A 53,245-nucleotide genomic window follows, 5' to 3' on the forward strand; every position below is an offset into this window, starting at 1 on the left:
GACCATGGACCATGTCCCTCATCGACATACGCAACAACACGCCGACGCAACTCAAGCGGTAGCGGCTTGCCCATCGCGGTCTCCTTTCAACCGCAATGAATCACGAACTCAAATCAAGGGGAATCCTGAATCCCTTAAATCGCGACACGCTTTAGCGGCTTGGAGTTGACTGGGCGTCGAGCTGATCCGCACGGCAGCCTGTTCAGGCGGGTGGCCGTCGTAGGCTATTCCTTGTCAACGCGCTGCAAGATCGCGCGGTAGCGGCTGCACACGGCGGGGTCGTCCCGGACAGGTAGAATAAGCTGCAACCCCAGTATGGCTTTCAACAAAGCTGGACGATTCCCTCGAGCGCCGCCCAGCCCGAGGTTCGCAGCCAACGGTCCATGCTGCGGGCAAGGCCGGGGTCACCGCTCAGGAAAAGGCCGCCCCTTTCTTTCTCGCGCTCGATGCTGGAGCGGCCCTCGATGATGGCCCCTAGCGAAACAACGCCGGTCTCGACGTAAAGGTCTACGTCCCGGCCTGGGTCGAGCGAGCATAGCTCGGGCAAGTCTGCGCCTGGCTCGACCACAAACCAGTAATGGGGGTACTTCGGTGGGGGATCGTCACGGAAATGGAAGCGGATGACGGCGCGCCGCCGCGGCAGTGCAGCGAGGTCGATCTTTCGGCGCACGGCCCACATGATGGTCGAAGCATCCGCACCGCTGAGCGCGATCTCCGCCTCGATGTTGCATTGCGCCCATTCAGCCAGCGCGTTCATCGCCGGTTCGAGCTTGATCGACTTCTCGGTGCGGAAATAGTCGACGGTGCCCGCCACCTTGTCCTCGACGCGCTCGACCAGGCCCAACGCTTTCATCTCCTTGAGCCGCCTCGACAGGATGGCGGACGAGATGTTGCCCACCCCCTTGCGAATGTCGTTGAAGCGGGTCGAGCCGTTCCAGAGCTCGGTCAGGATTTGGATCGTCCAGCGCGGTTCCAATATCTCGCAGGCGAGCGAGATCGGGCAGACCAGTCCGTAAGGCCGTCGCGTCATGGCCGACCACTCCTGTGCCGCAAGCTAGTCCGCGCGGAGGTCCAAGGCCAGTTCACAATCTGAAGCGGAACACTTCCGAAGCTGCCCTAGCGCCTGCCCGCCTTCTGCCGTCATGGTGATCGTCTTTCGAGCGACCCCAACCATCGGAGGTTATCATGACCATGGATACATGACGCAAACGAAACCAGGCCGGGCCGCACTGCGCGTGTCGGGCACCTTTCTTGATCGTCTGCCCAAACGTAACAGCGGACGAATGGAGGGTCGCTTGTGGCCGTGCAAAGTCTACTACAGAGAATAAGGGACGAAATACATGTCGGCCAAAATCCTGCAAATCAACTACAAGCTCAACGGGCCGAGGGCCGAGTACGAGAGAGAAAACCTGCCCTATGCTCAACCAATCGCGGACATACTTGGCCTGCGCTGGAAGGTCTGGATCATAAACGAGGCCCCAAGCGAAGCTGGCGGGATCTACCTATTCGACGATGACGCCGCAGTGCAAGCCTTCTTGGACGGGCCAATTGTTGCGGAGATGAAAGGTGACCCGACGTTGAGCATCAAGGTGTTTGACGTGATCGAAGAACTCACGACCATCACACGTGGCCCGGTTAAATAGCATTCTCAGAGGTTCGGAGGCCGCATGTTCAGCCAAAATCGGGGCCGCCCCGGTGTCTAAGCCTTTGTTTCAGAAATGGCGCGCCCGAAGAGATTCGAACTCCTGACCGCCCGATTCGTAGTCTGGTGCTCTATCCAGCTGAGCTACCGGCGCGCAACAGGCCGTGCTTGGCATAGGCCCGCGACCCGATCGTGAACGACCGGTCGTTTTTCGATTCAGCCCTTGCGCTCCTGAAGGCTGTTGCCGCCGTCGACCACCAGCAGGGCGCCATTGACATAGCTGGCGCCTTCCGATGCCAGGAACACGACCGCTGCGGCCACCTCGTCGGGCCGCCCGGCCCGCGCCGGTGGCGTGTGCAGGGCAGCTTGCCGCTCCATTGCGCTCGACGAGCCCGTTTCGATCCAGCCGGGGGCCACGGCATTGGCCGTGACGCCGCTTTTTGCCACTTCGAGCGCCAGCGTGCGCGTCAGGCCGACCATGCCGGCCTTGGCGGCGGAATAGGCGGCGGTGCCTTCGAAAGACACCAGCGGCCCGGTCACCGACGCCACATTGACGATGCGCCCATAGCGTGCCTCTACCATCGCCGGCAGAAACGAGCGGGTGACCAGGAACGCGGTCTTCAGGCTGACGTCGATCCCTTGGTCCCAATCGGCCTCGGTCATGGCGAGAAACGCCTTGTCAACCGAGGGCGATGCCAGCGAGCCCATGCCGGCATTGTTGACCAGGATGTCGACACCGCCGACATCAGCCCGCAGTTGCGCGACTTCGGCTGCGATGGTGAGATCGGCGACCGCGGCTTTGGCATTGATGCCTTCGGCGCAAAGCTCGGCGGCGCGATCGAGTACACGCGCGCTGGCACCGTTCAGGAAAACGGCATGACCGGCAAGGCCGAGCTGCCGTGCAATGGCAAAGCCGATGCCGTCGGCGGCACCCGCCCCGGTGATCAGCGCACGCTTGGTGGTAGAAGAAGGCATGGTCAAATCAGACTCCGCTGGTTCCGCCGTCGCGGTCTTACCACGCACATTGGGCGACGGTGCCGCGGGGATTTTCATCGGAAGAACGGCGCGTTCCGGCACCAATGGCGTATTCTGAAATGGCGCGCCCGAAGAGATTCGAACTCCTGACCCCCAGATTCGTAGTCTGGTGCTCTATCCAGCTGAGCTACGGGCGCGCAACAGGCCATGACTTGCATAGCCCCACGGATCCGATCCTGGCGACCGGCCGCGACGAGACGTGTTCCCTAACGACTGAATTTCCGAAAAGCAAGCCGATCCGGCAAAAGTTTTGTCGCAGGCCCTTTTGCCAGTACAGATCGAGGTGGGTTGAGATTCAGCTCAGGCCGAGTCGAAAATGGTTGATACCGAGAACCGGAGCGGAGCGTACTTTTCGTACGTGAGCACCGGAAGCGCAGGTATCCGCCATTTGCAGGCCGGCCTCAGCTGAATATCGACATACCTCAGGCCGGGCGGCGCAGGCCGGTGCGGGCCTGGTCGAGGCGGACCGGCTGGTCGGGGATAGTGACGGCGAAGGTGGTGCGGCCGCCGATCGATTCGACCAGCTCCACCGTGCCGCCATGGGCGCGGATCAGTTCGTGGGCGATCGCCAGGCCAAGGCCGGTGCCGCCGCTGCGGGCCGAACCGCGAAATGCCGCGAACAGGTTTTCTCGCGCCTTGGGCGGCAGGCCGGGGCCGGTATCGGTGACGACGATGCGGCTGACGCTGCCCATGCGTTCGGCCGACACGGCGAGCCGGCGCACCAGCGCACTCTCGGCATCGGCCGCCATCGCCTGCACCGCGTTGCGGCACAGATTGGTGAGCACGCGAAACAGCTGGTCGGAATCGGCGTCGACCTCGAAAGCGAGTTCGACGGCGTTGACGAATTCGATGCCGTCCTCGATGTCGAGCAGGCCGTGGACGTCGTCGACCAGCTGGCGCAGCCGCAAGCGGCGGCGCGAGGGCGCCGGCTCCTGGGTGCGGCCATAGGCCAGCACGCCTTCGGAATAGGACACGGCGCGATCGAGCGCGCGCAACAGCTTCGGCGCGAAGGCCTGCACGGTCGGGTCCTTGACAAGGCGCAGGCGGTCCGACATCAGCTGCGCCGAGGCCAGGATGTTGCGCATGTCGTGGTTGATCTTGGAGACAGCGAGGCCAAGATCGGCAAGGTGCTTCTGCTCGGCCAGCATCTTTTGCAGCCGTTCCTGCATTTGCGACAGTTCGCGTTCGGCAACGCCGATCTCGTCGGCGCGGGCAGCCGGATGGATGATGCGCCCGGGGTCGTCGGGTGCCTCGGAAAAGGACAGCATCGAGCGCGCCATGGTGCGGATCGGGCCGATCATGATCAGGTCGATCGCGGCATAGACCAGCATGGCGGTGAACAGCGAGATCAGCAGCGAGACGAAGGCGACGTTGCGCGAATAGCGCAGCATGGCGTTGCGCAGGGAATAATCGGGCATAATCAGCTCGAATTCCTTGTCGCTGTCGCCGACCGGGCCGAAAACCCTGAGCATACGCTTGCCGCCGAAGAACAGCGTGTCGAGCGCCCCGGTCATGCCCTTGACCATGCCGACATTGGCGATGTCGATATGCTCGTCGACCTGTGGCGGCATTTCGGCCACCACCAGCAGGCGCGAGACGCCGCCATCGCGCACGGCGATCGCCTTGGCGCCGATCGCCATCAGCACGTCGTTCTGGGCGGCGCGGGATAGCGAATTGGGCTCGCCCTGCACCAGGACGATCGACACCGCGGCAGCGGTGCTCAGCCGCTCTTTCAGCCAGGCCAAGCGGTAGCTGGCGATCCAGGGCAGGAAAATAAGGACTTCGGCCAGGAGCACGAAGACGATGGTAAGCAGGAGCAGCTTGGTCGACAGGCCGCGCGCCAAGGACACCGAGCGGCTTGGAACCGGGCGAACGGTTGCCGGGCTGGCGTCGGCTTTCGCCGGGCCGGTCCCTTCATCCGCTGAGGCAACTTCGCTCATTAAGGCCTGTCTTCACAAACGCTTGATCGGTTCAGATTAGGCGATTGCGGCTTTTTTGCCAATTTCATCCTTCGTTGGACGATGGTACCAGCAATAAAACCGCCTCGAACTGGTCGTTCGCGCCGCGACGAACTGATGGTTCGCGCCGCGACGAACTGGTGTTCGCGCTGGATTGACTCCCAAAGACCTTCTTTCTATAAGCCCGCTCACGCTCGGGCCATTCGTCCCGGCGCGGTTTCGATCGCGCCAATGCCGGCCCGGCAAAGCTCCTGTTACACAGTGACAGAATCAAGAAGGGCCGCACCCCGCGGTATTAAAACAAATGAAGCGTACCTACCAACCGTCCAAACTCGTCCGCAAGCGCCGGCACGGTTTCCGTGCTCGCATGGCCACCAAGGGTGGTCGCGGCGTCGTCGCAGCTCGCCGCAACCGCGGCCGCAAGCGGCTCAGCGCCTGAACGGAAGACGAGATCGTTGCCCGCAACCGGCAAGCCAGTGGGACCAAACCCCAAGCGGCTTCTGAAACGTGCGGAATTCCTGGCCGTCCGCCGCGGTGAAAAGCGGCGCGGGCGGCTTTTTCTCGTTGAGGTTCTCGACCGCAATGACGGTCTGTCGCCGCGCGTCGGCTTCACCGTCACCAAGAAGGTCGGCAATGCAGTCGTGCGCAACCGCGTCAGGCGGCGGCTGAAAGAAGCCGTGCGCACCCATGCCGCAAGTGACATGGCGCCCGGCAATGATTATGTCATCGTCGGGCGTGAAGACGTGCTTACCATTCCGTTCGGCCAGTTGAAGGCCGAGCTCTCCCGCCGACTGCGCGGAACACGATAGGCCAAGGGCTTTCGATGGAAAACAACCGGAACTTCTACATCACCATCGTCTTGTCGGTGCTGATCCTCGGGCTGTGGCAATATTTCTACGTGCTGCCGCGCAGCGAGCGGCAAGCCGAAGCCACGCGCATCGAAGAGCAGCGGGCGGCGGAGCAGAAGAAGGCGGCCGAGGCCGCAAATCCCGGTGGCACGACGGCGCCCGCGGCGCCTGGCGCCATTCCGAACGCGCCCGGTGGTGTGGTAACGGCGGCCAGCCGCGAACAGGCCCTCGCCGCGACAGCCCGCGTCAAGATCGACACGCCGAGCCTGTCGGGCTCGATCAACCTGACCGGTGCGCGGCTCGATGACCTCAAGCTCAAGCACTATACCGAGACGGTCGACAAGGACTCGCCTGAGATCAGCCTGCTCAATCCGGCGGCCTTGCCCAACGGCTACTTTGCCGAAATCGGCTACAGCGCTGCCAATGTGGACCAGACCGGCACCGTTCCGGGAGCGGACACCGTTTGGACCGTGGCTGGCAATCCGACGCTGACACCGGCAACCCCGGTGACGCTGACCTATGTCAACGACAAGGGCCTGACCTTCGAGCGCACCTTCTCGGTCGACAATGACTACCTGTTCACCGTCTCCGACACCGTGAAGAACTCCGGGGCGGCGGCCGTTTCCCTCTACAACTATGGCCGCGTCACCCGCTTCGACAAGCCGGCCGTTGCCAGCACCTATGTGCTGCATGAGGGCCTGATCGGCTTCACCGGCACCGAAGGCCTGCAGGAACACAAATACGCGGCGATCGAGAAGGACAGGCAGGTCAAGCCAGGCAAATCGACCGACGGCTGGCTCGGCATCACCGACAAATACTGGGCTGTCACCCTGGTGCCGACCGAAAAGCAGCCATTCCAGCCCAACTACTCCTATTTCGAATTCCCTACCGGGCCTCATGCGCACAGCTATCAGGCGGATTTCCTGTCCGATGCGATCACCGTTGCACCCGGACAATCGACGACGGTGGAGTCGGAAATCTTCGCCGGCGCCAAGGAAGTCGGCAAGATCAACGCCTATGCCGAGGATCGCCATATCAAGCGGTTCGACCTCCTGATCGACTGGGGCTGGTTCCATTTCATCACCAAGCCGATGTTCTGGCTGATCGACACGCTCTACAAATTCTTCGGCAATTTCGGCCTGGCCATTCTGGCCACCACCGTCGTCGTCAAAGCCATCTTCTTCCCGCTCGCCAACAAATCCTATTCGTCGATGGCGAACATGAAGAAGGTGCAGCCCAAGATGCTTGAAATCCGCGAGAAATACGCGGACGACAAGATGAAGCAGCAACAGGCTATGATGGAGCTGTACAAGACCGAGAAGATCAATCCGCTTGCCGGCTGCTGGCCGGTGGCGCTGCAGATTCCGGTGTTCTTCTCGCTCTACAAGGTGCTCTACATCACCATCGAGATGCGGCACGCGCCGTTCTTCGGCTGGATCCAGGATCTGGCCGCGCCCGACCCGACCTCGATCTTCAACCTGTTCGGCCTGCTGCCGTTCGCGCCGCCGGCCTTCCTGCCGCATATGGGCGCCTGGGCGGTGGTCATGGGCATCACCATGTTCCTGCAGATGCGCATGAACCCGACGCCGCCGGATCCGACGCAGGCGCAGATCTTCACCTGGATGCCGGTCATCTTCACCTTCATGATGGGCAGCTTCCCGGCAGGGCTGGTCATCTACTGGGCCTGGAACAACACGCTGTCGATCCTGCAGCAGGGCGTGATCATGAAGCGCCAGGGCGCCAAGATCGAATTGTGGGACAATCTGGCGGCACTGTTTCGAAAGAAACCGTCGCCGGCTGAGTAGCCGGCGCCCCTTCTGGCCAACTCGAAAGCCCCGGTTCGTCCGGGGCTTTTTTGTTGGGCGACATGTGCATCACGTTCCCGTGAGGCGCGAAACTTGAAGCACGTGAAGGGCGTGTCTCATCCTGTATCCCCCAGGACGTTCAGGACGGATCACCCTTCATTCGAAAATAGCTTCGCTGGAGCCGCATCCTCGTGACTTAGGTCGCGGGGACATTGGTGCTGGGTGGCCGGCTTGTCTTGTAAGTATTTGTTTATATTATATTTTTCACGATCGTTTCGAAACTTTCCCTCCGCCGCCGCGTAACTCTTCCCGACAATCGAATCAACAATTGTCGCAACGGAAGGGTTCTCCAATGGCACAGTCCATCCTCAAAGCTCTCTGCATCTCGGCCGTCCTCGCGGCTTCAGGCCTCACCGCCACGACCGTCTACACATTCGCCAATCCCGCCGTCGGCGGCGCCGCGATGTCGACCACGAAGAACATCGTCCAGAATGCGGTCAACTCGCCGATCCACAAGACCCTGGTGGCAGCCGTCAAGGCAGCCGGTCTTGTCGACACGCTGCAGAGCGCCGGCCCGTTCACAGTGTTCGCGCCGACCGATTCCGCCTTCAAGAAGCTGCCGGCCGGCACCGTCGCCACGCTGGTGAAGCCCGAAAACAAGGACAAGCTGACCAAGATCCTGACCGCGCATGTCGTCGCCGGCAAGATCTCGGCCAAGGAGATGATGACCAAGGCCAAGGCGATGGGCGGCAAGTATGAGATGAAGACCGTTTCCGGCGACACGCTGACCGCCGAGGTCAAGGGCGGCTCGCTCTACATCGTCGACGAATCCGGCGGCGCCGCCAAGGTGACGATCGCCGACGTCAACCAGTCAAACGGCGTCATCCACGTCGTCAACAAAGTGCTGTTGCCGAAGTAACGGCTTCCGGAAAAGGGGATGACGGCAAGTCCGTGACGGCTTTCTCGGCTTGCCATCCCGCCTCGTAACGAGGTGCCATGTGTTGCGGAAGCCGCCTTCGACATGACCGGGGTCCTGCTTGTCCTTCGCAGGGCCCCGGTTTCGTTTTCATTCGACGACGGCGCTGTGGTCGACCTTGGCCGGGGTCGCGGGCTTGCGCAGCAAGAGAACCAGCGGGATGGCTGCGAGCGACAGGATCATCATCAGCTTGAAGTCGTCCATGTAGCTGATGATCGTTGCCTGCAGCGTGACGACGCCGTCAAGTGCGGCGCGGCCGGCGGCGCTGTAGGGGTTCATCGCCTGGAAGATCGCCGGGTTGCTGAACGCCTGGTTGTAAGGCGTCACATAGGTGGCGATGTTGGCGTGGTTGATCTGCACATTCTGCGTCAACAGCGCGGTGACGACCGAGATGCCGACGCTGGAGCCGATGTTGCGCGACAGATTGTAGAGGCCGGTGCCTTCGGCGCGGCGCTCCGGCGCCAGCGTGGCGAAGGTGATGGTGGTGAGCGGCACGAACAGGAAGCCGAGACCAGCGCCCTGGATGAAGCCGGTGCTGATGATCGTCCATTGCGAGACGTCGGGGGTCCAGCCGGTCATGTCGTACATCGCCCAGGCGGTGATCGCCAGGCCGATGAAGAGCAGCCAGCGCGTGTCGACCTTGCCGACCAGCCTGCCGACCAGGAACATGCAAGCCATGGTGCCGAGGCCGCGCGGCCCCATGACGATGCCGGCGGTCACCACGGGATAACCCATCAGCGTCTGCAGATAGGGCGTCATCAGCGCCAGCGAGGCGAGGTAGGTGATGCCGATGATGAAGATGAAGACCATGCCGACGGCAAAGTTGCGGTCGAGGAACAGCCTTGGGTTCACGAAGCTGTTGCGGGCGGTGAAGGTGTGGACGAGGAAGATGTAGAAGGCCGAAGCGCAGATCAGCGCCTCGACGATGATCTCGGATGACGAGAACCAGTTGAGCTGCTCGCCACGATCGAGGAACATCTGCAGCGCGGCGATGGTGATGCTGAGCGCCCCGAAGCCCAGCCAGTCCAGCCTGGCCTTGAGGTCCATCCTGGTTTCCATGACGAACATCGACACGCCGGCAAAAGCCAGCGCGCCGATCGGCACGTTGATGTAGAACACCCAGCGCCAGCTGACATTTTCGGTCAGCCAGCCGCCGATGACGGGGCCGAGCACCGGGCCGACCATGACCGAAACGCCGAACAGCGCCATCGCCGAGCCGCGCTCCTCGACGCTGTAGATGTCGAGCAGGATGCTTTGCGACAGCGGCACCAGAGCGGCGCCGAACAGTCCTTGCAGCAGCCGGAAGCCGACGATCTGCGGCAGCAACTGCGCGAAGCCGCACAGCACGGACGCCACGACGAAACCGGTGATCGAGGTCAACAGGATGCGCTTGCGGCCGAAACGGTTGGCGAGATAGCCCGAAGGCGGCGTCATGACGGCGGCAGCGACGATGTAGGAGGTCAGCACCCAGTTGATCTGGTCGGCGCTGGCCGAGACGCTGCCCTGGATATAGGGCAGCGCGACATTGGCGATGGTGGTGTCCAGCGCCTGCATGATGACAGCCAGGATCACGCAAGCGGTGATGGCGCCGCGATTGGCGACCACCGGCGTGGCACCTGTCGCGACGGCGCTGCTCATGACTTTTGCTCGAACCGGTTGATGAGGTTGGTGACGAAGTCGGGCAGGCCGCGCGCATGGCCGGTGTCGACGTCGACGACGACGCTCATGCCGCCGCGCAGCGGCGGCTTGCCGGCGAGATCGTCGACCGTCACCCGCATCGGGATGCGCTGCACGACCTTGACCCAGTTGCCGGTGGTGTTCTGCGCCGGCAGCAGCGAGAAGCTCGACGACGAGGCCGGGCTGATCGAGGCGACCGTGCCGTGCCAGACGGCGCCCGGATAGGTGTCGACGCTGATCGTTGCCGTCTGCCCCGGCCTGACATAGGTCAGCTCGGTTTCTTTCGGCTCGGCCTCGATCCACAGATCGGTCGCCGAGATCAGGCTGAAGGCCGGCTGCGACGCCGGCAGGTACTTGCCGACCTGCAGCGCGTCGACATTGGTGACGACGCCGTCGAACGGCGCCTTGACGGTTGCATCGCCGAGGTTGCGCTCAGCGTCGTCGACGGCCGACTGTGCCTGCAGGTAGAACGGGTTCTTCTCCACCGGCTGATTGGCGTCGCCGCCAAGCTGGGCAAGCGTCGCCTGCGCCGTCGCCTTGGCCACCGACACTTTCTGGCGGGCGGCGACGAGATCATGCTGGGCGCTGTCGAAGCTTGCCTTGGAGGCTGTCGAGGTCTTGAGCAGATCCTGCTGGCGCTGGAAGGCGGCCTCGTAATAGGGGATGTCGGCCTCAGCCTGGTCGATCTGCGACAGCGACTGCTGGTAGCTCGCCTGCAAGGTCAGCACCTGGTTGCGTACGGTGCCGAGCTGCGCCTGGGCGGCGGCAAGAGCGGTCTCGAAAGAGGCCGGCCGCAGGCGGAAGAGCACGTCGCCCTTCTTCACCGCCTCGTTCTCGTGCACGTCGATTTCCTGCACGGTGCCGGAGACATCGGTGGAAACGCCGAGCGACTGCGCCTGGATGTAGGCATTGTCGGTGGTCATGACCTGGCCGCCGATGACGTAGTAATAGCCGCCGACGATCAGCGCGATGGGTAGCAGGGCAAACAGGACCGGACGCGTCAGGCTGCGCTTCGGCTTGACCGGCGCCGGCGGCGCGGCAATGACCGGAGCCGGCTGCGACAGCGGCTCCCTGGTTGGCGCCTCGAGCGCTGCCGGCGTTTCCAGCTCGCCATCGTCGATGACCGTGCCGGTGCGCCGCTGTTCGCGTTCGCTGTCCAGCCGGATGATCTGGTCGCGCGGCCGATCCGTGGCGTCTTCCGCCGGCTTCTTGGGTGATGTCGATTCAGCCATGGGTTTTCTCCCGGTCGACGGCTGGCTGGGTACAAGCCTCGAGCAGATTGGATGTGATCAGGGTCAGGGTTTGCAGCCGGAGCTGCCCGATATTGGACGCGCGCGAACGCGGCTCAGGCCGCCTGCGAAACAGGCGCGCGGCATCGTGCAGCACGAAGCTGATGTTGGGTGAGGAGGACATGGGAGAAGATCAGGGTCTGCGGGCAACTTTTCGTGAGCATGCTTATTATCATCATGCACATAATCCTGCTGGACGCCGTGCGCAAGATGGATTAGGCCGCCTGGAGCAAATGTCCCATCGGCGTGGCGCAACAGAAGGACCGGCACGAGCCGGTGAAACAATGACGATGAATTGGCTCCGGATCGCTGCCGTGGCTGTCCTGTCGGGATGTGCGTTTCCAGCCGCCGCCGAGGACGCCGTCAGCTGTGGCGGAGCCGCGATGCTGGGCGGCGCGCAACTGAACTGCAGCCATGTCGAACCCAAGGCGCCGCCGCAATTCTGCAGCTTCAGCTGGGCTTTGCATATGGCGAGGGGCGACCAGAAGATCGTCGAAGGCAGCTTCCTGCTGCCGCCAGGCGCCGCGAATGTCCAGGTCTATCAGGGCGGCGGTTTCGACCGCGCCATGTCCGATCCGATCGTGATCTGCCGCGGCACGAAGTGAGCGTCGAAGACCCGCAGGGCTCGCTCATCCGACGATTGGTGCTATAGGGCGGATCACGCTATTTTGAACGGCGCCTGCCGATATCGCCTGCGCCCGGCTGCCACTTCTCGACGGATCTCGCCATGGACGGACCCAACCCAGACATCAAGCACCCGATCCCGATGCACACCCGCGTCGGCTTCCTGAAACCCCTGGTCACCGCCCCGAATATCGAGATCGGCGACTTCACCTATTATGACGATCCGGACGGGCCGGACAAATTCGCCGAGCGGTGCGTGCTGCATCATTATCCGTTCATCGGCGACAAGCTCATCATCGGCAAGTTCTGCGCCATCGCCGAGGGGGCGCGCTTCATCATGAACGGCGCCAACCATGCGATGTCCGGCTTCTCGACCTATCCGTTCAACATTTTCGGCCATGGCTGGGAACAAGGCTTCGATCCGAAAACGTGGTCGCAGGAAGTGCGCGGCGACACGGTGGTCGGCAATGATGTATGGATCGGCATGGATGCGGTGATCATGCCCGGCGTGTCGATCGGCCATGGCGCCATCGTGGCGGCGAAATCGGTGGTGACGCATGACGTGCCGACCTATGCGATCGTCGCCGGCAACGCGGCAAAGGTAGTGAAGATGCGATTCGACGACAGGACGGTGCGGCGGCTGCTTTCGGTGGCGTGGTGGAATTGGCCGGTGGACAAGATCGGCCGCAACCTCAATGCCATCAGGGGCGCCGATATTTCCAGACTGGAGGCAGCGGTTTGAACGCGTTGGGCAACACTGTTATCGGCGTCGAGCTGTTCACCAAGGGCTGGATCTTCATCCGCGGCGTGCCGGCGATGAAGTTTTTGCCGCCGGAAGGGCCGCCGGAGATCGCCTTTGCGGGCCGCTCCAATGTCGGCAAGTCGTCGCTGATCAATGCGCTGGTCGGCCATAACGGGCTGGCACGCACCTCCAACACGCCGGGGCGCACGCAAGAGCTCAACTATTTCGTGCCGGGCGGGTTTTCCGGCGAAGGCACCGACCTGCCGCCATTGGCGCTGGTCGATATGCCGGGCTACGGCTACGCCAGCGCGCCGAAGGAAAAGGTCGACGACTGGACGAAGCTGGTCTTCGACTATCTCAAGGGCCGCGTGACACTGAAGCGGGTCTATGTGCTGATCGATGCCCGCCACGGCATCAAGGCCAAGGATGACGAGGTGCTGTCGCTGCTCGACAAGGCGGCAGTGTCCTATCAGATCGTGCTGACCAAGACCGACAAGATCAAGGCGGCGGGCGTGCCGCGGCTGATCGAAGAGACGCTACTGAAGATCAAGAAGCGGCCGGCGGCGTTTCCGTTCGTTCTGGCGACGTCGTCGGAAAAGGGCGAAGGCCTCGACGAGTTGCGGGCGGCGATCGTGCTGGCCGCCAATGGCGGCTAAAAGCAACTCCAGGAAAAGTGTGAAGCGGTTTTCCGTCCGGAGTTGCGGAAAAAACCTTTGGCCGACTAGGCCTTAACCTTGGCCTTCGCCTCCAGGGCGATCATCTGGTGGCTTTCTTCCTCGGCAAGCTGTTCGGTGCCGTAGTACTTCAAGAACACGTCGACGCCCGACCGCACGATGTGGTCGATTTCATCCTGGCTCGGCGCCTTGGTGCGGTAGGCGAAGATGCACTGGCGAAACAGGCCGGCCAGGCAAAGTTCGGTGAACTGATAGGCGGCAAGATCGACATCGTCGATCTTGAGCAGACCGCGGTCGATGGCGGCATTGAGGAACTCGGCCACCTTGTCGTGACCGCGTTTGGGGCCGCGCTCGTAAAAGCGCGCGCCCATGTCGGGTATCCTGTCGGAAGCGCCGATCACCGTGCGCTGCGCCTGGATGACCTTGGCCGAGGTGATCTTCATCGACAGCACCTTGCCGAACTTCACCAGCGTCTGGCGCAGATCGTCGGCGCGGTCGAGCATGTCATACATATTCTTGAAGATGGTGCCGCGCTCTTCCTCGATCAGCGCCTCGAACAGTTCTTCCTTGTTGGCGAAGTAGACATAGATGGTGCCCTTCGAGACGCCGGCCTCGCGGGTGATGTCGTTCATCGACGCCGCTTCGAAGCCCTTGTCTATAAACACGCGACGCGCGCCCTCGATGATCTGGCTGCGCTTGACCGGATCCTGTCCCGCTGCCGGGCGGCCGCGACGCGCACTATCCAGCACATCGCACGGATCAGTTTCGGCGTCGGCTAACGTGTCGGCCATAAAAGTCACACCTCGCAAAATAATTCGAACCGATCGGTTCGATTGCCCCTTGATATGGGCCCACTTTGACGCTATGTCAACGTCCACATCGAACCGAACGGTTCAGTATAACACGAATTCCTTATATAGCGACAGTAGCGAGATATCATGTCCTCGAACACCCCAACCACGACCGCCGAAGTTCGGCCCTTTCCTACCGCCAAGGTCTCGCCGGTCATCGAAGCTCCGGAAGCGCCTCCCAAGCCTGCCGCCGAAGTTCTGGCCGAGACGCCGGCCAAGAAGAAGCGGTCGGCGCGCTCGCTGATGCTGCCGATCATCGGCCTGGCCCTGCTCAGCGCCGGCGCCTGGTATGGCTATAACTACTGGACCGACGGCCGGTTCCTGATCTCGACCGACGATGCCTATGTCCAGGCCGACATGTCTTTCGTGTCACCGAAGATTTCCGGCTATGTCGACCAGGTCAAGGTCTCGGAAAACCAGCAGGTGAAGGCCGGCGACCCGCTGCTGACCATCGATGACGGCGACTACAAGATTGCGGTTGCCCAGGCCGAGGCGCAGATCGCCACGCTGGCCAAGACCCTCGACCGCATCGACGCGCAGACCAAGGCGGCGCAGGCCTCGCTGCAACAGGCGCAGGCGCAGAAGGTTGCCGACCAGGCAGCCGCGGACAATGCGGCTCGTGCGCAGCAGCGCGCGGCACAACTGGTCAAGACACATGTCGGCACGCAGGCGCAGCTCGACGACGCCCAGACGGCTCTCGACCAGGCCAACGCAGCCCTTGTCGGCGCCGATGCGCAGATCGCAGCCGCACAGGCCAATATCGGCGTGTTCGAGGCGCAGCGCGCCGAATCCGCCAGCACGCTGGCCTCGCTGCAGCTGAACCGCGACAAGGCCGCGCGTGATCTGTCGTTCACCGTGCTCAAGGCGCCCTATGACGGCGTCGTCGGCAACCGTTCGGTCGAGCAGGGCGATCTCGTCAGCCCCGGCCAGAAGCTCGCCGTCGTGGTGCCAATGGACAAGCTCTACATCGTCGCCAACTTCAAGGAGACGCAGCTGGCCAAGCTGGTGCCCGGCGAAAAGGTCCGGGTCTCGGTCGACGCCACGGACGGCCATGATTTCGAAGGCACGGTGTCGTCGCTGGCGCCGGCTTCGGGTGCGGTGTTCTCACTGCTGCCGCCAGAAAACGCCACCGGCAACTTCACCAAGGTGGTGCAGCGCGTCCCGGTTCGCATCGAGGTGCCTGCCGACGTCTTGAAGGCAGGCAGGCTGCGTGCCGGCTTGAGCGTCATCGTCGACGTCGACAGCCGCACGGCTCCGGCCGCGGCGAACTGAGCGGCCGCAAGGGGATAACGCCATGGCAACCGCAACCATAACTGCAGGAGCAGCGCCGGCGCCTGCCATGCCGGCGGTGCCGACGACCATCTCGACGCGCCGCCTCATCGCCTTCCTGGCGATGGTGTTCGGCATGTTCATGGCGATCCTCGACATCCAGATCGTCTCGGCCTCGCTGGCCGAGATTCAGGCCGGCCTGAGCGCCAGTTCCGATGAAATCCCGTGGGTGCAGACCGCCTACCTGATCGCCGAAGTGGTGATGATCCCGCTATCGGGCTTCCTCAGCCGGATGCTATCGACGCGCGTGCTGTTTGCAGGTGCCGCGGCCGGCTTCACGGCGGCAAGCGCGCTGGCCGCGACCGCCACCAACATCGACCAGATGATCGTCTACCGCGCCATCCAGGGCTTTATCGGCGGCGGCATGATCCCGAGCGTCTTCGCCGCTGCCTTCACCATCTTCCCGCCGTCGCGCCGCGCCATGGTGTCGCCGATGATCGGCCTGGTGGCGACGCTGGCGCCGACCATCGGCCCGACCGTCGGCGGCTATATCAGCCACGCCCTCTCCTGGCACTGGCTGTTCCTGATCAATGTCGTGCCGGGCATTCTGGTGACGGCCGCGACCTGGTCACTGATCGATTTCGACAAGCCCAATCTCGGCCTGTTCAGCAAGTTCGACTGGTGGGGCCTTGCCGGCATGGCGGCTTTCCTCGGCTGCATGGAATATGTGCTTGAGGAAGGTCCGAACCATGACTGGCTGCAGGAACAGGCAGTGTTCATCTGCGCCATCGTCATGGTTGTCGGTGCGGTGCTGTTCTTCTGGCGCGCCTTTACCGCCGAGGAGCCGATCGTCGATCTCAGGGCCTTCACCAACGTCAACTTCGCCTTCGGCTCGCTGTTCTCCTTCGTCATCGGCATCGGCCTCTACGGCCTGACCTATCTCTATCCGGTGTTCCTCGGGCGCATCCGCGGTTACGATTCCTTGATGATCGGCGAGGCGTTGTTCGTCAGCGGCCTGGCGATGTTCGTCACCGCGCCGATTTCCGGCATCCTGTCGAGCAAGATGGATTTGCGCATCATGATGATGATCGGGCTGCTCGGCTTTGCCGCGGGCACCTGGTGGATGACGCATCTGACGGCCGACTGGGACTTTTATGAGCTGCTCATCCCGCAGATCCTGCGCGGCTGCTCGATGATGCTGTGCATGGTGCCAATCAACAACATCGCGCTCGGCACCTTGCCGCCAGACCGGCTGAAGAACGCATCGGGCCTGTTCAACCTGACCCGCAACCTCGGCGGCGCGGTCGGCCTTGCCGTCATCAACACCGTGCTGATCGACCGCAACGCCTTCCACTATGCAAGGCTGGCCGAGCATGTCGAATGGGGCAGTGCGGCGGCGCAACAGAAGCTGCAGAACATGACGCTCGACTTCCAGCAGACGCCCGGCCTCGACGCTACCAAGGCGGCCATTTCCAAACTGTCTGGGATGGTCCAGCAGCAGGCGTCGCTGCTGTCCTTCATGGATGTTTTCACCATGCTGACCGTGCTGTTCGCGACCATGGCTCTGTTCACCCTCGTCATCGCCAAGCCAGCGCCGCCTGCGGGCAGTGGCGGCGGAGGCCATTGAGCGCGCTGGACCCCCGCCTGGCGCCCTCATGCATGACCCCGGAAATCACCCCCGATTTCCGGGGTCATGCTTAAGCACCAACCGATATCAAAAGCTTTGAATGCGGCTATGCCGCAGCCGGCGGTCCAAACCATTTGGTCAACGCGTCTGTCAGCCCCGCCGATGTCGGCCCACCAACCCAGGCCACATAACCATCAGGCCGAACCAGCACCGCGCCGGGAGCTTTGACCTCGCCCAGCACAGGAAGCTCCCATGCACCATCATATCTGGCGTCGACCGACCGAACCCGGTCCGCCCATGGGCCGATGTTGAAAGCGCCCGGCTGGCCGAAGTTGAGCAGCAGCGGTCGCGCGTCGTGCAGCAGCGCAAAGACCCGTTGCGGGCCGGCTGCGGTGACGAGGTCGAGGTCCGGCATGCGACGGCCAAGCAGTTCGTGGCCTTCGCCGAAGTCGTAGCGGATGTCCAGACCGGACATCATGCCGGCAAAACGCTTGCGCGGCTCTTCCATGGCGAGAAGCCCGGACACCATGTTTCGTAGCGCCTTCATGCGCTCGTCTTCACGGCGCAGCACGACCGCCGACATGGTGTTCTGCAACACCCTGGCGGCAACCGGATGACGCTCTGCCTGGTAGGTATCGAGCAGGCTTTCCGGCGCCGTTTTCCTGATCACCTGGGCGAGCTTCCAGCCCAGGTTGACCGCGTCCTGCACGCCAAGCTGCATGCCCTGTCCGCCGTCCGGCGGATGTACGTGCGCGGCGTCGCCCGCCAGCAGCACCCGCCCCTTGCGGTATGACGCTGCCTGCCGGGTCATATCGGTGAACCGGGAAAGCGATGCCGGATTGTGGACGCCATAATCGGTTCCGAAGACCGCAATGAGCGCTTCGCTCAGATCGCGCAGCGTGGGCGGCGCGACAGCCCCGACCTCGCGTTCGGTCACCATCACCCGCACGGTCCCGTCGTCGAGCTTGCTGAGGCCGTGAATGCCCGTTGCATCGCGGTGGATGCCCCAACTCGGCTCCTCTGTAACCTCGACCTCGCCAATCAGGTTGCTGGTCGTCGGATCCGAGCCGGGGAATTCTACGCCCAATGCCTTGCGCACGAGACTTCTGCCGCCGTCGCAGCCGACGAGGTAGTCGCCACGAAGCGACCGGCCATCGCTGAGCGCAACGTCGACGCCACTCTCGTCCTGCACGAAAGCCGTCACCTCGCAGCGACGGTAGATCGTGACGCCAAGCTCCTCCACCCAGTCGGTAAGGATGCGCTCTATGTGCTTCTGCCACAAAGCGAGCCCGTAATTGTGGCGGGTGGGAAAGTCGCTGATATCAAGGGAAACGCCGGCAAAGCCCGCGACCTGGGCGGTCCGCCCTTGGGCCAGAAACCGGTCTGCAATGCCGCGCTGGTCGAATATCTCGATGGTTCGTGCGTGCAAGCCGCCTGAGCGCAGCCCGTCGAGCTCTTGTCCAACGCGCCGCTCGACGATTGCGGCATCGATGCCGGCCAAGGAAAGCTCGCCGGCCAGCATCAGTCCGGTCGGCCCGCCTCCGACGATCACCACAGGATGGGAGATTTGCGACCGGCCGGCGTCAATGCGGCCGGTCGATTTGCGCTCGCCCTGGCGAGCCCGTTCCTTAGTCCGTTGCATAGGTTCTGGCCCTCTCGATAAGGGCTGCGGAATCTACGCATAAAAAGCCGTCTGCCAATTCTTGAAATTAAGTGTTTTCGCCCCATTTCAGGAGGTAGGAGGCCGTTGTCACGCCGCCTCCCAAATTCCCGACATCGCAAAGAGATGCTGAATGGTCAGGCAGTCGCCGGCTTGAAGGTCAGCGCAACGCCGTTGATGCAGTGGCGCAGGCCGGTCGGCGCCGGACCGTCATCGAAGACATGGCCGAGATGGCCGCCGCAGCGGCGGCAATGGACCTCGGTGCGGGTCATGCCCAGCGAGCGGTCCTCGGTCTTGCCGATGCCGTTGGCAATCTCCTGCCAGAAGCTCGGCCAGCCGGTGCCGGAATCGAACTTGGTGTCCGAGGGGTAGACCGGCAGGTCGCAGCCGGCGCAGGCGAAAATGCCCTTGCGGTGCTCGTTGAGCAGCGGGCTGGTGCCGGGATATTCGGTACCTTCCTTGCGCAGCACGTTGAAGGCTTCGTCGGACAGGATGGCGTGCCATTCGGCGTCGGTCTTGGTGACCTCGAAGGTTTCGGCAGCTCTGGCGGGCCCGCCCATGCGCAGCGTTGCCACCGCGCCGGCGACGGCCGCTAAGGCGACGCCGCTGAGAAGTAAATCGCGACGGTTCATGACAGAAATCCTCCTGCAGGTTGTTTTGCCAAATTTTGCCGCCACGGCAAAATCAAAAGCCGGTGACGGTTGCCCTGCAAACGAACGCTCCACACCGGTTCCGCGCCTGTTGCGGACGGGATGGAGCGCTCGGTCGTTTGCGCGGCTCACGGGGGCGTGAGCCGCGCAATCTGCAGGGAGCCTTGACCAACTGTTCGTCGGCGGCAGACGCTTTGTTACATCTTCGGCAGCAGGACCTTGTCGATGACGTGGATGACGCCGTTGGACTGCTCGACATCGGCGATCGTCACATTGGCGACATTGCCGTTCTCGTCGGTGACGGTGACCTTGCCGCCATCAGCCTTGAGCGACAGCTCGCAGCCGCCGACCGTCTTGACCTTGTGGGTGCCGCCGTCGTCCATCGCCATCTTCATCACATCGGCCGCCATCGCCTTGGCGCCGATGACATGGCAGGTCAGGATCTTGGTGAGCTTGTCCTTGTTCTCGGGCTTGAGCAGCGTCTCGACCGTGCCTGCCGGCAGGGCGGCAAAGGCCTCATTGGTCGGCGCGAAGACGGTGAACGGGCCGGCGCCCTGCAACGTCTCGACCAGGCCCGCAGCCTTGACGGCGGCGACCAGCGTGGTGTGGTCCTTCGAATTGACGGCGTTCTCGACGATGTTCTTGTCGGCGAACATGGCGGCGCCGCCAACCATCGGATTTTCGGCATAGGCAGCGGTGGCGAGCGCGGAGACGGCAATCGTACCGGCGAGCAAAAGGGTGGAGAGTTTACGCATAGTGTTCGGACTCCTCGGGTTATTGTTCCTCTTTCGGGAACACAAGGAGATACGAGATAGAGCTGCTTGAGTTTCCGCACGTCGGGAAAAATTATTCTTTATTTTGTCGACGAATTAAGTTTCCGGAGATCGAGCCCATAACTTCCAGCAGTGCGGATACAATGAAAACAGCGGAAGATACACTTCCGCTGTTCTTCATGATCAGGTCATGACCTTGATATCTATCAGATGCCCTTCAGATCGCCCGCGGCAACGACCGGTCCGGTCGGCTGCCCGGTCGGCGAACCGCCCGTCGGCTCGACGCTGACGGCGAGCACGGCGCCTTGCGCCAGCTTCTGCTGCACGGCCGGTGTCACGGCGATGTGCGTGGTCTGGCCGGTGGGAATGACACCCATCGAGACCGGTGCATTCTTGCCTTCGATCATCCACAGCTCGAAGTCCTTGCCGGCGGCGCGTTCGCCCGAAACCAGCGACAGGCCGACATCGCGCCGTCCGGCGTCGTAGACGACCAGATATTTGACATCGCTGCCATCGGCAGCCAGCGAAGCGACCAAACGCTCCTGCGGCACGATGACCGGCGGCCTGACGTAAGGCACGGCGATATAGAGGACCAGCGCGGCGAGCGCGGCGGCGGTGAGCCCGCGCCAGAAGGCGAGGCTCGCCCACAGGCTGCCGCTCGGCGCCGCAGATGATGATGCAGCCGATGAGGAGAACAGCCGGCGATCGATAGCCGGCTTGACCGTGGCCGGCGGCTCCACTTCCGCATAAGCGGCGGCCATCGGCGAAAGGTGAACCTCCCAGGAATCGACGAGACGGGCAAAGCCGGTCTCCGCGTCGATGCGTCCGGAGGCTATCTGGCGCTCGTCCGCCGGCAGAACGCCGAGAACGTATTCGGCTGCGAGCAGGTCGTCGCCTCCACGTTCCGGTCCATTTTCTTCTGCCAGGGTCATCTTTCCAGACATTCTCTAAGTTTCAACAGGCTGCGGCGCAGCCATGTCCGCATCGTGTTGAGCGGAACCTTGTGACGTTCCGCCAGGTCGGCGTAACTTTCGCCGTTCAAATAGGCACCCCGGACGGCTTGCGCCCGGTCTTGCTCCAACTCTTCGAGGCACTGGTAGATGCGCTCGGATTCACCGCCCGCGACAACCATGGCCTCAGGCCCCGGACCCGGGTCAGCCACGTCACGCGCGGCATCGATATCGGCAGCAGGCTTGCGTCGCGATCGGATGCGATCAATCGCATGATTGCGCGCTATGGCCACCAGCCAGGAGATCGGGCTGAGATCAGAAACCGCGAAACGATCCGCCTTCGTCCACACTTTGACGAAGACCTCTTGCAGCGCTTCTTCCGCATCTCCCCGGTCCCTCAATACACGAAGGCACACACCGAAAAGTTTCGCGCTGGTCTGCCGGTAGAGCAGATCGAACGCAGCCCGGTCCTTCATCGAAGTCCGGACAATCAGGGTGGAGATGTCCTGCGGCGTCATGCCGATAAGCTAGGCGATTGCGATTTATTTGCAAAGGCGGAATTGTGTTCTCCACCTCACCCGGATCGCCAGTAATTGTCGGTCGGTTGCCAAGGAAATCCCCTGTCGTTAGCCTCTCGCCAAAAGGGGAAAGCAATGTCGGCCGAACGGATGCTTTGGGACAACGATGCAACCGGCCTGGCAGAGCTGGTACATAGCGGCGAAATCTCGCCGCAAGACCTTGTCGATGCGGCCATCGCGCGCGCCGAGGCCACCCGCCCCGACATCAACGCCATTGCCGAGCCGCTTTACGATTTCGCCCGGACGCGGGCGAAATCCGTCGACCGCACCCTGCCGCTGGCCGGGGTGCCGTTTGCGCTGAAGGATCTCGGCATCGCCATCAAAGGCGTGCCGACGCATACCGGCAGCCGCATTCCGGCTTTCACCGCCGACTTCAACTCGGTGATGACCGAGCGCTATCTCGCTGCCGGGCTCATTCCGATCGCCACCAGCACCTCGCCCGAACAAGGGCTGAGGCTGATGACCGAATCCACCGCCTTCGGCATCACCCGCAACCCGTGGAACACGGGCCATACCAGCGGCGGCTCGTCAGGCGGTGCGGCAGCACTTGTCGCCGCGGGCGTGGTGCCGGCGGCGCATGCCTCGGACGGCGGCGGCTCGATCCGGGTGCCATCGGCCTGCACCGGTCTGGTCGGCCTGAAACCCTCTCGCGGCCGCGTGCCGCAGACACCGCTGATCAGCGAAGCCTGGTACGGCATGGTCGTCGACCACGCTGTCGGCCGCTCGGTGCGCGACTGTGCCTTGCTGCTCGACCTGACGCATGGACCCGACCCGCTGGCGCCCTATGCCGCGCCGGCACCGAAAGGAACCTTTGCGGCTGCCGCGGCGCGTGATCCGGGCAAGCTCAAGCTCGCCGTCTACCGGAAATCTCCGCTCGGCCTGCCGATATCGGCCGAGACTTTCGCCGCGCTGGACGCCGCAGTGGCGCTGGCGCGCGATGGCGGCCACACGGTGGAGGAGATCGACCTGCCCTATATCGATCGCGATTTCATGGCGGATTTCGCAAAAACCGTCGCCTCGGCGGTGGCTGGCACGATGCGTGGCGAGGCACTGCGCGTCGGCCGCCCGGTTCTGGGCGATATCGAGCGCGCCACGCGCGTCATTGCTCGCTTCGGCGAAATCGTCTCGGCCGGCGAGATCTATGCCGGCCTGCAGCGGCTCAACGCCGTCTCGCGCCGGCTGATCACCGAGACCGCGCAATATGACGCCGTGTTGATGCCGATCATTGCGCATCCGCCGCTCGTCTGCGGCGCCATGGATCCGAAGGGTGCCGACGAGCTCATCGAAAATCTGCTCGACAAACTGCGTCTCACCCGATTGCTGAAACTCAAGCCGCTGCTCGGCCAGCTGATGGACAAGAGCCTGTGGTTCACCCATTGGCCGGCGATCCAGAACGTCAGCGGCCAGCCGTCGATCGCGCTGCCTGTCCATGTCACCGATGCCGGCCTGCCGCTCGGCATCCAGGCCGTCGGCCGCCCGGGTGACGAGGAGACGCTTTTGTCGCTCGCCGGACAGATGGAAAAGATTTCGGGCTGGCTGACGCGGCGGGCGCCGCTGAAGGTTCCCGGCTAGAGTCTCGCATCCTCTCGTGATTTTATGATTGTGACAGCAAAGCCGTTTGCGGCTTGCGCCAATTCCCGCTAAGACGCCGCCGTCCTTACCCACATCCAGGGAACCACGCCGATGACGGAGATAACCGCCACCGCCGAGATGCAGGCCGCCCTGCTGTCGCGGGCGCTGCCCTATATGCAGCGCTACGAGCACAAGACGGTGGTGGTGAAATATGGTGGCCATGCCATGGGCGATATCGAGCTCGGCAAGGCTTTCGCCCGCGACATCGCGCTGTTGAAGCAATCCGGCGTCAACCCGATCGTCGTCCATGGCGGCGGGCCGCAGATCGGCGCCATGCTGGCCAAGATGGGCATCGAATCGAAGTTCGAAGGCGGCCTGCGCGTCACCGACCAGAAGACGGTCGAGATCGTCGAAATGGTGCTGGCCGGCTCGATCAACAAGGAGATCGTGGCGCTGATCAATGCCGAAGGCGAATGGGCGATTGGCTTGTGCGGCAAGGACGGCAACATGGTGTTCGCCGAAAAGGCGCGCAAGACCATGATCGACCCGGACTCCAACATCGAGCGCGTGCTCGATCTCGGCTTCGTCGGCGAGCCTGTCGAGGTCGACCGCACGCTGCTCGACTTGCTGGCGCGCTCCGAAATGATCCCGGTGCTGGCGCCGGTGGCGCCCGGCCGCGACGGCCACACCTACAACATCAATGCCGACACTTTTGCCGGCGCCATCGCCGGCGCCTGCCAGGCGACACGCCTTCTGTTCCTGACCGACGTGCCCGGCGTGCTCGACAAGAACAAGAAGCTGATCGACGAGCTGACGGTGGCCGAGGCCAAGGCGCTGATCAAGGACGGCACGGTGTCGGGCGGTATGATCCCCAAGGTCGAGACCTGCATCGAGGCGATCGAGCGCGGCGTCGAAGGCGTCGTCATCCTCAACGGCAAGACGCCGCATGCGGTGCTCCTGGAGCTGTTCACCGAACACGGCGCCGGCACGCTGATCGTGCCCTGAGCCGCGACTGGCCGCAGCCCGTCGATCAGGCAGCCAATCTATCAGCCGGGTTGGGGCAGGCGGGCAATGACCTTTATCTCGAAGTCGAAGCCGGCTAACCAGTTGACACCAACCGCGGTCCAGTTGGTGTAGGGCGGTTCCCCAAGCACCTTCAGCCGAACCGCGTCGATCGCGCCCCACTGCGCGGCCGGATCGGTGTGGAAGGTGGTCACGTCGACAATGTCGTCGAATGTGCAGCCGGCAGCTTTCAGCACGGCCGCGAGATTGTCGAAAGCAAGCTGGACCTGTTTTTCGAAGACCGGCTCGGGTGACCCATCCTCGCGGCTGCCGACCTGACCCGAGACGAACAGAAAGTCGCCCGAGCGGATCGCCGCCGAATAGCGATTGATCTCGTAGAGAGCCTGCCTGCCGGCAGGGAATATCGCGTCACGTTTGGTCATTGTCACTCCATTCAGACGTGGCAGGCCGGATCTCCCGACGATCGCGGCCTGCGTTCCATTCGGGGCAATTCACATACGCCCCGTATGTCTGAAATGGGTGCATACGCTGCGTATGTCAATACACATACGTCACGTATATTTGTGAATAACAGCGGAACCGGTCAAGCGCCGGGCGAGCTCGCAACGGTCGCTTCGGCCGGCTTGCGCGGCGGGCGTATGACGACCATCGATTCTTCTTCGGCATCCTGCGGCGCGCCCCAGAACTCAGCCAGAGTCGGGCCATTCTTCAGGCGGCGGTCCCGGGCCAGAAAGCCCCAGACCTCGCGGAACCACACGCGGCGGCCCATCTGCGTGTACCAGCGCATCGAATGGCGCTGCTCGGGATCCTTGTGGAAGAGAATGCGCGCCAGTGCCTTCGGCCGCGACTGCACCGCGACCTCGATCAGCTTGACCGAGAAGAACAGCATCCACGGCTTCAGCCGCGTCATCTGCAGCACCTGGTGTTTGTAGTCCCACAGCCTTGCATCCGTCTGGATCACCTTGCGGTCCCTGGCAATGCGGAAGAACGGCGTCCAGCGATGCGGCGTAACGTAGAGCGCCTGGATCTGGTCGGGGTCATAGGCAAGCAGCTGACGGAAGCCGCGCCACAAATCGCGAAAGGTCTCGTCCTCGAAGCCGGCCACCCAGGTCGCCATCGACAGGATGCCGTGCTGGCGCAGCAGTCTTATCGCCTCGCGGTCGGACGAGGTGCTGCCGCCCTTGCGGATCAATTGAAGCGTCTGCTCGTCGGTGTTTTCCATGCCGAGCAACCAGCGGATGACGCCGGCCTTGCGGTAGAGATGCAGGATGTCGGCATCGCGTACGATGTCGTCGGCGCGGGTCGAGCCAACGATCAGCACCGGCACATTCTCGGCGATCAGCGCGTCGAGAAAGGCGCGCCATGCTTTCTTCGAGACCGTCGGATTCTCGTCGGCGAGGTTGATCAGTTCGACGCCATGCTCGCGATGCAGCCAGGCGATCTCCTGCGCAAATTTTTTGGGATCGCGGTGCCGCCATCGGGTCCAGAAACCGCGCTGGCCGCAATAATTGCACAGATGCGGACAGCCGCGCGAAAACTGCATGACCACGGCGCGCTTGCCGCCCCAATAGCTGTAGCGGCTGTGATCGATCAGCTCCCAGCCGACGCGGTAATCGTCGAGAGTGGCGATGGTGCCAGCCGGCCTCGTGGCAAAGGGACGGCCGAGGTCGTCGCAATAGGCAATGCCGGCGACGTCGCCCAGTGGCCGGCGCTTGTCCAGCGCCTCGACCAGGGCAACGACAGTCACCTCGCCCTCGCCGCGCACGATCAAGTCGAAAACATCGCTCGCCGCCAGTATGTCACGCCAGTGATAGGTCGGGAACACACCGCCATAGATCACCAGCGTCGCCGGCTCGAGCGCCTTGACCATGCCGGCGATGGCAAGCGCTGTCGGATGCGCCGAGGTCGACCCGGAATGGCCGATCAGGATGCAGTCGGGCTGACCGCTCAAGGCATCGCGCACCAGCGTGGCCAGCGGCATCGGCCCGAATTCGGCATCGACCAGCCGCACCTGGTGGCCGGCGTCGAGCAGCGGACCACCCAGCGCGAGCAGACCGAGCGGCGGCAGATGATCGTCGGGCACGCGGCTGCCGATGGCGGTGTGCGGCGGATTGATCAGCACGATGTTCATGGCGGGACCTCAGAGCAGTGGTCCGCATGGCGTAGCCGGCGTTTCAGATCGGCAATTTGGCTCCGTTCAGCAGTTTGCGTGCAGCTTTTCGGCAGAAATGGCGATGCCGAGCCTTACCGTCTGAGATGTGCGAGCGGCACGTGGCCCGGGCCTTTGATGTTCTGCAGCACCAGCTGCGTGTGGACGTCGCGCACGCCGGCAAGCCGCATCAGCCGGTGCATGACGAAGGCGTTGAGCTCGTCGACCGACGGCACCATGACATGCAGCAGGAAATCGTGGTCGCCGGTCATCGTCCAGCATGACGATACTTCGTCCATGCGCTGCACGGCAGCAATGAAGGTTTCGGGCGAACCGTCGCTGTGGCTGACCAGCCGCACCTCGATGAAGACCTCGACCATCAGGCCGACGGCGCGGCGGCTGAGCACCGCGGCAAACCCCTTGATGATGCCGGCCTCCTGCAACGCTTCGAAGCGGCGCGCGCACGGCGTCGTCGACAGGCCGATCTCCTGCGCCAGTTCGGATACGGGCTTGCGCCCATCGCGCTGCAGCACATCCAGCATCTTGATCTCGAAATCATCGAACTGAGGCATTTTCACTCTCCTGAGGCAATTATTGAGGGAATATTATCTCGAATTGCCTGGTTGAACCATCATCAAAACCGATTTGCCTCGACAAACCGGGCTAGCCTTCAGGCACGTCAGCCGTTGATGATTTGCAGGGAGAAGAACCATGACGACGATGAGCGTTGCCGAATATGCCCGTGACTGCGCGGCGCAAGGGTTGCGCGGCGACTATTCGGTCTGCCGTTCCGATTTCACCGTGGCGCAGGGCTACGATTACAGCGCCGAGGAACAGGCGGTGTGGCGCACGCTTTGCGACCGTCAGACCAAGCTGACGCAGAAGCTGGCGCACCATTCCTATCTCGATGGCGTCGCCACGCTCGGCCTGCTCGACAAGATCCCGGATTTCGGGGCGGTCAGCGACAAGCTGCGCAAGCTCACCGGCTGGGAAATCGTCGCCGTGCCGGGTCTCATTCCGGCCGCGCCCTTCTTCGACCATCTCGCCAACCGGCGCTTTCCGGTGACCAACTGGCTGCGCACCAAGGACGAGCTCGACTACATCGTCGAGCCGGACATGTTCCATGACTTCTTCGGCCATGTGCCCATCCTGACGCAGCCGGTGTTTGCCGATTTCATGCAGATGTATGGCGAGAAGGCCGAGAGCGTGATTGCGCTGGGCGGCGACGAGATGATCACCCGCCTCTACTGGTACACGGCCGAATACGGCTTGATGCAGGAGAAGGGCCAACCACTGAAAGCTTTCGGCGCCGGGCTGATGTCGTCCTTCACCGAATTGCAGTTCGCCGTCGACAGCAAGGACGCGCACCACGTGCCCTTCGACCTCGAAACGGTGATGCGCACCGGCTACGAGATCGACAAGTTCCAGCGCGCCTATTTCGTACTGCCGTCTTTCGACGTGCTGCGCGACGCGTTCCGGACCGCCGATTTCAAGGCGATCGTCGCCCGCCGCAAAGGGCAGCCGGCGCTCGATCCGGCGACAGTCTAGTAAATCCGGCACCAGTGTTTAAGGCACGTCGCATGTCGACGCGACGCGCTTTAGACGCTTTGACCCCGACAGACTATTGCATGGCAGACGGGTTCATCCACAGGAACTCCCAGACGTTTCCGTCTGGGTCTTCGATGTGGCGGTTGAACATGAAACCGAGATCCTGCGCTGGATTGGGATCAGCGCGGCCGCCTGCCGCCACGCCCTTCTCGATTACGGCATTGACCTCGTCCCTGCTGTCGGTGGTGAGCGCGATCAGCATCTGGCTGTCACGCTTGGGGTCGCCGATCTGCCGCGCTGTGAACTGGCTGTAATGCTGGTGCGTGAGCAACATGACACCAATGGAGTCTGAGAACATGATCGAGCTGGCCTGGTCGCTCGAGAACTGCGGATTCAGCGTGCCCCCGATCGCGAGATAAAAGTTGGTCGCTGCCTGCAGATCGCGCACCGGCAGATTTATAAAGATCATCTTGGTCATCGGTCTAAGCCTTGCCTTCGTTGACAGGTACTAGTCAGTCCAGTACCGTTTCATGGCTATCATGCAAGAACGGTACCGTCTAGTACTTGTTGAGGAGGTGCCATGGGAAACGACGGTGAAACCAGATCAGCACGCAAGGATCGTGAAATCATCCAAGCGGCCACGGCGGCGTTCATCGGCAAAGGCTATGATGGAACCAGCATGGAAGAAATCGCCACCAGGGCGGGAGCTTCCAAGCAGACCGTCTACAAGCATTTCATCGACAAGGAGACGCTGTTCGGCGAAGTCGTTCTGTCGACCGCTACACAAGCCAACGACATCATCGAGTCCGTGACGACGCTGCTTTCCGAGGCGAAATTCATGGAGGGTGGCCTGCAGCAGCTTGCTCGACGTTTGATAGCGGTTCTCATGGATGAAGAGTTGTTGAAGCTGCGGCGCTTAATTATCGCCAACGCGGACCGAATGCCGCAGCTTGGTCGCAGTTGGTACGAAAAGGGCTTCGAGCGCATGCTTGGCTCAATGGCGTCCTGCTTTCAAAAGCTCACCAGTCGAGGACTGATACAAACCAGTGATCCCCATCTGGCAGCCAGCCATTTTTTTGGAATGCTTCTTTGGATCCCCATGAACGAAGCCATGTTCACGGGAAGCAACCGGCGTTCCAAGGCCGAACTTGAACGACACGCGGATGCCTCGGTGGAGGCGTTTCTTGCCGCCTATGGGGTCCAGCCGAAATAGTCTCGTCCCTGCCGGCTTATGCAGTGACACCGCAAACATATAGGCATCCCTATCGCCCGGGGGTGTCCGTCCCCTCGGCCTTCAGCCGCGCCAGTTGGTCGCGCTGCAGGTCGAGTGCGGCGTGGACGAAGCGCGATATGGTGGCCAGTTCCACGTCGCTGAAGGTAGCGACGACTTTCTCGCCTTCGCGGGCGATGGCGCCGTAGTAGCGGGCCGACAGGTCCCGCGTCGCCTCTGTCGCCTCTATCACCACCTTGCGCCTGTCCTCGAGGCTGCGCGTGCGGGTCAGGTAGCCGCGCGCCTCCAGCCGGTCGATCAGCGCCGTCACCGCAGCCGGTGTCAGGCCGGTCGCTGTCGCGACGGCGCCGGCCGATTGCGGGCCACCGTAGAGCAGCCCGATGCAATGGCGCTCAGCCATGTTCAGCCCAAGCCTTGCCCCCACCGCTTCGTCATAGGCCTGTGTGGCGTCCTGCCATTGCATGATGGCCAGGCCGATGGCCGTCGTCATTTCCTCGCGATTCCGGGTTGACGGATTTATTTCGATCATCTAATTATCAATCTGTCTAACATTTAGATCATTGCATCAATATGCGGCTCTGGTTCCGACATAGCAAGGGCCTGCCGCCGACAAGGAGTGAAAAATGAGCTTGATTCAACAGCGTGCGCCGCTCTCCCACGAGGAAGAGTACAAATACGCCGAGATGGCGATGAAATGGTATGGCTGGGGCTCGCCCATCGGCCTCGGCATCCTGCTGGTGGCGCTGGCCGCAGCGGCTGTGCTGGTGCGCGTCGCCGTCTACGGTCTCTAGAGGCTGTTCCATCCCGATGGGCTCGGGATGGCTTTATCTCCCGCTTGAGCGTGATCCTTCTGAAAACCGGTTTTCAGGGATCACGCTTCCGGCCAGATCAGAATCCACCCAAAGGCGCGCCAGGGCGGCGCCGGCAGCAGTCCTGTCGGCGCCGTCCGCTTTTTGGCGGTCAGACGGTGATGACCCCGTCACACCGTGATGACCCCGTCACACCGTGATGACCCCGTCACACCGTGATGACTTCGTCACACCGTGATGACTTTGCTCAGATGGTCGCCGAGCCGGCAGGCAAGGGCTGTGATCGTCGTCGTCGGGTTGCATTCGCCCGAGGTGCAGAACACCGAGGAGCCGCCGACATAGAGATTGTCCATGCCGTGCACCTTGCAATTGGCGTCGACCACGCTCTTGGTCACATCGGTGCCCATGCGCGTGCCGCCCATATGATGATGGCCGGCCAGTTCCTCATCGGTCGGATAGTCCTGGCCATTGGCAAGCCAGTCCATGATGCGGACGCGGCCGAGGTCCTTCCCGATCAGCGTCGTGCCAAACAGTTTGAGCCCCTCCAGAATGGTGCGGCGCTCCAGCGGCGACTTCTTCCAGTGCAGTTCGATGCGCGGCACGCCGGCATGGTCGACATCGGTCTTCGACAATTCGATCTGATTCGAAGCCAGCGGCGCCTGTTCCCAGGCGACATAGAGCTGGGCCGCACAGCGCAGGTTCTGGCTGAGCTGATAGGCCACCCATTCGGCGGCGTCGGGCGCGGTGCAGGCGAGGTCGGCAATCAGGCTCTTGACGCCGGCGTAGGGCGTCTCGATCAGCCTGATGCCGAAATTCATGATCTGCAGCCGCTCCATGGCGGCGAGTGTCGGCGAGAAGAAGGCCTCGTTGACGGCGTCGACCTCGAACTCGCTGTAGTCGGCCAGGATGGCATTACCGCCCTCGAAGGTCGGGTGCTCCATCCAGTAACGGCCAAGCGCCGTGGCGTTCGGCACCACGCCACCATTCGAGCGCTGGTTCGACCACAGAAGCAGCCGCGAATTCTCCAGCCCGCCGGTGCAGACGATGAAGAAATCGGCGCTGAAGGCGCCGGCATCCTTCCCGTCCGACCACAGCCTGGCGCCGGTAACTCGCTTGCCATCGCCGGCGAGTTCGGTGGCATAGGTGTTGAGCACGACCGCGATGTTTTTGCTCTTGTCGAGCTCATCGGCGAATTTCTCGCCAAAGCGCACGGCCGGGCTCTTGATCAGCTGCACCCAACGGATGTCGTCCGAAATCGGCACATCGGGCCGAAAATCGGGAAGCTCAAGAATGTCGTGCACCTCGGGCAAAAAGGGCTCGATGTCGGCGCGGCTGATCGGCCAGCCGGTGTCCGGAGCCCACGCCTTGGGCTCGAAATCCTGCTTGTCGAGCACCCGACACCAGCCGGCCCAGTGGTTCGACGAACCGCCCATGAAGCGCAGCCGGGTGATATCGAGGTCGAAATAGGGATCACCGACCGTCGTGCCGCGATAGAAATCCTGCGATTCGTCGCTGAATTCGCGCGAGCCGGCTTCAAGCACCACCACCGGAATGCCGGCGGCGCCGAGCTTCCTGGCGATGGTGGTGCCGGCGGGCCCGGAGCCGAGGATGCAGACCTTGGGTTTGAAATCCGAGGCGCGATACGCCTCGTAGCTGTAGAAGATCATGCCAGGTCGCTCCGCTTCAGGACCCAGCCATTGACCACGACGATCTCGTCGGGGTCGGCATCAGGGCGGTCGCTGTCAGGCAGCTTGCGAAAAAGCTGTAACGCCGGCATCGCAATCAGCGCCTGCACGATGGCGCGGCGCGATATTTTCTTGATGAAGAAACTCATGAGACGTCTCTCGATGGGGGCTTCGATCCACGCATGACGTTCCCTGAACGGCACACGTGCCGGCCAGACAGGCCATTTCCGTGCCAGTCCTAGCGGTAAACGGCTTACAACCGGGTAAACGGCGCGGTTGCATGGAAACAATGTTGGCAAATCCTTAGCAAGCATAGGCGGAAGCCTCAGGCGGCTTCGGAAATGTCCCGGTCGAGGATCGACAAATTGCGGCCGCGGTGCTTGGCCTCGTAAAGCCGGAGGTCGGCAGCGCGCATCAGCTCCGAAACATTGGCATCCTCACCGCAAGTGATGCCGCCAATGCTGACGGTGAGCGGCACCGTGCGCTCGTCGACCGGGCGGAAGCGGATCAGCTCGACTTCGCGGCGGATGCGCTCGGCGACGCGCCTCGCCTCCGCGCCAGTGGCGCCGACCAGGAAGGCGCCGAACTCCTCGCCACCGATGCGGCCGAGCACGTCGCCGCTGCGAACGCCGCGCTCGATGGCGCTGGCGATCAGCAGCAGCGCGTCATCGCCGGTCAGATGGCCAAAACTGTCGTTGATCGACTTGAAATGGTCGGCGTCGATGATCAGCAGCGCACCGCGATCGGATTTGCGCCGCGAACCGTCGAGCGCGGCAAAGAAGCTCTCGCGGTTGAGCATGCCGGTCATGTCGTCGCGGCTCGCCTTCTCCGACAAACGCCGGTGCGCGGCGGCGAGCTGGGCATGCGCGCGGGCAAGGTCGCGATGCGCGCCTTTCAGCCTGTCGCTCTGCCAGAAGGTGCTGGCGCAGGCGATCCAGGCGAGCGCCAGCGGGCACACAGTCGATGTCAGCCAGATGGTGCGAGTGACCGGAAAACCCATGGCGGGAAAGATAATCAACGTCAGCAAAAGCGAGACGGCTACCGAGCCGAACGCGACGGCGGCGGACTTCAAAAGTATGCGACTCATCGCTGGCTCCCACTGAACCGTCTCTGTGCCAGCAAGCCCTGAAGGCCACCTTTCGGGGATGGCTAAAATTTGAATGGAGAGGCCATTTTTACAACTCTAGATGCGTATAGGTTGTGGATAAGTCCAGCCGCAGAAAGGGGTTCGAACGGCAGATATTTCGTGCCATAAGGACGCCATGACCACGTCGCCCGATCCCGCCCGCTTTGCCCACATCACCGACTGGGTGTTCGACCTCGACAACACGCTCTATCCGCACCATTCGAATCTGTTTTCGCAGATCGACGTCAAGATGACGGCCTATGTCGGAGAATTGCTGACGCTGCCGCGCGACGAGGCGCGCAAGCTGCAGAAGGAACTCTATCTGGAATATGGCACGACGCTGAACGGGCTGATGACGCGCCACGGCATCGACCCCGACGACTTCCTCGAAAAGGTGCACGACATCGACTATTCGTGGCTGGTGCCGGATCCGGTTCTCGGCACCGCCATCCGCCAGCTTCCCGGCCGCAAGTTCATCTTCACCAATGGCGACCGTAGGCATGCCGAGCGGACCGCGCGCCAGCTCGGCATCCTCGACCATTTCGATGACATTTTCGATATCGTCGCCGCCGGGCTGACGCCGAAGCCGTCGCGCCAGACCTATGAGAAGTTTGCCGAACTGCACGCCGTCACCGGCCACAATGCGGTGATGTTCGAGGATCTCGCCCGCAATCTGGAGGTGCCGAAATCGCTCGGCATGACCACAGTGCTGGTGGTGCCGCGCAATTTCGAGCCGACCTTTGCCGAGATCTGGGAACGCGACCCGGCCAATGAGGACGACGTCGATTTCGTCACCGACGATCTCGCGGGGTTTCTGACGGCGATTGTGGAGGGGGTAGAGGAATTGAAGAACTGAGGAATTGAAGAACTGGGGAACAGAGGAACGATCCGGACCCCTTTTTCCCCAATTCTTCAGTTCTCCAATTCCCCAGTACTCCGATCCCCAGTCCTACTCCCCTAACTTGTAGAAACGGCTGATGATGCCCCAGGCCTCGTCGGCGGTGTCGACGAAGTCGATGATATCCTGGTCGCCGGGCGTGATGGTGCCTTGTTCGGCCAGGAAATCGAGATCGATCGCCCTTTTCCAAAAGGCTTTGCCGAACAGGATGACCGGCACGCGCTCCATGCGCCCTGTCTGGATCAGCGTCAGCGTCTCGAAGAATTCGTCCATCGTGCCAAAGCCACCCGGAAACACCGCGACGGCCTTGGCGCGCATGACGAAATGCATCTTGCGGATGGCGAAATAGTGGAAGTTGAAGCACAGCTCTGGCGTCACATAGGCGTTCGGCGCCTGCTCGTGCGGCAGGACGATGTTGAGGCCGATCGACGGCGCGCCGACATCGTCGGCACCACGATTGCCCGCTTCCATGACGCCTGGCCCGCCACCGGTGACGACGACGAATTCACGGTAATAGGACGTGGCCGACTGCTGCGAGCAGAGGCGGGCGAATTTGCGCGCCTCCTCGTAATATTTGCTGTTGTGCTCGAGGTTCTTCTTCTGCGTCTCGTTCTTGGCCGCCCAGGCCTCACCGCCGGGCTCGGGAATGCGCGCGCCGCCGAACAGGATCACCGTCGAGCGGATGCCGCGTTCGGCCAGGATCATTTCGGGCTTCAACAGTTCCAGCTGCAACCGCACCGCGCGCAATTCGCGGCGTGTCATGAAGTCGGGATCGTTCCAGGCGAGACGATAGGTGTCGGCGCGCGTCTGCGGCGTATCGGGCACGCTTTTCGAGCGCTCCAGATCCTCGTCCGAATGCGGCAGCGGCGTCCACCCCGCCTTTTCCATAGGGTTCATATGCTTCTACCCGTCCCAACAGTTCACTTGCGCCGTCCCATGGCGCACGCGCGATTGACCCCCAATACGCCTTAACATAGGGTCCGCGCGATTTTCAAAACAGGTTAAGGCGATGGCCTTAACAGCGCGGTAACGGAGCGAAATCATGTCGAAGCCTGATCTGGCGAGCCTCGAAAAGACCATCGAGAAGGCCTTCGAGGAGCGCGATACGATTTCGACCACGACCCGCGGCGAAACGCGCGACGCCATTCAGACTTCGCTCGACCTGCTCGACCGCGGCACTGTGCGCGTCGCCGAGCGTCAGGCCGACGGCAAGTGGCATGTCAACCAGTGGCTGAAGAAGGCGGTGCTGCTCTCCTTCCGCCTCTATCCGATGGAGATCATCAAGGGTGGCCCCGGCCAGGCGGTGTGGTGGGACAAGGTGGCCTCGAAGTTCGACGGCTGGAGCGCTGTCGATTTCGAGAAGGCCGGCTTCCGCGCCGTGCCGTCGTCGATCGTGCGCCGTTCGGCCTATGTCGCGCCGGGCGCGGTGCTGATGCCGTCCTTCATCAATGTCGGCGCCTATGTCGATAGCGGCACCATGGTCGACACCTGGGCCTCGGTCGGCTCCTGYGCSCAGATCGGCAAGAACGTGCAYCTGTCGGGCGGCGTCGGCATYGGCGGCGTGCTGGAGCCGMTGCAGGCCRRCCCGACCATCATCGAGGATAATTGCTTCATCGGCGCGCGCTCGGAAGTGGTCGAGGGCTGCATCGTGCGCGAGGGCTCGGTGCTCGGCATGGGCGTCTTCATCGGCCAGTCGACCAAGATCGTCGACCGCGCCACCGGTGAGGTGTTTTATGGCGAAGTGCCGCCGAATTCCGTCGTCGTCGCAGGCTCGATGCCGGGCAAGGCTTTTCCAAACAACGAGCCGGGCCCGGGCCTCTACTGCGCCGTCATCGTCAAGCGTGTCGACGCCAAGACCCGCTCCAAGACCTCGATCAACGAATTGCTGCGCGATTGATCTTTTTTGCAAACGGACGCACCTTCCGCCGGCGCGACATTCCGTCGCGCCGATTCAGCATGGAGGGGTGACATGGACTGGAAATACCTTCTGACCAGCTTTGACGGCCGCATCAATCGCGCCAAGTTCTGGGCGGCGATCGGTGTTTTTTTCGTGATCGGCATCGTCGCCTTGATCCTGGATTCGATCCTGGGCACACGCATGGATCTCGGCGGCGGCGCCCAGATCGGTATCATCGGCATCATCGTTTCGCTGGCGTCGATCTATTTCGCGCTCGCGGTTTATGCCAAGCGTTGGCATGATCGCAACAAGTCGGGGTGGTGGACCCTGATCCTGTTTGTGCCTTTTGTTGGTGCGATCTGGTTCATCGTGGAATGCGGCATTCTCGAAGGCACTCGAGGCGCCAATCAATACGGACCGGATCCGCTTGCCTGAAAAATCAGACCTCTTTTGGCTTTTCTTCAAAACCTCGGGCCGCGTCAGCCGCGCGGCCTATTTTCTTGGCTTCCTGCTTGTCAGCATCATCCCGGCCTTTCCGGTTTATCGCTTCACTCTGGTGCCCGAAGGCTCGACTGCAAGCTACGTCTGGGCGTTTGTCTTCATGATTGCCTTCATTGTCTCACTCTGGTCGCATGTCGCGCTGGCGGCAAAGCGGCTGCATGACCTCGACAAGCCGGGCATTGCCGCTCTGATCGTGTTTGTTCCCGTCGTCTCGATGGTGGCACTCTTTGTCTTCTGCCTGTTCCCAGGCCAGCCCGGGCCCAATCGCTACGGCCGGCACACCAATGCTCCTGCACAACCCTGAGGGCCGACCGGATATCTCGCCATGCGCTACCGCACGCTTGATCCGAAACTGATCATCGACACCGCCGAGCGGCTGGAGGAGCGCGTCGCCGAGCGTTTTCCCGAGGCCGGCCTGCGCGGCGTCGCCGCCGAACTGGTGTCGCTGTCGCGCGACCTGGCCAAGGCGGCGCAAGCGCTCGAGGCGCCGATCTGGTGGCTGCGCGGCGCCATCGTCGCAGCCGTTGCCGCCGGCGCACTGATCTTCCTGTTCGTCGGCACCATCCTGCCGCTCATCCATATCTCGCAGGCCGACGATGCGGTGCAGTCGGTGCAAGGCATCGAAGCCACGATCAACATGATCATCCTTGCCGTGCTCGGCCTGCTGGCGCTGATCCGCACCGAGGAGCGCATCAAACGCAAGCGGGTGTTTCGCCAGCTGCATGGGCTGAGGTCGCTGATCCATGTCATCGACATGCACCAGCTGACCAAGGATCCGGCCGCATTGTCTGCAAACTTCAGGCCGACCGCGCATTCGCCAGCGCGCATCACCAATGCCGCGGACCTGGCGCGCTATCTCGACTATTGCTCGGAAATGCTGTCGATCACCGGCAAGATTGCGGCGCTGTTCGCACAGTCGGTCAATGACGATGTGGTCATCGACGGCGTCAACGACATCGAGAACCTGGCGTCCAACCTGTCGCGCAAGATCTGGCAGAAGATCACACTGATCGAGAACCACCCGGCGGCGCAGCCGCTGTCGGCGCCAGGCCAGGCGAGCAAAGCGCCGGCTCCGAGGCGCGCACCGAAGCTGTGACGCAGCGGTGCCGGCGTGCCTGTTTTTTCGGGCTCATATGCGTGCCAAGGCCCGACGCTCGCGGCGAATAGCCTATCCAGCGACGGCTTCCGGTGTCAGCCCGGGTGACCCGCGCTTTTCCCGCTCGGCCTGCCGCACCAAAGCGGTGACCCGCTTCAGCAAAGGCGCCGGCGTGCCGGCCTTTTCGGCGAGGCTAAGGACCGCTCCCTGCAGGTCGCCGATCTCGGTTGGCCGGCCGCGCTGGAGATCGTCCCACATCGAAGAACGCGCCTGCGGGTCGATGGCGAGCATGCGGCGCGCTACCAGCCGGAACAGCCAGTCCGGCAGCCTGAGCAGGCTCGGCAGCAGGCCGGGACGCAAGCCGCCGATCCGCGCCGGGGCAATGTGTGATGCCTTCATCGCCGCCAGCGCCTCGTCGATCTGACCGGCAAGAACCAGCCGCCAGCGGCGGTCGGCAAGTTCGCTCGCCAGCGGCAGGCCGGACAGCGCGACAAGCGCGTTGTTGAGGTTGATCAGCAGCTTGCCCCACTGCACCGCCTTCATGTCGGCATGGGTTTCGACGGCTAGGCCTTCGACATCGAGGAGGCCGGCAAGGCCGGCCATACCGTCTTCGATCATCACCTTGCCGTCGCTGGCGCGATGCACGTGAAGCGGCAAGTTGCCTTCGGCCGACTGGACGACATTGAACGGCACCATGCCGGCCAGCACCGGTCGAGAGCCCAGCCCGGTGCATAACCGGTCGGCATTGCCGACACCGTTCTGCAGACTGACCACCACGACATCGCCACGAGCGTGTGCGGCAATCAGCGCCGCCATCTCTTCAGTGGCGCCGTTCTTGACCGTCACCAGCACCACGTCAGCATTGGCCAGAGCAGAGGCCGGATCGGCGGTAACGGTGAGTGCGTCCGGCTTGAGTGAGCGGTCACGGCCGTCGAGGTCGGTCACACGCAGCCCACCACCCAGCAAGGCCTCCGCGATGCGCGGCCGCGCCAAAAACACCACCTTGCGTCCGGCCAGCGCCAGGCAGCCGCCGACATAGCAGCCGATGCTGCCGGCGCCGGCAATGACGATGGTCTTTTCTGACATGGCCATGCGATAATCTCGTGTTGGCCTGCACTATACGACATGAAAACCATAATGTCGGCGACACCGCCGGCTATTGGGTCGGTCATCATCTCTGGCCGTGACAGGCCTTTCGCTTTCGATTATCGCTTTGCCCATGAAACTGCCGACCGATCCCGCCGCCAACCTCGCGACCCTCATACGCTGCGCCTCCGTAACACCCGCCGAGGGCGGTGCGCTGGCTGCGCTGGAAGGCATGCTGAAGCCGCTCGGCTTTTCGGTCGAACGCCCGGTGTTTTCCGAAGACGGCACACCCGACATCGAGAACCTCTACGCACGCCGCTCCGGCAATGGGCCACATCTGATGTTTGCTGGCCATACCGACGTGGTTCCGGTGGGCGACGAGGCGTCGTGGACGCATCCGCCCTTTGCCGCCGAAATCGCCAAGGGCGAGATGTTCGGCCGCGGCGCCGTCGACATGAAGGGCGGCATCGCCTGTTTCATCGCGGCGGTGGCGCGCCATGTCGAGAACAAGGGCGGCCCGAAAGGCTCGGTCTCGCTGCTGATCACCGGTGACGAAGAGGGCCCGGCCATCAACGGCACGACAAAACTGCTCGACTGGGCGGCGGCCAAGGGCGAGAAATGGGATGCGTCGATCGTCGGCGAGCCGACCAACCCGGACGCGCTCGGCGACATGATCAAGATCGGCCGGCGCGGCTCTATGTCCGGCAGCGTCACCGTTAACGGCCGCCAGGGCCATGTCGCCTATCCCTTGCTTGCCGACAATCCGGTGCGCGGACTGATGAGCCTGGTCGAGGCCTTGCTCCACCCCGTTTTCGACAAGGGTACGAAGGATTTCCAGCCGACCAATCTGGAAGTGACCTCGATCGATGTCGGCAACCCGGCGACCAATGTCATTCCGGCCAAGGCGACAGCCACCTTCAACATTCGCTTCAACGATACGTGGACGGCCGAGACCGTGCAGGCTGAGATCCACAACCGCCTCGACCAGGCGGCCAAGCGCAAGAAATACCGGACCGGCAAGAAGACGCCGGTCGACTACGAACTGGTCTGGCGCGACCGGCCGAGCCATGTCTTCCTGACGCGCGACGACAAGCTGATCGATACACTGCGCGGCTCGATCAAGGCAGCGGTCGGCAAGGAGCCGGCGCTGTCCACCTCGGGCGGCACCTCGGATGCCCGTTTCATCAAGGATTATTGCCCGGTGGTCGAGTTCGGACTGGTCGGCAAGACCATGCACATGGTCGATGAACGCGTCGCATTGGCCGATCTCGAAACGCTGACCCAGATCTATCAGCGCTTCATCGAAGACTGGTTCGAGCAGGGCTGATCATGCTTTCGGTTGACGAGACCTCTTCATCGCTTACCGGCGCCTGGCGGCTGATGCTCGGCAAGGCCGACGGCTTGCGGTTGCTCGACCTGTCGGCCGATGGCTTCTGGAATTCCTTCTTCGCCATCGTCGTCGCGGCACCGGCGATGATCGTCGGCTGGGTCGGTACGGCCAACGAGATCGGCGACCCCAATGCGTTCGCCGGGCGGCTGGGCATGTTGATCCGCCTGGCAACCGTCGACCTCGGCTCGTGGCTGCTGCCGCTGGTCGCGCTTGCCCTGGTCGCGTCGCGTGCCGGCATCGGCGACCGCTTCGTCCACTACGTCGTCGCCAGCAACTGGGCGTCGGCAATCACCGCCTGGATGCTGCTGCCATCGGCGTTGATCCGGCTTTTCCTGCCGTCCGGCAACCCAGTCGCCGAATTGGTGTGGCTGGTTCTGGTGGTGCTGTCGCTGGTGCTCACCTGGCGGATGACCAACGCAGCGATCGGCAAGGGCGCGGCTGTCGGCAGCGCAGTGTTCGCAGGCATGCTGGTGGTGTCTCTGGCCGTCCTGTTCGGCCTGGTGGCGCTGCTCGGCATCACTGTGCCGACTGCGGCTTAGGACCCATCCGGATAGTCGACGCCGATGAGGAAAAGCCCATCGGGCGGCGCCACCTGGCCGCAGGCGGCACGGTCTTGCGCGTCTAACGCCGCCTTGAGGTCGGCAGCCGTCCAGCCGCCGTCGCCGACGCGTTTCAGCGAGCCGACCATGGAGCGCACCTGGTTGTGCAGGAAGGAACGCGCCGAGGCCCTGATATCGATCAGGTCGCCCTGGCGGCTCACATCGAGCCGCTCCAGCGTCCGCACCGGACTGTTGGCCTGGCACTGCGTCGAGCGGAAGGTGGTAAAGTCATGTCGGCCGAGCAGGACTTTCGCCGCTTCGTGCATGGCGTCCGCATCGAGCCGTTTCGGCACCCACCAGACCCGGCCCTTTTCCATCGCAGCGGGCGCACGCCGGTTGAGGATGCGGTAGAGATAGTGCCGCCCGGTGGCCGAGAAACGGGCGTCGAACTCGTCGGGGACAACCGTCGCCTGCAAGATGGCGACATGCGCGCCCGCCGCCTGCAGATGCGCGTTGATGGCGTCGCGCACCTTGTCGTTTGGCCACGCCTTGGCGAGGTCGACATGCGCCACCTGGGCGGTCGCATGCACACCGGCGTCGGTGCGGCCGGCGGCGCGCAACCGCACCGCTTCGCCGCTGAATTTCTCGATCGCCTGCTCTATCGCCTGCTGCACCGAAGGCTGATCCGCCTGGTGTTGCCAGCCGGCGAAGAGGCTGCCGTCATATTCGATATCGAGACGAAAACGCGGCATGGGCGATCTGCACTCGCCTAGAGCCGGAAGATTTCAGGTCGATTCGACCCGAAATCTGAACCCGGCTCTAGGTCAAAGAGATAGAGCATGATGTCGTCCGAAAACCGCTTCACACTTTTCGGCATCATGCTCAGGCGGCGAGTGCGGTAAAGGCCTGGGCGTAGACCAGTTTGCCTTTTTCGGGTGCGTCACCCCAGGCCAGCGCCTGCAGCGCTTCGCCCTGGTACTCGCTCTCGAAGTTTTCGGCGCGCGCATGGTTGTAGCCGAAGCGGCCGTAATAGGCCGGATCGCCCAGCACAACCGCCAGCGTCTCGCCGGAATCCCTGAGGCGGATATGCGCCTCGCGGATCAGCGCACCGCCAATGCCGGAGCCATGGAACGAAGGTTCCACCGCCAACGGCGCCAGCGCCACGGCTGCAAACTGCTTGCCGCCGTTCTGGACGAACAGCCGGGAAAACAGGATATGGCCGACCACCTGGCCGTCTTCTTCCGCCACCAGCTCGACAACGGCGTCGCCGCCGGTGACCAGCGCGTCGACCAGCCCGGCCTCCGCCTGCTGGCCGAATGCGTGTTCCTCGACGAGGCGTATAGCCTCGCGGTCCCGCGGCGTCGCGCCGCGTATCGACATCATGCTCATGAGAATTTCATTCCTTTTTCGATTTTGGCCCCGCGCAGAAACTCCTGCGCGGCAGCGGGCCTTCCGCCCGCCCGTTGAACTTCGACCAGCCTGACCGCGCCTGCCCCGCAGGCGACCGTCAGTCGGTCATCGAGAATTCCTCCCGACTCGCCCATACCTTCAGAAAGCGTGCCTTCAGAAAGCGTCGAGCGAAGCAGTTTCAGCCGTTCTGTGCGGCCGCCAATGTCGGCCTCGCACCAGGCCCCAGGGAAAGGCGACAGGCCGCGAATGTGATTGTGGACCTCGCCAGCCGGCCGCGTCCAGTCAATACGCGTCTCCGATTTATCGATTTTTCTGGCGTAGGTCACCCCGTCAGTCGCCTGCAAGGCTGATGCCAGCGTATTTGTCTCCAATCGGGACAGCGCTTCCACCATCAGGGCAGCGCCAATGTTCATCAAGCGGTCGTGCAGATCGCCGGCCGTCATATCGGGTCCGATGGCGCACTTTTCAACCAGTGCCACCGGGCCGGTGTCGAGACCCTCTTCCATGCGCATCACCATCATGCCGGTCTCGGTGTCGCCGGCCATGATGGCGCGCTGGATGGGAGCTGCACCACGCCAGCGTGGCAAAAGCGAGGCGTGGCCGTTGATACAACCGAGCCGCGGAGCCTGCAGAATAGGCTTAGGCAGCAGCAGACCATAGGCGACAACGACGGCGATATCGGCCTGCAACGCCCGGAAAGCGGCCTGCTCCGTCTCGCCTTTCAGCGAAGTCGGCGTGCGCACTTCGATGCCCAGCCGCTCGGCCTCGCGCTGCACCGGCGACGGTGTCAGCTCCAGCCCGCGGCGGCCCGCGGCGCGTGGCGGTTGGGTGTAAACGGCTGGTATCTCGTGCCCGGCTTCAGCAATCGCGCGCAGCACCGGCACCGAAAACTCCGGCGTGCCCATGAAGATGACGCGAAGCGGCATCTTCCTATCCCACCAGCTTGCCCGGCGCCTTGTCCTTGGCGAGCTTCTTGAACTTCTTGACCACCATATCGCGCTTCAGCTTCGAGATGTGGTCGATGAACAGAACGCCGTTGAGGTGGTCAATCTCGTGCTGCAGGCAGGTCGACATCAGGCCCTCGGCCTCGATCTCCTGCAGCTTGCCGTCGCGATCGAGATATTTCACCCGCACCGAAGCCGGCCGTTCGACCTCGGCGTAATAGTCCGGGATCGACAGGCAGCCTTCCTCGTAGACCGAGCGCGTGTCGGCGCTTTCGAGGACTTCGGGATTGATGAAGACATGCGGCGCCGGCGCCTCGTCTTCCTTGGCGAGATCGATGACCAGCATGCGCAGCGGCTCGCCGATCTGGATTGCGGCGAGCCCGATGCCCGGCGCGTCATACATGGTCGCCAGCATGTCGTCAGCCAGTTTGCGCACGGACGCGTCGACGCGTTCGACCGGTTTGGAAACCTGGCGCAGGATCGGATCGGGAAGGATGATGAGCGGCTTGATCGACATGGCGTCTCACCTAAAACGTCGCAGGAAAAGCGTCAACCGGTGCGGTTGGCGCCCGTTCACGTTTTGATCTGTGCCAGGGCGGCGAATCGGCTATGCTTGGGGGATGAACGATCTGAGCACCATCCTTTCCGAACCCGTCGCCCGGCTCGGGGCCACGACCATCACGCTCGGCCATGCGCTGGCGTTCGGCGCGATCGTGTTTCTCGGCCTGTTCCTGGCGCTTGTCGTTGCGCTGTGGCGGTCGGCCAAGGCGCGCACCATCGCCGCCGCGGAAGCTGCAGACCACGCCCGCGACGCCGAGGCGCGGATGGCCGGCATTTTGCAGAGCCAGGCCGAGATGCAGGGCCGCATGGGCGCCATCGCCGACGTGTTCGGCGCAAGGCAGGCCGAACTCAACCAGTCGATCGGCCAGCGGCTCGACGCCATGACCGGCCGCCTCGGCCAGACCATGACCGAACAGACTAAATCGACACATGAGAGCCTGGCGAAATTGCAGGAACGGCTGGCGGTCATCGACACCGCGCAAGGCAACATCCAGTCGCTGGCCGGCCAGGTCGTGCAGCTTCAGGCGATCCTGTCCAACAAGCAGACGCGCGGCGCTTTCGGCCAGTCGCGCATGGAGGCGATTGTCGCCGACGGCCTGCCGATGGGCGCCTACGAATTCCAGGCGACGCTGTCGAACGGCAGCAGGCCCGACTGCCTGGTGCGGATGCCGAACGGCGCGCCGCAGCTTGCCATCGACGCCAAATTTCCGCTGGAAGCCTGGAATGCCATCCGCGCCGCCGACGGTGCGGAACTGCAGAAGGTGGCGGCCCAGGCTTTCCGCCGCGACATCGAAATCCATGTCCGCGATATCTCGGAAAAATATTTGATCCAGGGCGAGACGCAGGACACCGCCTTCATGTTCGTGCCGTCGGAATCGGTGTTTGCCGAAATCCACGAGAATTTCGACGCTCTCATCCAGAAGGCGCACCGCGCCCGTGTCATCATCGTCTCGCCGTCGCTGTTGATGCTGTCGATCCAGGTCATCCAGGCGATCCTCAAGGACGCCCGCATGCGCGAACAGGCGCATCTGATCCAGGGCGAGGTGATCCGGCTGATGGAGGATGTCGCGCGCGTCGACGAGCGGGTGCGCCGGCTGCAGACGCATTTTGGCCAGTCGGCCAAGGACATCGACGAGATACTGGTGTCGACGTCGAAAGTGACCCGGCGCGGCCAGAAGATCGAGGCGCTGGAGTTTGGCGAAAGCGAAGCCGAAATGCGCGGCGGACCCGCCAAGGCCGAAGCCGGGGTGCGGGTGGCGGATTCCAAGACGGGCCAGCTCAGGCTCCGTGTCGTAGAAGGCGACGATTAGAGCTTAGACCGCTGCAACGATTACGTGTGCCTGGATTTTTGCCGCAACCTCGCCGCTGCCATGTTTGACTGCAATCACGGACGCGGCATGATTGGTTGCAGCTTCCAGTTTTCCCGGATCCCTGGCCTCGATCTCGGTGCGAAGAAGCGTTCCCTGGCAATAGGCAACCGCCGGAAGCCGCGGCGAGGATGCCCGGCTTTGCTCGGCTCTCGTCTCGATCATCACACGGGAGAAACCTGCGCCTTCCAGCTCGCTGCGGATCAGGGCCGTGTCATGGTAGCCGTGCGGCGTGCGGGCGAGAAATCGTGGCGGATCGACCGGAAAGATCTCCGCAAGAGCGTTCGTCACGTCATTGGCAAATACATTCTCTTCGATGCGATCCCAAACGTTGAACAGGAAATGGCCGCCGGGCTTCAGGACCCGCTTTGCTTCGCGATAGCCGGCGGTGCGGTCGGGAAAGAACATCGCGCCGAACTGGCAACAAACGAGATCGAAGGTCGCATCTTCAAACGGCAGCGCCAGAGCATCCGCCTGACGCCATTGGATGCGACTGTCGGGAGCTTGCCGCGAGGCCGCGTAGTCGAGCATCGGCTGGTTGAGATCGGTCACGACATAGCTTGCGCCAGGAGACAGTTTGGGCGCCAATGCGCGGGTGACAACCCCGGTGCCGGCGGCGACTTCCAGGACGGCGCCGGGTGACAGGGACGCTGCCCGTCGTGCGATATCCGCGGCGAACGGCTCGAAAATCAACGGCACCATGTAGCGGTCGTAGTTTTCCGGAATAGAGCCGGCAAAGATCTTGTCTGTTTCCAACATCGCTACCACCCGCCATCCGTTTGATGGCGAGCCTAGCACATCATCGTCTGGTTTGGGCTGCGTTTAACCGGAACGCAGGTGCTACTGCGCCTCTACGATGCTTATGCCCTCGAATTCCGGAAGCCAGCGCAGGGCCGAGCGGTGCCATTTCTGTTGGGTTGGAACCAGATCCTCGCGTTGCCGCGCGGTCCCCGCCCTGATCCCATAGACCTTCGGGCCGTCGCCAACCGACGTCGCATAAAGGTGCGAACCACAGTCGCCGCAAAAGGCCTGGGCGCGCTTGGAGCCGCTCGATCCGGTCTTGATATAGACCTTCGGCGTGCCCTTGGTGATCCGGTAGTGATCCTCAGGCGCGGGAACGGTGACACGAAAGGCGGTGCCGGTCAGTTGCTGGCAATCCGTGCAATGACAGATAGAGGTCTTTTCCGGGTCGACCTCTGCTTCATAAGTGATGGCGCCGCAATGGCACCCACCGTCGATTTTCATGGTTGCTCCTCCGAATTCGTCGACTGATCTTAGCGGGACCAAGCGATGGGGCCAACGGTGGACTTCTGGTCCAGGACTAGAGCTCTTTGTTTTGACGCAATTCCCAAGGGAAAGCGCTGCGCGCTTTTCCCGGGAAAACCGCTCATACTTTTCCTGGAATTGCTCTAGTCCGATGCCGCCTCGACCTGTTTGCGCCGGTGTTCCCAGGTCCCCGTCGTCTGCGGCTTGACGAACAGCTTGGTGATCTCCGGCACCTCCTTCTTCAGCAGCGCCTCAAGGCGCTCGACGCAGGCCTCGATCTCGGGCGCCGTCAGATGGTCCTCGAATTCGATGCTGAGGCCGGCGACGATCTGTTGCGGCCCGAGATGGACGGTGAGAACGCCGTTGGCGCGCTGCACCGCCGGATCCTGTTGGGCGATGACCAGCACCCTGGCCTGCACTTCCGGCGAGGCCGGCTCGCCGATAAGCAAGCCTTTGCTTTCCCGCGCCAGGAAGATGGCAGTGGCGCCAAGGATCACCGCAATGCCGATCGAGGCGGCACCGTCGAGTTCGGGCATGTCGAGGAGGTCGGCCGCCAGGATGCCGGCAAAGGCGACGACGAGGCCAAGCAGCGCGGCGCTGTCTTCGAACAGCACGGTGTAGACGCTCGGATCCTTGCTCGACTGCACCGCTTGCAGCCAGCCTTGCTTGCCCTTCTCAAGGCGGAATTCCTTCAGCGCCACATACCAGGAGCTGCCCTCGAACAGCACGGAGAGGCCGAGCACGATGTAGTTGATCTTGGGATTGGCGACCGGCTCGGGCGCCATGATGTGGACCACGCCTTCGTAGAACGACACCCCGGCGCCGAGCGCAAAGACCAGCAGGGCGACAATGAAACTCCAGAAATACAGCTCGCGACCATGACCGAGCGGATGCGTTCGGTCCGGCGGGCGGGCGGCGCGGTGTATGCCGTAGAGCAGCAGGCCGCCATTGCCGGTGTCGACCAGCGAGTGCACGCCTTCCGACAGCATCGCCGAACTGCCGGTGAAGAAGGCAGCGGCGAATTTGGTCAGTGCAATGGCGAGATTGCCGGCGAGCGCCGCGTAGATGACCGTCTTCGACCCGCCATGCGCTGCCATGCCGTCTTGTCCCTCCAAGCCACCCAATGTAACGGCCCTGCCGCCGAAGCTCCACAGGCATCACAACGCACCAATCGCCCGGTCGTTCAGGTCCTTGAAGGCTTGCTAGAGGAAAAGGCGCCCTATTCGATGATCTCGTCCGTCCACACCTTGAAGCCGGCCAGCGTGCCCGGCCCAAAGATATGGGTCAGCGGCACGTCGGCGGCGTCGCGACCAGAGGCGATCAGGATGCGGCCGATGCGCGGGGAATTGTTACGCGGATCGAAGACATGCCAGCGACCGCCGAGATAGACCTCCATCCATGCGGCGAAATCCATGCTCGCCCAGGGTTTCGGCAGGCCGATGTCGCTGATGTAGCCGGTGCAGTAGCGCGTCGGGATGTTGAGCGCACGGCAGAAGGTGACGGCGAGGTGGGCAAAGTCGCGGCAGACGCCGCTTTGCTCGCGATAGGCTTCGGCCGCGGTCCGCGTCGGCCGCGCATTGCCATAGCTGAAGACGATGTGGTTGTGGACGAAGTCGCAGACCGCCTGGACGCGGGCAATGCCGAGCGGGGTGTTGCCGAACAGCCGCCAGGCTTCGCTGGCCAGCAGGTCGCTCTCGCAAAAGCGGCTCGGCAATAGGAACAGCAGTGTGTCCGACGGCAGGTCGCGGACCTCGTGCTGCCAGGCCATCAGGTCCCCCATCTCGAAGGTGCCGGGGTCGCGGATCACGGAATCGGTGCCGAAGGTAAAGCGGCCGGGCGGGGCGACGAAGCGGTTGCACCAGTTGCCGAAACTGTCGCGGTAGCTCTGGATCGGCACCGGCGGGTTGGAAGTGAGGAAGTCTGGGCGCTCGAGATCGGAGGCTCTGGAATAGTGGACGTTGAGCATCGCGATCAGCGGCGTTTCCTGCGGAAAATCGAAACTCATCTCGCTGCCGATGCGGATTCGCATTGTCGTCCTGACCGGACTGCCTGATCATCGCCGGGCGAAGGCATGGCCGATGCTGCAGTGCGAAGACAACCATGGCACGGACCGGCATGGTTTACGAGCAAATTAGAAACCGGTTGAAAGCAGGCCGCTGGCGCCGGCGACAGGCACTCGCCCTCTTGCAGTCGGGCGTTTCTCTTGTTTCACTCGGCGTCCCACCAATTGGAGGACCGAATCATGGCTAAAGGTGCGATGAAGGCGGGCAAGGAAGCCCGCAAGCCGAAGAAGGACGCCAAGAAGCCCGCCGCGGTTCCGGCGCTCAAGGCGCCGCCCGTCAAGGCGATGAGGCTCAAGGAAAAGTAAGCCCGGGGACCTTTGAAGTCCGGGTAAACCGTTTCGGCGCAGATTTTGACACCGGCGGCATGGACAATGCTGCCGGTGTTTTGTTGATCGGGCAGGCGAAGCCCCCATATCGAGGCGGCGAGGACGACCTCGCGCCTTCCCCGAAAAACCGGCCGGGACGACCCGCCATCCTCATGGAATGGAGCGCATCCCGATGTCGTGGATTTTTCTGTTTTTCGCCGGCCTGTTCGAGATCGGCTGGGCGATCGGCCTCAAATATACCGACGGCTTCTCGAAGCCGCTGCCGACGGTGCTCACCGTCGCCTCGATGATCGTCAGCCTGGGCCTGCTCGGCCTGGCGCTGAAGACGCTGCCCGTCGGCACCGCCTATGCGGTGTGGACCGGCATTGGCACGGTCGGTACGGCGCTGCTCGGCATCTGGCTGCTGGGCGAGCCGGCAACCGCGATCCGGCTGGGCTGCATCGCGCTCATCGTCTGCGGCATTATGGGGCTGAAGCTCGCCGCTTGAGAGGCAGAAGTTCCAAGGCAAATGCGTTCAGGGCCGCTTGAGGGCGACCCTGATGTCCGATCGTTTCGATCGAAGCGGTTAGCGGGCGGAGAAGCCCGGAGGCGTCCTGCCGGTGCGCTGCTTGCGCGCCGCATAGCGTGCGTCGCGCTTGGCCTTGCGTTCGGCTTCGTCGGCCAGCAAACGGGCGATGCGCTCGTTCTCTTCGGCTTCCTTGATCTTCGCTTCAGCCTGCGCCGCCTCTTCGGCCGCAATACGCGCCGCTTCGGCTGCTGCCTCGCGCTCGGCCTTCTCGACCGCCTCGCGTGCCAGCTTTTCCTGCTTCAGCCTGGCCTTTTCGGCCTCGCGTATTTCGCGAGCCGCCAGAATCGCCTTGCGTTCGGCCTGTTTGGCCAGAACCGCAGGATCATCAGCCGCCGGCTTTGACTTGAAGCGCTCCAGAAGCGCCTTCTTTGCCTCGTTCGCGGCATTGCGCCGCTCGAAAATGTCTTTTTCCCTGTAGATAGCCAAGTCCACTTCCCTGAAGTCAATTCGCGACGCTTACATACGCGTGAAAACCGAGAGTTCAAGCGCCAAAACGGAATGCCAGCCATGAAATTCTATGCTGTTGCAGCCAAGAGACGCGCTTTCCCGGAACTGACGCCGACAGAAGCTGGCTGAAACCGACATGCACTGTTCACCATCCGCCCCTCTGGCGGCGGAGCGGCTCGGTCGCTACCTCTAAAGCGCGTTCGCGCTTTAGGTCCTTTGTTCTGTGCATGTCGTTCTCTCAAAACCGTGACCACTTTTGAGCGACATGCATAGCCGCGAAACCCAACCATTGGATGACAGATCATGGAACTCGGTCTCTACACTTTTGCCGACGTCAGCCCGGAGCCCGGACCCGGCGCGATCGGCCCGCATGAGCGGCTGCGCAACCTGATCGAAGAGGTCGAGCTGGCCGACCAGGTCGGCCTCGATGTCTTTGGTCTGGGCGAACATCACCGCCCCGACTATGCCGCTTCGGCGCCGGTGGTGGCGCTTGCAGCCGCCGCCGAACGCACCAAACGCATCAAGCTGACCAGCGCGGTCACTGTTTTGTCCTCCGACGATCCGGTGCGCGTCTTCCAGCAGTTCGCGACGCTCGACCTCCTGTCGGGCGGCCGGGCCGAGATCATGGCCGGGCGAGGCTCGTTCATCGAATCCTTCCCGCTGTTCGGCTACAATCTCGAAGACTATGACGAGCTGTTCGCCGAAAAGCTCGACCTGCTGCTGGCGATCCGCGACAATGTGAAGGTCAGCTGGTCCGGCAATCTGCGGCCGCCGATCAATGACCGCGGCGTTTACCCGCGCCCGTTGCAGGACAAACTGCCGATCTGGATCGCAATAGGTGGGACGCCGCAATCGGCCGCCCGCGCGGGCGTGCTCGGCCTGCCGCTGGCGCTGGCCATCATCGGCGGCGAGCCGGCGCGGTTCGCGCCGCTGTTCGACATTTATCGCGAGGCCGCCAAGCGGGCCGGTACAGACCCAAAGGCGCTCGCCGCCAGCATCAATGTGCACGGTTTCATCGCCGAAACGACGGAGCAGGCGGCCGACGATTTCTACGGCCCGCAGGCCGAAGTGATGAACCGCATCGGCCGCGAGCGCGGCTGGGGGCCGACATCGCGGGCGCATTTCGACCAGTCGCGTGGCCCAAACGGCGCATTGTTCGTCGGCAATCCCGAGCAGGTGGCGGAAAAGATCGTCGCCCAGCACAAGATCTTCAACAACGACCGCTTCCTGCTGCAGATGGCGATCGGCACCATGGCGCACGCCAAGATCATGAAGGCGATCGAGCTCTACGGCACCAAGGTGGCGCCGATCGTGCGCAAGGAAACGGCGAAGGCCGTACCGGCGGTGACGGCCCCAGCCGCCTGATCCCCGGCAGGCACGCATCTGGCGGCCTGCCGGCTAACGGAACCTTGAAGCCGACTGGACGTTTCCGTCGACGGGCAGCGCCAATTGCGGTGCTGCCCGTGAGGGGAGCATGATGAAAGCCGACCACACAGCTTCGGGCGCAGGCGCCGCCGAAAGCCCCGACCCGCGCGTTGCTGCCCGCGCGGATACGCATCTGATGCGGTCGCTGCTTGTCGGCATCTTCCTGTTCATGGCAATCTACGCGCTGTATTTCGCCCGCGCTTTCTTCATGCCGGTCATCCTCGCCTTCCTGTTGACGCTCACGCTGACGCCGATCGTGCGCTTCCTGCGCAAGCATGGCGTGCCCGAAGTGGTGTCGGCGACATTGCTGGTGGTGCTGTCGGTCTGCATCTTTGCCACCGCCGGCTATCTGCTCAGCGGCCCGGTCATCGACCTCATCAACAACACTTCGGCGATCGGCCAACAGCTGAGCGAGCGGATGGCGCAGTTCCGCCGCCCGTTCGAGAGGATCATGCAGATCGCGCATGAGCTGGAAGGGCTGGCCGAGACCTCGCAGGAACCTGACGTTCAGAAGGTTGCGGTGGCGCAGTCCGGCATGCTGTCGTCGGCTGCCGGCAACATCCTGTCGGCCGGCACCTCGATCACCATCATCTTCGTTTTGTCGCTGTTTCTGCTGGCGTCCGGCACGATGTTTTACGAAAAGATCATCCAGTCCTTCGCCAGGCTCAGCGAAAAGAAGCGGGCGCTGCGCGTCGTCTACGACGTCGAGCGCGAAATCTCGAACTATCTGCTCACCGTCGCCGTCATCAATGTCGGCCTCGGCACGGTGATCGGCCTCGGCCTGTGGGGGCTCGGTATGCCCAACCCGCTGGTCTGGGGAACGATGGCGGCGCTGCTCAATTTCCTGCCCTATGTCGGCGCGCTGATCACCATCGTGCTGGTCAGCGTCATTGCGCTGATCAGTTTCGATTCGATCTCCTACGCGCTGCTGGCGCCCGCCTTCGTTTTGTTGTGCGACATCGTCGAAGGCCAGTTCGTGACGCCGATGGTGGTCGGCCGGCGGCTGGAGATCAACGCGGTGGCGATCTTCATCGCCATCGCCTTCTGGTCCTGGCTGTGGGGCTTTGTCGGCGCGCTGATGGCGGTGCCGCTGCTGGTCGTCATCAAGGTGTTCTGCGACCATTTCGACGGCCTCAGCCATGTCGGCAACTTCCTCGCCGCCCAGCAGACGGTGGTGGTGGAAGAGGACGCTGTCGAGGAGACCGGCAAGGCCAAGGCGTAGAGGCCGGTATTTGCTTGTCGTCTCTTGTTTGTCGTCTTCCGATGGAGTGCCTATATCGAGCCGGTCAAGCCGGACCCTGCCATGAACGACGCTTCCTTCAACCTCGACGCCTATTTCGCCCGCATTGGTTATCGCGGTCCGATCGATGCGTCGCTGGCCACGCTGACGTCCCTGCACCGGCAGCACCCGCAAGCGATCCCGTTCGAGAATATGGATCCGTTGCTGGGCATCGCGGTGAAGCTCGATCTCGCTTCGCTGCAGGACAAGATTTTCGCGCGCCGCCGTGGCGGCTACTGCTTCGAACACAATCTGATTTTCATGCATGCGCTGAAGGCGCTGGGATTTGAGGTCAGCGGCCTCGCCGCGCGGGTTCTGAGGGGTCAGCCGGAGGACGCCATTACCGCGCGCAGCCACATGCTGTTGCGGATCGAGCTCGACGGCGGGACCTACATTGCCGATGTCGGCTTTGGCGGCCTGACGATGACCGCGCCGCTATTGCTCGAGCCGGGCCTCGAACAACAGACCCCGCACGAAACGTTCCGCATCATCGAGACATCAGGTAATTTCCGGGTGCAGGCTAATGTCGGCGGCGACTGGCAGACACTCCACCGCTTCGACATGCAGCCGGCCTATGAGGTCGACTATGCGGTTGCCAATCATTTCCTGTTGACCCATCCGAGCTCGCACTTCCTGTCCTCCGTCGTCGCGGCGCGCGCCTTGCCCGACCGGCGCTATGCGCTGCGCAACAACCGGCTGTCGACGCATCATGTCGGCGGCCGCAGCGAGCAGCACGAGATCGCAACGGCCACCGAATTCGCCGACATCCTGGAAAGCCAGCTCGACATCATCATCCCCGACCGCGCCGCCTTCGAAACCAAGGTCAGGCAGCTGAACATCGTAAAGGCTTGAAGCCCATGACCGCTCTTTCCGTACTCGACCTGTCGCCGATCGTCGAAGGCAGCAACGCCTCGCAATCGCTGGCCAATTCGCTCGACCTTGCCCGCCATGCCGAGCGTCTCGGCTACAAACGCTACTGGCTGGCCGAGCACCACAACATGCCGGGCATCGCCAGTGCGGCGACCGCTGTCGTCATCGCCCATGTCGCCGGCGGCACCAAAACCATCCGCGTCGGCGCCGGCGGCATCATGCTGCCCAACCATGCGCCGCTGGTGATCGCCGAGCAGTTCGGCACGCTGGCCGCACTGCACCCCGGCCGCATCGATCTCGGCCTCGGCCGTGCGCCCGGTACCGACATGGGCACGGCGCGCGCGCTGCGCCGCAACCTCGAGGCGTCAGACAATTTCCCCCAGGATGTCGTCGAGCTGATGGGCTATTTCCAGCCGGCCGAAGAGGGCCAGCGCATCCGCGCCGTGCCCGGCGAAGGCCAGAAAGTGCCGGTCTGGATCCTCGGCTCCAGCCTTTACGGTGCGCAGCTCGCCGCCATGCTTGGCCTGCCCTATGCGTTCGC

General features: G+C 63.0%; 60 protein-coding genes and 2 tRNA genes (1 of these 62 cut by a window edge). 29 read left to right on the forward strand and 33 right to left on the reverse strand.

Annotated elements, in window-relative coordinates:
* Positions 1-322 precede the first annotated feature (322 nt).
* Positions 323-1,030: a winged helix-turn-helix transcriptional regulator gene (locus AC1DYO_RS26095; RefSeq protein ID WP_477267304.1), complete on the reverse strand. Its 708-nt coding sequence runs from the start codon at positions 1,028-1,030 to the stop codon at positions 323-325.
* A 310-nt stretch (positions 1,031-1,340) separates the two neighbouring features.
* On the opposite strand from AC1DYO_RS26095, the gene AC1DYO_RS26100 reads away from it, so the two are divergent.
* Positions 1,341-1,643, forward strand: a complete 303-nt coding sequence (locus tag AC1DYO_RS26100) for a YdhR family protein (RefSeq protein WP_477267305.1) — start codon at positions 1,341-1,343, stop codon at positions 1,641-1,643.
* A 76-nt stretch (positions 1,644-1,719) separates the two neighbouring features.
* Here the strand turns inward: AC1DYO_RS26100 and AC1DYO_RS26105 are convergent.
* The 4 genes from AC1DYO_RS26105 to AC1DYO_RS26120 all read right to left on the reverse strand — a co-directional run bounded on the left by AC1DYO_RS26105 (position 1,720) and on the right by AC1DYO_RS26120 (position 4,617).
* Positions 1,720-1,796, reverse strand: a tRNA-Arg gene (locus AC1DYO_RS26105).
* A gap of 62 nt (positions 1,797-1,858) precedes the next feature.
* A complete protein-coding gene (locus AC1DYO_RS26110; RefSeq protein ID WP_477267306.1) occupies positions 1,859-2,617 on the reverse strand; it encodes an SDR family NAD(P)-dependent oxidoreductase in 759 nt (252 codons plus the stop codon).
* 120 nt (positions 2,618-2,737) lie between these two features.
* A tRNA-Arg gene (locus AC1DYO_RS26115) sits at positions 2,738-2,814 on the reverse strand.
* Between the two features lie 285 nt (positions 2,815-3,099).
* A complete protein-coding gene (locus AC1DYO_RS26120; protein ID WP_477267307.1) occupies positions 3,100-4,617 on the reverse strand; it encodes an ATP-binding protein in 1,518 nt (505 codons plus the stop codon).
* A 322-nt stretch (positions 4,618-4,939) separates the two neighbouring features.
* Here AC1DYO_RS26120 and rpmH point away from each other — a divergent pair, with 322 nt between their 5' ends.
* From rpmH to AC1DYO_RS26140, 4 genes are all read left to right on the forward strand, one after another.
* The gene (gene rpmH, locus AC1DYO_RS26125; RefSeq protein WP_008833937.1) at positions 4,940-5,074 is read left to right on the forward strand and encodes a 50S ribosomal protein L34; all 135 of its coding nucleotides are present in this window, start codon (positions 4,940-4,942) and stop codon (positions 5,072-5,074) included.
* Positions 5,075-5,090: 16 nt separating this feature from the next.
* Positions 5,091-5,444: a ribonuclease P protein component gene (rnpA, locus tag AC1DYO_RS26130; RefSeq protein ID WP_112392939.1), complete on the forward strand. Its 354-nt coding sequence runs from the start codon at positions 5,091-5,093 to the stop codon at positions 5,442-5,444.
* 14 nt (positions 5,445-5,458) lie between these two features.
* Complete coding sequence (yidC, locus tag AC1DYO_RS26135) at positions 5,459-7,288, forward strand: membrane protein insertase YidC (RefSeq protein WP_477267308.1); 1,830 nt, start codon at positions 5,459-5,461, stop codon at positions 7,286-7,288.
* A gap of 352 nt (positions 7,289-7,640) precedes the next feature.
* The gene (locus AC1DYO_RS26140; RefSeq protein WP_477267309.1) at positions 7,641-8,207 is read left to right on the forward strand and encodes a fasciclin domain-containing protein; all 567 of its coding nucleotides are present in this window, start codon (positions 7,641-7,643) and stop codon (positions 8,205-8,207) included.
* Positions 8,208-8,354: 147 nt separating this feature from the next.
* On the opposite strand, the gene AC1DYO_RS26145 is transcribed toward AC1DYO_RS26140, so the two are convergent.
* Genes AC1DYO_RS26145 through AC1DYO_RS26155 form a run of 3 tightly spaced genes read right to left on the reverse strand, consistent with a single transcriptional unit; the run spans position 8,355 to position 11,354 of the window.
* Positions 8,355-9,902 (reverse strand): DHA2 family efflux MFS transporter permease subunit, encoded by a 1,548-nt coding sequence (locus AC1DYO_RS26145; protein WP_477267310.1) that lies wholly within the window; start codon positions 9,900-9,902, stop codon positions 8,355-8,357.
* A complete protein-coding gene (locus tag AC1DYO_RS26150; RefSeq protein ID WP_477267311.1) occupies positions 9,899-11,173 on the reverse strand; it encodes an HlyD family secretion protein in 1,275 nt (424 codons plus the stop codon). The genes AC1DYO_RS26145 and AC1DYO_RS26150 overlap by 4 nt, the downstream gene beginning before the upstream one ends.
* On the reverse strand, positions 11,166-11,354 hold the full coding sequence (locus AC1DYO_RS26155; RefSeq protein WP_477267312.1) for a hypothetical protein: 189 nt from the start codon (positions 11,352-11,354) through the stop codon (positions 11,166-11,168). The genes AC1DYO_RS26150 and AC1DYO_RS26155 overlap by 8 nt, the downstream gene beginning before the upstream one ends.
* Positions 11,355-11,520: 166 nt before the next feature.
* Between AC1DYO_RS26155 and AC1DYO_RS26160 the strand changes: the two genes are divergently transcribed.
* The 3 genes from AC1DYO_RS26160 (at position 11,521) to yihA (ending at position 13,252) form a co-directional block, all read left to right on the forward strand.
* A complete protein-coding gene (locus AC1DYO_RS26160) occupies positions 11,521-11,835 on the forward strand; it encodes a hypothetical protein (RefSeq protein WP_477267313.1) in 315 nt (104 codons plus the stop codon).
* Positions 11,836-11,957: 122 nt separating this feature from the next.
* Positions 11,958-12,596 carry a CatB-related O-acetyltransferase gene (locus AC1DYO_RS26165; protein ID WP_477267314.1) on the forward strand — a complete coding sequence of 213 codons (639 nt, stop codon included), beginning with the start codon at positions 11,958-11,960 and terminating at the stop codon, positions 12,594-12,596.
* A complete protein-coding gene (gene yihA / locus AC1DYO_RS26170) occupies positions 12,593-13,252 on the forward strand; it encodes a ribosome biogenesis GTP-binding protein YihA/YsxC (protein WP_477267315.1) in 660 nt (219 codons plus the stop codon). The genes AC1DYO_RS26165 and yihA overlap by 4 nt, the downstream gene beginning before the upstream one ends.
* Before the next feature lie 65 nt (positions 13,253-13,317).
* Here the strand turns inward: yihA and AC1DYO_RS26175 are convergent, their stop codons facing one another.
* Entirely contained in the window at positions 13,318-14,061 is a 744-nt protein-coding gene (locus tag AC1DYO_RS26175; RefSeq protein ID WP_477267316.1) for a TetR/AcrR family transcriptional regulator, read from the reverse strand.
* Positions 14,062-14,208: 147 nt separating this feature from the next.
* Here AC1DYO_RS26175 and AC1DYO_RS26180 point away from each other — a divergent pair, with 147 nt between their 5' ends.
* Positions 14,209-15,393, forward strand: coding sequence for an HlyD family secretion protein (locus AC1DYO_RS26180; RefSeq protein WP_477267317.1), 1,185 nt, complete (start codon positions 14,209-14,211; stop codon positions 15,391-15,393).
* 22 nt (positions 15,394-15,415) lie between these two features.
* Positions 15,416-17,017, forward strand: a complete 1,602-nt coding sequence (locus AC1DYO_RS26185) for a DHA2 family efflux MFS transporter permease subunit (RefSeq protein ID WP_477267318.1) — start codon at positions 15,416-15,418, stop codon at positions 17,015-17,017.
* A 106-nt stretch (positions 17,018-17,123) separates the two neighbouring features.
* Here the strand turns inward: AC1DYO_RS26185 and AC1DYO_RS26190 are convergent, their stop codons facing one another.
* The 5 genes from AC1DYO_RS26190 to AC1DYO_RS26210 form a co-directional block, all read right to left on the reverse strand.
* Positions 17,124-18,659 (reverse strand): FAD-dependent monooxygenase, encoded by a 1,536-nt coding sequence (locus AC1DYO_RS26190; RefSeq protein WP_477267319.1) that lies wholly within the window; start codon positions 18,657-18,659, stop codon positions 17,124-17,126.
* Between the two features lie 155 nt (positions 18,660-18,814).
* Positions 18,815-19,309, reverse strand: coding sequence for a peptide-methionine (R)-S-oxide reductase MsrB (gene msrB / locus AC1DYO_RS26195; RefSeq protein ID WP_477267320.1), 495 nt, complete (start codon positions 19,307-19,309; stop codon positions 18,815-18,817).
* 215 nt (positions 19,310-19,524) lie between these two features.
* Positions 19,525-20,082: a fasciclin domain-containing protein gene (locus tag AC1DYO_RS26200; RefSeq protein ID WP_477267321.1), complete on the reverse strand. Its 558-nt coding sequence runs from the start codon at positions 20,080-20,082 to the stop codon at positions 19,525-19,527.
* 224 nt (positions 20,083-20,306) lie between these two features.
* Entirely contained in the window at positions 20,307-21,032 is a 726-nt protein-coding gene (locus tag AC1DYO_RS26205) for an anti-sigma factor (protein WP_477267322.1), read from the reverse strand.
* Positions 21,029-21,568: a sigma-70 family RNA polymerase sigma factor gene (locus AC1DYO_RS26210; protein ID WP_477267323.1), complete on the reverse strand. Its 540-nt coding sequence runs from the start codon at positions 21,566-21,568 to the stop codon at positions 21,029-21,031. Before AC1DYO_RS26210 ends, AC1DYO_RS26205 begins: the two co-directional genes overlap by 4 nt.
* A gap of 135 nt (positions 21,569-21,703) precedes the next feature.
* Here AC1DYO_RS26210 and AC1DYO_RS26215 point away from each other — a divergent pair, with 135 nt between their 5' ends.
* A complete protein-coding gene (locus tag AC1DYO_RS26215) occupies positions 21,704-23,200 on the forward strand; it encodes an amidase (RefSeq protein ID WP_477267324.1) in 1,497 nt (498 codons plus the stop codon).
* A 111-nt stretch (positions 23,201-23,311) separates the two neighbouring features.
* Positions 23,312-24,205, forward strand: a complete 894-nt coding sequence (gene argB / locus AC1DYO_RS26220; protein ID WP_013528489.1) for an acetylglutamate kinase — start codon at positions 23,312-23,314, stop codon at positions 24,203-24,205.
* Positions 24,206-24,246: 41 nt separating this feature from the next.
* Here argB and AC1DYO_RS26225 read toward each other — a convergent pair whose 3' ends face one another.
* The 3 genes from AC1DYO_RS26225 to AC1DYO_RS26235 all read right to left on the reverse strand — a co-directional run bounded on the left by AC1DYO_RS26225 (position 24,247) and on the right by AC1DYO_RS26235 (position 26,944).
* Positions 24,247-24,645 (reverse strand): RidA family protein, encoded by a 399-nt coding sequence (locus tag AC1DYO_RS26225; RefSeq protein ID WP_477267325.1) that lies wholly within the window; start codon positions 24,643-24,645, stop codon positions 24,247-24,249.
* Positions 24,646-24,806: 161 nt separating this feature from the next.
* Positions 24,807-26,354 carry a magnesium-protoporphyrin IX monomethyl ester anaerobic oxidative cyclase gene (gene bchE, locus AC1DYO_RS26230; RefSeq protein WP_477267326.1) on the reverse strand — a complete coding sequence of 516 codons (1,548 nt, stop codon included), beginning with the start codon at positions 26,352-26,354 and terminating at the stop codon, positions 24,807-24,809.
* A gap of 113 nt (positions 26,355-26,467) precedes the next feature.
* Positions 26,468-26,944 carry an Lrp/AsnC family transcriptional regulator gene (locus AC1DYO_RS26235; RefSeq protein ID WP_477267327.1) on the reverse strand — a complete coding sequence of 159 codons (477 nt, stop codon included), beginning with the start codon at positions 26,942-26,944 and terminating at the stop codon, positions 26,468-26,470.
* A 139-nt stretch (positions 26,945-27,083) separates the two neighbouring features.
* Between AC1DYO_RS26235 and phhA the strand changes: the two genes are divergently transcribed.
* The gene (gene phhA, locus AC1DYO_RS26240) at positions 27,084-27,920 is read left to right on the forward strand and encodes a phenylalanine 4-monooxygenase (RefSeq protein WP_477267328.1); all 837 of its coding nucleotides are present in this window, start codon (positions 27,084-27,086) and stop codon (positions 27,918-27,920) included.
* A gap of 73 nt (positions 27,921-27,993) precedes the next feature.
* Here the strand turns inward: phhA and AC1DYO_RS26245 are convergent, their stop codons facing one another.
* A complete protein-coding gene (locus AC1DYO_RS26245; protein ID WP_181059831.1) occupies positions 27,994-28,398 on the reverse strand; it encodes a VOC family protein in 405 nt (134 codons plus the stop codon).
* A gap of 102 nt (positions 28,399-28,500) precedes the next feature.
* Between AC1DYO_RS26245 and AC1DYO_RS26250 the strand changes: the two genes are divergently transcribed.
* Positions 28,501-29,133 carry a TetR/AcrR family transcriptional regulator gene (locus AC1DYO_RS26250; protein ID WP_477267329.1) on the forward strand — a complete coding sequence of 211 codons (633 nt, stop codon included), beginning with the start codon at positions 28,501-28,503 and terminating at the stop codon, positions 29,131-29,133.
* Positions 29,134-29,182: 49 nt separating this feature from the next.
* Here AC1DYO_RS26250 and AC1DYO_RS26255 read toward each other — a convergent pair whose 3' ends face one another.
* On the reverse strand, positions 29,183-29,680 hold the full coding sequence (locus AC1DYO_RS26255) for a MarR family winged helix-turn-helix transcriptional regulator (protein WP_477267330.1): 498 nt from the start codon (positions 29,678-29,680) through the stop codon (positions 29,183-29,185).
* Positions 29,681-29,774: 94 nt separating this feature from the next.
* Between AC1DYO_RS26255 and AC1DYO_RS26260 the strand changes: the two genes are divergently transcribed.
* Positions 29,775-29,942 (forward strand): hypothetical protein, encoded by a 168-nt coding sequence (locus tag AC1DYO_RS26260; RefSeq protein ID WP_185970491.1) that lies wholly within the window; start codon positions 29,775-29,777, stop codon positions 29,940-29,942.
* A gap of 245 nt (positions 29,943-30,187) precedes the next feature.
* On the opposite strand, the gene AC1DYO_RS26265 is transcribed toward AC1DYO_RS26260, so the two are convergent.
* The 3 genes from AC1DYO_RS26265 to AC1DYO_RS26275 form a co-directional block, all read right to left on the reverse strand.
* Positions 30,188-31,627 (reverse strand): GMC oxidoreductase, encoded by a 1,440-nt coding sequence (locus AC1DYO_RS26265; RefSeq protein WP_477267331.1) that lies wholly within the window; start codon positions 31,625-31,627, stop codon positions 30,188-30,190.
* Complete coding sequence (locus tag AC1DYO_RS26270; protein WP_477267332.1) at positions 31,624-31,794, reverse strand: hypothetical protein; 171 nt, start codon at positions 31,792-31,794, stop codon at positions 31,624-31,626. Before AC1DYO_RS26270 ends, AC1DYO_RS26265 begins: the two co-directional genes overlap by 4 nt.
* 176 nt (positions 31,795-31,970) lie before the next feature.
* The gene (locus tag AC1DYO_RS26275; protein WP_477267333.1) at positions 31,971-32,732 is read right to left on the reverse strand and encodes a GGDEF domain-containing protein; all 762 of its coding nucleotides are present in this window, start codon (positions 32,730-32,732) and stop codon (positions 31,971-31,973) included.
* 175 nt (positions 32,733-32,907) lie between these two features.
* Here AC1DYO_RS26275 and AC1DYO_RS26280 point away from each other — a divergent pair, with 175 nt between their 5' ends.
* Positions 32,908-33,627, forward strand: a complete 720-nt coding sequence (locus AC1DYO_RS26280) for a pyrimidine 5'-nucleotidase (protein ID WP_477267334.1) — start codon at positions 32,908-32,910, stop codon at positions 33,625-33,627.
* A gap of 93 nt (positions 33,628-33,720) precedes the next feature.
* Here the strand turns inward: AC1DYO_RS26280 and AC1DYO_RS26285 are convergent, their stop codons facing one another.
* Positions 33,721-34,566, reverse strand: coding sequence for an LOG family protein (locus tag AC1DYO_RS26285; protein ID WP_477267335.1), 846 nt, complete (start codon positions 34,564-34,566; stop codon positions 33,721-33,723).
* Positions 34,567-34,711: 145 nt separating this feature from the next.
* Between AC1DYO_RS26285 and dapD the strand changes: the two genes are divergently transcribed.
* The 4 genes from dapD (at position 34,712) to AC1DYO_RS26305 (ending at position 37,163) form a co-directional block, all read left to right on the forward strand.
* A complete protein-coding gene (dapD, locus tag AC1DYO_RS26290; protein ID WP_477267336.1) occupies positions 34,712-35,566 on the forward strand; it encodes a 2,3,4,5-tetrahydropyridine-2,6-dicarboxylate N-succinyltransferase in 855 nt (284 codons plus the stop codon).
* Positions 35,567-35,638: 72 nt separating this feature from the next.
* Positions 35,639-36,001, forward strand: a complete 363-nt coding sequence (locus AC1DYO_RS26295; RefSeq protein ID WP_181059841.1) for a DUF805 domain-containing protein — start codon at positions 35,639-35,641, stop codon at positions 35,999-36,001.
* Positions 35,994-36,371 carry a DUF805 domain-containing protein gene (locus AC1DYO_RS26300; RefSeq protein WP_477267337.1) on the forward strand — a complete coding sequence of 126 codons (378 nt, stop codon included), beginning with the start codon at positions 35,994-35,996 and terminating at the stop codon, positions 36,369-36,371. The genes AC1DYO_RS26295 and AC1DYO_RS26300 overlap by 8 nt, the downstream gene beginning before the upstream one ends.
* Before the next feature lie 21 nt (positions 36,372-36,392).
* Positions 36,393-37,163: a hypothetical protein gene (locus AC1DYO_RS26305; protein WP_477267338.1), complete on the forward strand. Its 771-nt coding sequence runs from the start codon at positions 36,393-36,395 to the stop codon at positions 37,161-37,163.
* A gap of 72 nt (positions 37,164-37,235) precedes the next feature.
* Here AC1DYO_RS26305 and AC1DYO_RS26310 read toward each other — a convergent pair whose 3' ends face one another.
* On the reverse strand, positions 37,236-38,255 hold the full coding sequence (locus tag AC1DYO_RS26310; RefSeq protein WP_477267339.1) for a 2-dehydropantoate 2-reductase: 1,020 nt from the start codon (positions 38,253-38,255) through the stop codon (positions 37,236-37,238).
* A gap of 127 nt (positions 38,256-38,382) precedes the next feature.
* Here AC1DYO_RS26310 and dapE point away from each other — a divergent pair, with 127 nt between their 5' ends.
* Together dapE and AC1DYO_RS26320 are read left to right on the forward strand one after the other, a co-directional pair.
* Positions 38,383-39,576, forward strand: a complete 1,194-nt coding sequence (gene dapE / locus AC1DYO_RS26315) for a succinyl-diaminopimelate desuccinylase (protein WP_477267340.1) — start codon at positions 38,383-38,385, stop codon at positions 39,574-39,576.
* Positions 39,577-39,578: 2 nt separating this feature from the next.
* Positions 39,579-40,178, forward strand: a complete 600-nt coding sequence (locus AC1DYO_RS26320) for a transporter (RefSeq protein ID WP_477267341.1) — start codon at positions 39,579-39,581, stop codon at positions 40,176-40,178.
* Here AC1DYO_RS26320 and truA read toward each other — a convergent pair.
* The 4 genes from truA to def all read right to left on the reverse strand — a co-directional run bounded on the left by truA (position 40,175) and on the right by def (position 43,049).
* Entirely contained in the window at positions 40,175-40,930 is a 756-nt protein-coding gene (truA, locus tag AC1DYO_RS26325; RefSeq protein WP_477267342.1) for a tRNA pseudouridine(38-40) synthase TruA, read from the reverse strand. The genes AC1DYO_RS26320 and truA overlap by 4 nt on opposite strands.
* 130 nt (positions 40,931-41,060) lie before the next feature.
* Positions 41,061-41,567, reverse strand: coding sequence for a GNAT family N-acetyltransferase (locus AC1DYO_RS26330; protein WP_477267343.1), 507 nt, complete (start codon positions 41,565-41,567; stop codon positions 41,061-41,063).
* The gene (gene fmt, locus AC1DYO_RS26335) at positions 41,564-42,514 is read right to left on the reverse strand and encodes a methionyl-tRNA formyltransferase (RefSeq protein WP_477267344.1); all 951 of its coding nucleotides are present in this window, start codon (positions 42,512-42,514) and stop codon (positions 41,564-41,566) included. Before fmt ends, AC1DYO_RS26330 begins: the two co-directional genes overlap by 4 nt.
* Before the next feature lie 4 nt (positions 42,515-42,518).
* Positions 42,519-43,049, reverse strand: a complete 531-nt coding sequence (gene def, locus AC1DYO_RS26340) for a peptide deformylase (RefSeq protein WP_477267345.1) — start codon at positions 43,047-43,049, stop codon at positions 42,519-42,521.
* A gap of 103 nt (positions 43,050-43,152) precedes the next feature.
* On the opposite strand from def, the gene AC1DYO_RS26345 reads away from it, so the two are divergent.
* Complete coding sequence (locus AC1DYO_RS26345; protein ID WP_477267346.1) at positions 43,153-44,403, forward strand: DNA recombination protein RmuC; 1,251 nt, start codon at positions 43,153-43,155, stop codon at positions 44,401-44,403.
* 3 nt (positions 44,404-44,406) lie between these two features.
* On the opposite strand, the gene AC1DYO_RS26350 is transcribed toward AC1DYO_RS26345, so the two are convergent.
* The 4 genes from AC1DYO_RS26350 to AC1DYO_RS26365 form a co-directional block, all read right to left on the reverse strand.
* Positions 44,407-45,219, reverse strand: coding sequence for a class I SAM-dependent methyltransferase (locus tag AC1DYO_RS26350; RefSeq protein ID WP_477267375.1), 813 nt, complete (start codon positions 45,217-45,219; stop codon positions 44,407-44,409).
* Between the two features lie 81 nt (positions 45,220-45,300).
* Positions 45,301-45,705, reverse strand: a complete 405-nt coding sequence (locus tag AC1DYO_RS26355; protein WP_477267347.1) for a GFA family protein — start codon at positions 45,703-45,705, stop codon at positions 45,301-45,303.
* Between the two features lie 164 nt (positions 45,706-45,869).
* Positions 45,870-46,823 (reverse strand): cation diffusion facilitator family transporter, encoded by a 954-nt coding sequence (locus AC1DYO_RS26360; protein ID WP_477267348.1) that lies wholly within the window; start codon positions 46,821-46,823, stop codon positions 45,870-45,872.
* A gap of 122 nt (positions 46,824-46,945) precedes the next feature.
* The gene (locus AC1DYO_RS26365; RefSeq protein ID WP_477267349.1) at positions 46,946-47,755 is read right to left on the reverse strand and encodes a transglutaminase-like domain-containing protein; all 810 of its coding nucleotides are present in this window, start codon (positions 47,753-47,755) and stop codon (positions 46,946-46,948) included.
* A 213-nt stretch (positions 47,756-47,968) separates the two neighbouring features.
* Between AC1DYO_RS26365 and AC1DYO_RS26370 the strand changes: the two genes are divergently transcribed.
* Positions 47,969-48,094 (forward strand): hypothetical protein, encoded by a 126-nt coding sequence (locus tag AC1DYO_RS26370; protein WP_477267350.1) that lies wholly within the window; start codon positions 47,969-47,971, stop codon positions 48,092-48,094.
* 193 nt (positions 48,095-48,287) lie between these two features.
* A complete protein-coding gene (sugE, locus tag AC1DYO_RS26375; protein ID WP_181059856.1) occupies positions 48,288-48,602 on the forward strand; it encodes a quaternary ammonium compound efflux SMR transporter SugE in 315 nt (104 codons plus the stop codon).
* Between the two features lie 78 nt (positions 48,603-48,680).
* Here the strand turns inward: sugE and AC1DYO_RS26380 are convergent, their stop codons facing one another.
* Positions 48,681-49,109 (reverse strand): DUF6481 family protein, encoded by a 429-nt coding sequence (locus AC1DYO_RS26380; RefSeq protein WP_181059857.1) that lies wholly within the window; start codon positions 49,107-49,109, stop codon positions 48,681-48,683.
* A gap of 324 nt (positions 49,110-49,433) precedes the next feature.
* On the opposite strand from AC1DYO_RS26380, the gene AC1DYO_RS26385 reads away from it, so the two are divergent.
* The 4 genes from AC1DYO_RS26385 to AC1DYO_RS26400 form a co-directional block, all read left to right on the forward strand.
* The gene (locus AC1DYO_RS26385; protein ID WP_477267351.1) at positions 49,434-50,495 is read left to right on the forward strand and encodes an LLM class flavin-dependent oxidoreductase; all 1,062 of its coding nucleotides are present in this window, start codon (positions 49,434-49,436) and stop codon (positions 50,493-50,495) included.
* Between the two features lie 112 nt (positions 50,496-50,607).
* Complete coding sequence (locus AC1DYO_RS26390) at positions 50,608-51,777, forward strand: AI-2E family transporter (RefSeq protein ID WP_477267376.1); 1,170 nt, start codon at positions 50,608-50,610, stop codon at positions 51,775-51,777.
* 81 nt (positions 51,778-51,858) lie between these two features.
* Positions 51,859-52,686: an arylamine N-acetyltransferase family protein gene (locus tag AC1DYO_RS26395; protein ID WP_477267352.1), complete on the forward strand. Its 828-nt coding sequence runs from the start codon at positions 51,859-51,861 to the stop codon at positions 52,684-52,686.
* 5 nt (positions 52,687-52,691) lie between these two features.
* A protein-coding gene (locus AC1DYO_RS26400; RefSeq protein ID WP_477267353.1) for an LLM class flavin-dependent oxidoreductase crosses the window boundary here: on the forward strand, positions 52,692-53,245 show its 5' portion. The gene runs 445 nt beyond the window's last position; the window shows 554 of its 999 coding nt (coding positions 1-554); it begins with the start codon at positions 52,692-52,694; its stop codon lies beyond the right edge, outside the window.

Source organism: Mesorhizobium sp. P2_F5 (genome assembly GCF_056403715.1).

Excerpts from the sequence above, each read along its gene's own strand:
- AC1DYO_RS26095 (WP_477267304.1), bottom strand. The coding sequence starts at position 1,030 with ATGACGCGACGGCCTTACGGACTGGTCTGCCCGATCTCGCTCGCCTGC.
- AC1DYO_RS26100 (WP_477267305.1), top strand. The coding sequence starts at position 1,341 with ATGTCGGCCAAAATCCTGCAAATCAACTACAAGCTCAACGGGCCGAGG.
- AC1DYO_RS26110 (WP_477267306.1), bottom strand. The coding sequence starts at position 2,617 with ATGCCTTCTTCTACCACCAAGCGTGCGCTGATCACCGGGGCGGGTGCC.
- AC1DYO_RS26120 (WP_477267307.1), bottom strand. The coding sequence starts at position 4,617 with ATGAGCGAAGTTGCCTCAGCGGATGAAGGGACCGGCCCGGCGAAAGCC.
- rpmH (WP_008833937.1), top strand. The coding sequence starts at position 4,940 with ATGAAGCGTACCTACCAACCGTCCAAACTCGTCCGCAAGCGCCGGCAC.
- yidC (WP_477267308.1), top strand. The coding sequence starts at position 5,459 with ATGGAAAACAACCGGAACTTCTACATCACCATCGTCTTGTCGGTGCTG.
- AC1DYO_RS26140 (WP_477267309.1), top strand. The coding sequence starts at position 7,641 with ATGGCACAGTCCATCCTCAAAGCTCTCTGCATCTCGGCCGTCCTCGCG.
- AC1DYO_RS26145 (WP_477267310.1), bottom strand. The coding sequence starts at position 9,902 with ATGAGCAGCGCCGTCGCGACAGGTGCCACGCCGGTGGTCGCCAATCGC.
- AC1DYO_RS26150 (WP_477267311.1), bottom strand. The coding sequence starts at position 11,173 with ATGGCTGAATCGACATCACCCAAGAAGCCGGCGGAAGACGCCACGGAT.
- AC1DYO_RS26155 (WP_477267312.1), bottom strand. The coding sequence starts at position 11,354 with ATGTCCTCCTCACCCAACATCAGCTTCGTGCTGCACGATGCCGCGCGC.
- AC1DYO_RS26160 (WP_477267313.1), top strand. The coding sequence starts at position 11,521 with ATGAATTGGCTCCGGATCGCTGCCGTGGCTGTCCTGTCGGGATGTGCG.
- AC1DYO_RS26165 (WP_477267314.1), top strand. The coding sequence starts at position 11,958 with ATGGACGGACCCAACCCAGACATCAAGCACCCGATCCCGATGCACACC.
- AC1DYO_RS26175 (WP_477267316.1), bottom strand. The coding sequence starts at position 14,061 with ATGGCCGACACGTTAGCCGACGCCGAAACTGATCCGTGCGATGTGCTG.
- AC1DYO_RS26180 (WP_477267317.1), top strand. The coding sequence starts at position 14,209 with ATGTCCTCGAACACCCCAACCACGACCGCCGAAGTTCGGCCCTTTCCT.
- AC1DYO_RS26185 (WP_477267318.1), top strand. The coding sequence starts at position 15,416 with ATGGCAACCGCAACCATAACTGCAGGAGCAGCGCCGGCGCCTGCCATG.
- AC1DYO_RS26190 (WP_477267319.1), bottom strand. The coding sequence starts at position 18,659 with ATGCAACGGACTAAGGAACGGGCTCGCCAGGGCGAGCGCAAATCGACC.
- msrB (WP_477267320.1), bottom strand. The coding sequence starts at position 19,309 with ATGAACCGTCGCGATTTACTTCTCAGCGGCGTCGCCTTAGCGGCCGTC.
- AC1DYO_RS26200 (WP_477267321.1), bottom strand. The coding sequence starts at position 20,082 with ATGCGTAAACTCTCCACCCTTTTGCTCGCCGGTACGATTGCCGTCTCC.
- AC1DYO_RS26205 (WP_477267322.1), bottom strand. The coding sequence starts at position 21,032 with ATGACCCTGGCAGAAGAAAATGGACCGGAACGTGGAGGCGACGACCTG.
- AC1DYO_RS26210 (WP_477267323.1), bottom strand. The coding sequence starts at position 21,568 with ATGACGCCGCAGGACATCTCCACCCTGATTGTCCGGACTTCGATGAAG.
- AC1DYO_RS26215 (WP_477267324.1), top strand. The coding sequence starts at position 21,704 with ATGTCGGCCGAACGGATGCTTTGGGACAACGATGCAACCGGCCTGGCA.
- argB (WP_013528489.1), top strand. The coding sequence starts at position 23,312 with ATGACGGAGATAACCGCCACCGCCGAGATGCAGGCCGCCCTGCTGTCG.
- AC1DYO_RS26225 (WP_477267325.1), bottom strand. The coding sequence starts at position 24,645 with ATGACCAAACGTGACGCGATATTCCCTGCCGGCAGGCAGGCTCTCTAC.
- bchE (WP_477267326.1), bottom strand. The coding sequence starts at position 26,354 with ATGAACATCGTGCTGATCAATCCGCCGCACACCGCCATCGGCAGCCGC.
- AC1DYO_RS26235 (WP_477267327.1), bottom strand. The coding sequence starts at position 26,944 with ATGCCTCAGTTCGATGATTTCGAGATCAAGATGCTGGATGTGCTGCAG.
- phhA (WP_477267328.1), top strand. The coding sequence starts at position 27,084 with ATGACGACGATGAGCGTTGCCGAATATGCCCGTGACTGCGCGGCGCAA.
- AC1DYO_RS26245 (WP_181059831.1), bottom strand. The coding sequence starts at position 28,398 with ATGACCAAGATGATCTTTATAAATCTGCCGGTGCGCGATCTGCAGGCA.
- AC1DYO_RS26250 (WP_477267329.1), top strand. The coding sequence starts at position 28,501 with ATGGGAAACGACGGTGAAACCAGATCAGCACGCAAGGATCGTGAAATC.
- AC1DYO_RS26255 (WP_477267330.1), bottom strand. The coding sequence starts at position 29,680 with ATGATCGAAATAAATCCGTCAACCCGGAATCGCGAGGAAATGACGACG.
- AC1DYO_RS26260 (WP_185970491.1), top strand. The coding sequence starts at position 29,775 with ATGAGCTTGATTCAACAGCGTGCGCCGCTCTCCCACGAGGAAGAGTAC.
- AC1DYO_RS26265 (WP_477267331.1), bottom strand. The coding sequence starts at position 31,627 with ATGATCTTCTACAGCTACGAGGCGTATCGCGCCTCGGATTTCAAACCC.
- AC1DYO_RS26270 (WP_477267332.1), bottom strand. The coding sequence starts at position 31,794 with ATGAGTTTCTTCATCAAGAAAATATCGCGCCGCGCCATCGTGCAGGCG.
- AC1DYO_RS26275 (WP_477267333.1), bottom strand. The coding sequence starts at position 32,732 with ATGAGTCGCATACTTTTGAAGTCCGCCGCCGTCGCGTTCGGCTCGGTA.
- AC1DYO_RS26280 (WP_477267334.1), top strand. The coding sequence starts at position 32,908 with ATGACCACGTCGCCCGATCCCGCCCGCTTTGCCCACATCACCGACTGG.
- AC1DYO_RS26285 (WP_477267335.1), bottom strand. The coding sequence starts at position 34,566 with ATGAACCCTATGGAAAAGGCGGGGTGGACGCCGCTGCCGCATTCGGAC.
- AC1DYO_RS26295 (WP_181059841.1), top strand. The coding sequence starts at position 35,639 with ATGGACTGGAAATACCTTCTGACCAGCTTTGACGGCCGCATCAATCGC.
- AC1DYO_RS26305 (WP_477267338.1), top strand. The coding sequence starts at position 36,393 with ATGCGCTACCGCACGCTTGATCCGAAACTGATCATCGACACCGCCGAG.
- AC1DYO_RS26310 (WP_477267339.1), bottom strand. The coding sequence starts at position 38,255 with ATGGCCATGTCAGAAAAGACCATCGTCATTGCCGGCGCCGGCAGCATC.
- dapE (WP_477267340.1), top strand. The coding sequence starts at position 38,383 with ATGAAACTGCCGACCGATCCCGCCGCCAACCTCGCGACCCTCATACGC.
- AC1DYO_RS26320 (WP_477267341.1), top strand. The coding sequence starts at position 39,579 with ATGCTTTCGGTTGACGAGACCTCTTCATCGCTTACCGGCGCCTGGCGG.
- truA (WP_477267342.1), bottom strand. The coding sequence starts at position 40,930 with ATGCCGCGTTTTCGTCTCGATATCGAATATGACGGCAGCCTCTTCGCC.
- AC1DYO_RS26330 (WP_477267343.1), bottom strand. The coding sequence starts at position 41,567 with ATGAGCATGATGTCGATACGCGGCGCGACGCCGCGGGACCGCGAGGCT.
- fmt (WP_477267344.1), bottom strand. The coding sequence starts at position 42,514 with ATGCCGCTTCGCGTCATCTTCATGGGCACGCCGGAGTTTTCGGTGCCG.
- def (WP_477267345.1), bottom strand. The coding sequence starts at position 43,049 with ATGTCGATCAAGCCGCTCATCATCCTTCCCGATCCGATCCTGCGCCAG.
- AC1DYO_RS26345 (WP_477267346.1), top strand. The coding sequence starts at position 43,153 with ATGAACGATCTGAGCACCATCCTTTCCGAACCCGTCGCCCGGCTCGGG.
- AC1DYO_RS26350 (WP_477267375.1), bottom strand. The coding sequence starts at position 45,219 with ATGTTGGAAACAGACAAGATCTTTGCCGGCTCTATTCCGGAAAACTAC.
- AC1DYO_RS26355 (WP_477267347.1), bottom strand. The coding sequence starts at position 45,705 with ATGAAAATCGACGGTGGGTGCCATTGCGGCGCCATCACTTATGAAGCA.
- AC1DYO_RS26360 (WP_477267348.1), bottom strand. The coding sequence starts at position 46,823 with ATGGCAGCGCATGGCGGGTCGAAGACGGTCATCTACGCGGCGCTCGCC.
- AC1DYO_RS26365 (WP_477267349.1), bottom strand. The coding sequence starts at position 47,755 with ATGCGAATCCGCATCGGCAGCGAGATGAGTTTCGATTTTCCGCAGGAA.
- AC1DYO_RS26370 (WP_477267350.1), top strand. The coding sequence starts at position 47,969 with ATGGCTAAAGGTGCGATGAAGGCGGGCAAGGAAGCCCGCAAGCCGAAG.
- sugE (WP_181059856.1), top strand. The coding sequence starts at position 48,288 with ATGTCGTGGATTTTTCTGTTTTTCGCCGGCCTGTTCGAGATCGGCTGG.
- AC1DYO_RS26385 (WP_477267351.1), top strand. The coding sequence starts at position 49,434 with ATGGAACTCGGTCTCTACACTTTTGCCGACGTCAGCCCGGAGCCCGGA.
- AC1DYO_RS26390 (WP_477267376.1), top strand. The coding sequence starts at position 50,608 with ATGAAAGCCGACCACACAGCTTCGGGCGCAGGCGCCGCCGAAAGCCCC.
- AC1DYO_RS26395 (WP_477267352.1), top strand. The coding sequence starts at position 51,859 with ATGAACGACGCTTCCTTCAACCTCGACGCCTATTTCGCCCGCATTGGT.